56 protein-coding genes (1 of these 56 running past the window's edge) are annotated in these 55,916 nt (G+C 67.0%); 30 read left to right on the top strand and 26 right to left on the bottom strand.

Going from position 1 to position 55,916, the window contains the following annotated elements:
- Positions 1–572, top strand: the 3' portion of a protein-coding gene (gene tdh, locus JMF86_RS27460; protein WP_011548747.1) for an L-threonine 3-dehydrogenase. 457 nt of this gene lie to the left of the window's left edge; only the last 572 of its 1,029 coding nucleotides appear in the window; its start codon lies beyond the left edge, outside the window; its stop codon occupies positions 570–572.
- A 185-nt stretch (positions 573–757) separates the two neighbouring features.
- On the opposite strand, the gene JMF86_RS27455 is transcribed toward tdh, so the two are convergent.
- Complete coding sequence (locus JMF86_RS27455; RefSeq protein ID WP_226292220.1) at positions 758–952, bottom strand: hypothetical protein; 195 nt, start codon at positions 950–952, stop codon at positions 758–760.
- A gap of 180 nt (positions 953–1,132) precedes the next feature.
- Between JMF86_RS27455 and JMF86_RS27450 the strand changes: the two genes are divergently transcribed.
- Entirely contained in the window at positions 1,133–1,738 is a 606-nt protein-coding gene (locus tag JMF86_RS27450; protein WP_011694925.1) for a TetR/AcrR family transcriptional regulator, read from the top strand.
- A 64-nt stretch (positions 1,739–1,802) separates the two neighbouring features.
- Positions 1,803–2,282, top strand: a complete 480-nt coding sequence (locus JMF86_RS27445) for a nuclear transport factor 2 family protein (protein WP_011548744.1) — start codon at positions 1,803–1,805, stop codon at positions 2,280–2,282.
- 475 nt (positions 2,283–2,757) lie between these two features.
- On the opposite strand, the gene JMF86_RS27440 is transcribed toward JMF86_RS27445, so the two are convergent.
- Positions 2,758–3,843, bottom strand: a complete 1,086-nt coding sequence (locus JMF86_RS27440; RefSeq protein WP_011548742.1) for a tartrate dehydrogenase — start codon at positions 3,841–3,843, stop codon at positions 2,758–2,760.
- Between the two features lie 115 nt (positions 3,844–3,958).
- Here JMF86_RS27440 and JMF86_RS27435 point away from each other — a divergent pair, with 115 nt between their 5' ends.
- Entirely contained in the window at positions 3,959–4,882 is a 924-nt protein-coding gene (locus JMF86_RS27435) for a LysR substrate-binding domain-containing protein (protein ID WP_011548741.1), read from the top strand.
- A 64-nt stretch (positions 4,883–4,946) separates the two neighbouring features.
- Here JMF86_RS27435 and argC read toward each other — a convergent pair whose 3' ends face one another.
- Complete coding sequence (gene argC / locus JMF86_RS27430; protein ID WP_011548740.1) at positions 4,947–5,888, bottom strand: N-acetyl-gamma-glutamyl-phosphate reductase; 942 nt, start codon at positions 5,886–5,888, stop codon at positions 4,947–4,949.
- 120 nt (positions 5,889–6,008) lie between these two features.
- Between argC and JMF86_RS27425 the strand changes: the two genes are divergently transcribed.
- On the top strand, positions 6,009–6,893 hold the full coding sequence (locus tag JMF86_RS27425; RefSeq protein ID WP_011548739.1) for a LysR family transcriptional regulator: 885 nt from the start codon (positions 6,009–6,011) through the stop codon (positions 6,891–6,893).
- 50 nt (positions 6,894–6,943) lie between these two features.
- Here the strand turns inward: JMF86_RS27425 and JMF86_RS27420 are convergent, their stop codons facing one another.
- From JMF86_RS27420 to JMF86_RS27405, 4 genes are read right to left on the bottom strand one after another with little or no spacing between them, the layout of a single operon-like run.
- Positions 6,944–7,408, bottom strand: a complete 465-nt coding sequence (locus JMF86_RS27420; protein WP_011548738.1) for a hypothetical protein — start codon at positions 7,406–7,408, stop codon at positions 6,944–6,946.
- Between the two features lie 60 nt (positions 7,409–7,468).
- Positions 7,469–8,686: a DUF3734 domain-containing protein gene (locus JMF86_RS27415; protein ID WP_011548737.1), complete on the bottom strand. Its 1,218-nt coding sequence runs from the start codon at positions 8,684–8,686 to the stop codon at positions 7,469–7,471.
- Positions 8,683–9,468 (bottom strand): 3-hydroxybutyrate dehydrogenase, encoded by a 786-nt coding sequence (locus JMF86_RS27410; protein WP_006480179.1) that lies wholly within the window; start codon positions 9,466–9,468, stop codon positions 8,683–8,685. The genes JMF86_RS27415 and JMF86_RS27410 overlap by 4 nt, the downstream gene beginning before the upstream one ends.
- A gap of 52 nt (positions 9,469–9,520) precedes the next feature.
- Positions 9,521–10,261, bottom strand: a complete 741-nt coding sequence (locus JMF86_RS27405) for an acetoacetate decarboxylase (RefSeq protein ID WP_011548736.1) — start codon at positions 10,259–10,261, stop codon at positions 9,521–9,523.
- Between the two features lie 434 nt (positions 10,262–10,695).
- Between JMF86_RS27405 and JMF86_RS27400 the strand changes: the two genes are divergently transcribed.
- A complete protein-coding gene (locus tag JMF86_RS27400; RefSeq protein ID WP_011548735.1) occupies positions 10,696–11,277 on the top strand; it encodes an undecaprenyl-diphosphatase in 582 nt (193 codons plus the stop codon).
- A gap of 35 nt (positions 11,278–11,312) precedes the next feature.
- Here JMF86_RS27400 and JMF86_RS27395 read toward each other — a convergent pair whose 3' ends face one another.
- The 3 genes from JMF86_RS27395 to JMF86_RS27385 all read right to left on the bottom strand — a co-directional run bounded on the left by JMF86_RS27395 (position 11,313) and on the right by JMF86_RS27385 (position 13,269).
- Positions 11,313–11,546, bottom strand: coding sequence for a hypothetical protein (locus JMF86_RS27395; protein WP_011548734.1), 234 nt, complete (start codon positions 11,544–11,546; stop codon positions 11,313–11,315).
- 149 nt (positions 11,547–11,695) lie between these two features.
- Positions 11,696–12,517 (bottom strand): siderophore-interacting protein, encoded by an 822-nt coding sequence (locus JMF86_RS27390; RefSeq protein ID WP_011548733.1) that lies wholly within the window; start codon positions 12,515–12,517, stop codon positions 11,696–11,698.
- Positions 12,518–12,555: 38 nt separating this feature from the next.
- A complete protein-coding gene (locus JMF86_RS27385; protein WP_011548732.1) occupies positions 12,556–13,269 on the bottom strand; it encodes a PadR family transcriptional regulator in 714 nt (237 codons plus the stop codon).
- An 817-nt stretch (positions 13,270–14,086) separates the two neighbouring features.
- Here JMF86_RS27385 and JMF86_RS27380 point away from each other — a divergent pair.
- The 5 genes from JMF86_RS27380 to JMF86_RS27360 all read left to right on the top strand — a co-directional run bounded on the left by JMF86_RS27380 (position 14,087) and on the right by JMF86_RS27360 (position 22,223).
- Positions 14,087–15,088: an FHA domain-containing protein gene (locus JMF86_RS27380; protein ID WP_011548731.1), complete on the top strand. Its 1,002-nt coding sequence runs from the start codon at positions 14,087–14,089 to the stop codon at positions 15,086–15,088.
- Positions 15,085–19,134: a TOMM system kinase/cyclase fusion protein gene (locus JMF86_RS27375; protein WP_011548730.1), complete on the top strand. Its 4,050-nt coding sequence runs from the start codon at positions 15,085–15,087 to the stop codon at positions 19,132–19,134. The genes JMF86_RS27380 and JMF86_RS27375 overlap by 4 nt, the downstream gene beginning before the upstream one ends.
- Positions 19,135–19,167: 33 nt before the next feature.
- Positions 19,168–19,512 carry a BMA_0021/BMA_0022 family TOMM bacteriocin gene (locus JMF86_RS27370; protein ID WP_011548729.1) on the top strand — a complete coding sequence of 115 codons (345 nt, stop codon included), beginning with the start codon at positions 19,168–19,170 and terminating at the stop codon, positions 19,510–19,512.
- 16 nt (positions 19,513–19,528) lie between these two features.
- Complete coding sequence (locus JMF86_RS27365; protein WP_006480160.1) at positions 19,529–19,891, top strand: BMA_0021/BMA_0022 family TOMM bacteriocin; 363 nt, start codon at positions 19,529–19,531, stop codon at positions 19,889–19,891.
- A 94-nt stretch (positions 19,892–19,985) separates the two neighbouring features.
- Entirely contained in the window at positions 19,986–22,223 is a 2,238-nt protein-coding gene (locus JMF86_RS27360; protein ID WP_011548728.1) for a TOMM precursor leader peptide-binding protein, read from the top strand.
- Between the two features lie 73 nt (positions 22,224–22,296).
- Here JMF86_RS27360 and JMF86_RS27355 read toward each other — a convergent pair whose 3' ends face one another.
- The 5 genes from JMF86_RS27355 to JMF86_RS27335 all read right to left on the bottom strand — a co-directional run bounded on the left by JMF86_RS27355 (position 22,297) and on the right by JMF86_RS27335 (position 27,248).
- A complete protein-coding gene (locus JMF86_RS27355; RefSeq protein ID WP_011548727.1) occupies positions 22,297–23,388 on the bottom strand; it encodes a porin in 1,092 nt (363 codons plus the stop codon).
- A gap of 182 nt (positions 23,389–23,570) precedes the next feature.
- Entirely contained in the window at positions 23,571–24,293 is a 723-nt protein-coding gene (locus tag JMF86_RS27350; RefSeq protein WP_011548726.1) for an SDR family NAD(P)-dependent oxidoreductase, read from the bottom strand.
- The gene (locus JMF86_RS27345) at positions 24,271–25,392 is read right to left on the bottom strand and encodes a 2,3-butanediol dehydrogenase (protein WP_011548725.1); all 1,122 of its coding nucleotides are present in this window, start codon (positions 25,390–25,392) and stop codon (positions 24,271–24,273) included. The genes JMF86_RS27350 and JMF86_RS27345 overlap by 23 nt, the downstream gene beginning before the upstream one ends.
- Before the next feature lies 1 nt (position 25,393).
- The gene (locus JMF86_RS27340) at positions 25,394–26,698 is read right to left on the bottom strand and encodes an MFS transporter (protein WP_011694926.1); all 1,305 of its coding nucleotides are present in this window, start codon (positions 26,696–26,698) and stop codon (positions 25,394–25,396) included.
- A 16-nt stretch (positions 26,699–26,714) separates the two neighbouring features.
- Positions 26,715–27,248: a 2,4'-dihydroxyacetophenone dioxygenase family protein gene (locus tag JMF86_RS27335; RefSeq protein ID WP_006480150.1), complete on the bottom strand. Its 534-nt coding sequence runs from the start codon at positions 27,246–27,248 to the stop codon at positions 26,715–26,717.
- A gap of 176 nt (positions 27,249–27,424) precedes the next feature.
- Between JMF86_RS27335 and JMF86_RS27330 the strand changes: the two genes are divergently transcribed.
- Positions 27,425–28,405: a helix-turn-helix domain-containing protein gene (locus tag JMF86_RS27330; protein ID WP_006480149.1), complete on the top strand. Its 981-nt coding sequence runs from the start codon at positions 27,425–27,427 to the stop codon at positions 28,403–28,405.
- A 215-nt stretch (positions 28,406–28,620) separates the two neighbouring features.
- Here JMF86_RS27330 and JMF86_RS27325 read toward each other — a convergent pair whose 3' ends face one another.
- Entirely contained in the window at positions 28,621–29,568 is a 948-nt protein-coding gene (locus JMF86_RS27325) for an aldo/keto reductase (protein ID WP_011548723.1), read from the bottom strand.
- Between the two features lie 355 nt (positions 29,569–29,923).
- On the opposite strand from JMF86_RS27325, the gene JMF86_RS27320 reads away from it, so the two are divergent.
- From JMF86_RS27320 to JMF86_RS27305, 4 genes are read left to right on the top strand one after another with little or no spacing between them, the layout of a single operon-like run.
- Positions 29,924–32,428, top strand: a complete 2,505-nt coding sequence (locus JMF86_RS27320; protein ID WP_011694927.1) for a type VI secretion system Vgr family protein — start codon at positions 29,924–29,926, stop codon at positions 32,426–32,428.
- Between the two features lie 13 nt (positions 32,429–32,441).
- Complete coding sequence (locus tag JMF86_RS27315; RefSeq protein WP_011548721.1) at positions 32,442–33,344, top strand: DUF4123 domain-containing protein; 903 nt, start codon at positions 32,442–32,444, stop codon at positions 33,342–33,344.
- Between the two features lie 56 nt (positions 33,345–33,400).
- The gene (locus JMF86_RS27310) at positions 33,401–34,078 is read left to right on the top strand and encodes a DUF3304 domain-containing protein (RefSeq protein ID WP_041489444.1); all 678 of its coding nucleotides are present in this window, start codon (positions 33,401–33,403) and stop codon (positions 34,076–34,078) included.
- Between the two features lie 36 nt (positions 34,079–34,114).
- Complete coding sequence (locus tag JMF86_RS27305; RefSeq protein WP_011548719.1) at positions 34,115–35,848, top strand: DUF2235 domain-containing protein; 1,734 nt, start codon at positions 34,115–34,117, stop codon at positions 35,846–35,848.
- Between the two features lie 79 nt (positions 35,849–35,927).
- Here the strand turns inward: JMF86_RS27305 and JMF86_RS27300 are convergent, their stop codons facing one another.
- A complete protein-coding gene (locus tag JMF86_RS27300) occupies positions 35,928–36,548 on the bottom strand; it encodes a LysE/ArgO family amino acid transporter (protein WP_011548718.1) in 621 nt (206 codons plus the stop codon).
- A gap of 109 nt (positions 36,549–36,657) precedes the next feature.
- Here JMF86_RS27300 and JMF86_RS27295 point away from each other — a divergent pair, with 109 nt between their 5' ends.
- The gene (locus tag JMF86_RS27295; protein WP_006480142.1) at positions 36,658–37,551 is read left to right on the top strand and encodes a LysR family transcriptional regulator ArgP; all 894 of its coding nucleotides are present in this window, start codon (positions 36,658–36,660) and stop codon (positions 37,549–37,551) included.
- A 48-nt stretch (positions 37,552–37,599) separates the two neighbouring features.
- Here the strand turns inward: JMF86_RS27295 and fnr are convergent, their stop codons facing one another.
- The 3 genes from fnr to JMF86_RS27280 form a co-directional block, all read right to left on the bottom strand.
- Positions 37,600–38,346: a fumarate/nitrate reduction transcriptional regulator Fnr gene (gene fnr, locus JMF86_RS27290; RefSeq protein WP_011548717.1), complete on the bottom strand. Its 747-nt coding sequence runs from the start codon at positions 38,344–38,346 to the stop codon at positions 37,600–37,602.
- Between the two features lie 103 nt (positions 38,347–38,449).
- A complete protein-coding gene (locus tag JMF86_RS27285; protein WP_006480140.1) occupies positions 38,450–38,917 on the bottom strand; it encodes a universal stress protein in 468 nt (155 codons plus the stop codon).
- A 528-nt stretch (positions 38,918–39,445) separates the two neighbouring features.
- Positions 39,446–39,853 (bottom strand): DUF3005 domain-containing protein, encoded by a 408-nt coding sequence (locus tag JMF86_RS27280; protein WP_011548716.1) that lies wholly within the window; start codon positions 39,851–39,853, stop codon positions 39,446–39,448.
- 278 nt (positions 39,854–40,131) lie between these two features.
- On the opposite strand from JMF86_RS27280, the gene JMF86_RS27275 reads away from it, so the two are divergent.
- Both JMF86_RS27275 and epsC read left to right on the top strand, forming a co-directional pair.
- A complete protein-coding gene (locus tag JMF86_RS27275; RefSeq protein WP_006480138.1) occupies positions 40,132–40,365 on the top strand; it encodes a hypothetical protein in 234 nt (77 codons plus the stop codon).
- A 137-nt stretch (positions 40,366–40,502) separates the two neighbouring features.
- Entirely contained in the window at positions 40,503–41,423 is a 921-nt protein-coding gene (epsC, locus tag JMF86_RS27270; protein ID WP_011548715.1) for a serine O-acetyltransferase EpsC, read from the top strand.
- A 163-nt stretch (positions 41,424–41,586) separates the two neighbouring features.
- On the opposite strand, the gene JMF86_RS27265 is transcribed toward epsC, so the two are convergent.
- The 3 genes from JMF86_RS27265 to JMF86_RS27255 all read right to left on the bottom strand — a co-directional run bounded on the left by JMF86_RS27265 (position 41,587) and on the right by JMF86_RS27255 (position 44,048).
- Positions 41,587–42,390: an SDR family oxidoreductase gene (locus JMF86_RS27265; RefSeq protein WP_011694928.1), complete on the bottom strand. Its 804-nt coding sequence runs from the start codon at positions 42,388–42,390 to the stop codon at positions 41,587–41,589.
- Positions 42,390–43,025, bottom strand: a complete 636-nt coding sequence (gene folE / locus JMF86_RS27260; RefSeq protein ID WP_011548713.1) for a GTP cyclohydrolase I FolE — start codon at positions 43,023–43,025, stop codon at positions 42,390–42,392. Before folE ends, JMF86_RS27265 begins: the two co-directional genes overlap by 1 nt.
- Before the next feature lie 96 nt (positions 43,026–43,121).
- Positions 43,122–44,048: a LysR family transcriptional regulator gene (locus JMF86_RS27255; protein WP_011694929.1), complete on the bottom strand. Its 927-nt coding sequence runs from the start codon at positions 44,046–44,048 to the stop codon at positions 43,122–43,124.
- Positions 44,049–44,165: 117 nt separating this feature from the next.
- Here JMF86_RS27255 and pobA point away from each other — a divergent pair, with 117 nt between their 5' ends.
- From pobA to JMF86_RS27220, 7 genes are all read left to right on the top strand, one after another.
- A complete protein-coding gene (gene pobA, locus JMF86_RS27250) occupies positions 44,166–45,398 on the top strand; it encodes a 4-hydroxybenzoate 3-monooxygenase (protein WP_011548711.1) in 1,233 nt (410 codons plus the stop codon).
- A gap of 144 nt (positions 45,399–45,542) precedes the next feature.
- Positions 45,543–46,259 carry a 3-oxoacid CoA-transferase subunit A gene (locus JMF86_RS27245; RefSeq protein WP_011548710.1) on the top strand — a complete coding sequence of 239 codons (717 nt, stop codon included), beginning with the start codon at positions 45,543–45,545 and terminating at the stop codon, positions 46,257–46,259.
- 20 nt (positions 46,260–46,279) lie between these two features.
- Positions 46,280–46,936, top strand: a complete 657-nt coding sequence (locus JMF86_RS27240; RefSeq protein ID WP_006482308.1) for a CoA transferase subunit B — start codon at positions 46,280–46,282, stop codon at positions 46,934–46,936.
- Between the two features lie 88 nt (positions 46,937–47,024).
- Positions 47,025–48,383: a 3-carboxy-cis,cis-muconate cycloisomerase gene (locus JMF86_RS27235; RefSeq protein ID WP_011694930.1), complete on the top strand. Its 1,359-nt coding sequence runs from the start codon at positions 47,025–47,027 to the stop codon at positions 48,381–48,383.
- A gap of 16 nt (positions 48,384–48,399) precedes the next feature.
- The gene (gene pcaD / locus JMF86_RS27230) at positions 48,400–49,185 is read left to right on the top strand and encodes a 3-oxoadipate enol-lactonase (RefSeq protein WP_011548708.1); all 786 of its coding nucleotides are present in this window, start codon (positions 48,400–48,402) and stop codon (positions 49,183–49,185) included.
- 10 nt (positions 49,186–49,195) lie between these two features.
- Positions 49,196–49,585 (top strand): 4-carboxymuconolactone decarboxylase, encoded by a 390-nt coding sequence (gene pcaC / locus JMF86_RS27225; protein ID WP_011356714.1) that lies wholly within the window; start codon positions 49,196–49,198, stop codon positions 49,583–49,585.
- A gap of 192 nt (positions 49,586–49,777) precedes the next feature.
- Positions 49,778–51,136, top strand: a complete 1,359-nt coding sequence (locus JMF86_RS27220; RefSeq protein ID WP_011548707.1) for an MFS transporter — start codon at positions 49,778–49,780, stop codon at positions 51,134–51,136.
- Between the two features lie 131 nt (positions 51,137–51,267).
- Here JMF86_RS27220 and JMF86_RS27215 read toward each other — a convergent pair whose 3' ends face one another.
- Both JMF86_RS27215 and JMF86_RS27210 read right to left on the bottom strand, forming a co-directional pair.
- Entirely contained in the window at positions 51,268–51,516 is a 249-nt protein-coding gene (locus JMF86_RS27215; RefSeq protein ID WP_011548706.1) for a hypothetical protein, read from the bottom strand.
- Between the two features lie 108 nt (positions 51,517–51,624).
- Positions 51,625–52,242 (bottom strand): LysE family translocator, encoded by a 618-nt coding sequence (locus JMF86_RS27210; protein ID WP_011548705.1) that lies wholly within the window; start codon positions 52,240–52,242, stop codon positions 51,625–51,627.
- A gap of 622 nt (positions 52,243–52,864) precedes the next feature.
- Here JMF86_RS27210 and JMF86_RS27205 point away from each other — a divergent pair.
- From JMF86_RS27205 to JMF86_RS27190, 4 genes are all read left to right on the top strand, one after another.
- On the top strand, positions 52,865–53,050 hold the full coding sequence (locus JMF86_RS27205) for a hypothetical protein (protein ID WP_027790092.1): 186 nt from the start codon (positions 52,865–52,867) through the stop codon (positions 53,048–53,050).
- The gene (locus JMF86_RS27200; protein ID WP_011548704.1) at positions 53,051–53,317 is read left to right on the top strand and encodes a DUF1488 domain-containing protein; all 267 of its coding nucleotides are present in this window, start codon (positions 53,051–53,053) and stop codon (positions 53,315–53,317) included.
- A gap of 572 nt (positions 53,318–53,889) precedes the next feature.
- Complete coding sequence (locus JMF86_RS27195) at positions 53,890–54,621, top strand: Crp/Fnr family transcriptional regulator (RefSeq protein ID WP_006480091.1); 732 nt, start codon at positions 53,890–53,892, stop codon at positions 54,619–54,621.
- A gap of 230 nt (positions 54,622–54,851) precedes the next feature.
- Positions 54,852–55,061: a hypothetical protein gene (locus tag JMF86_RS27190; RefSeq protein ID WP_226292381.1), complete on the top strand. Its 210-nt coding sequence runs from the start codon at positions 54,852–54,854 to the stop codon at positions 55,059–55,061.
- A gap of 536 nt (positions 55,062–55,597) precedes the next feature.
- On the opposite strand, the gene JMF86_RS27185 is transcribed toward JMF86_RS27190, so the two are convergent.
- Positions 55,598–55,882 (bottom strand): hypothetical protein, encoded by a 285-nt coding sequence (locus tag JMF86_RS27185; protein ID WP_011548703.1) that lies wholly within the window; start codon positions 55,880–55,882, stop codon positions 55,598–55,600.
- Between the last annotated feature and the right edge of the window lie 34 nt (positions 55,883–55,916).

The raw sequence follows: 55,916 nt of genomic DNA, 5'->3' as shown, positions 1-55,916 counted from the left end.
CGACGCATACGGCGCTGTCGTTCAACCTCGTCGGCGAAGACGTGCTGATCACCGGCGCGGGCCCGATCGGCATCATGGCCGTCGCGATCGCGAAGCACGTCGGCGCGCGCAACGTCGTCATCACCGACATCAACGACTATCGGCTGGAACTCGCACGCAAGATGGGCGCGACGCGCGCGGTCAACGTCGCGCGCGAGTCGCTGCGCGACGTGATGGCCGACCTGCACATGACCGAAGGCTTCGACGTCGGGCTCGAGATGTCAGGTGTGCCGAGCGCGTTCACGAGCCTGCTCGAGGCGATGAACCACGGCGGCAAGGTCGCGCTGCTCGGCATCCCGCCCGCGCAGACGGCGATCGACTGGAACCAGGTGATCTTCAAGGGGCTCGAGATCAAGGGCATCTATGGTCGCGAGATGTTCGAGACCTGGTACAAGATGGTCGCGATGCTGCAGAGCGGCCTCGACCTGTCGCCGATCATTACGCATCGTTTCGCGGCCGATGATTACGAGCAAGGCTTCGCCGCGATGCTGTCCGGCGAAAGCGGCAAGGTGATTCTCGACTGGACGGCCTGAGTCGAGTGAGTGTCGAGACGGGGCAGTGCGGCGCGATCGCCGCCTGCCCTGTTTTCGTTTGCACGCGCATCGTTGCGCGTCGGAACGCGTGATTCAGCGCTTGAGGTGAGATTATTCGGGAGCTGTGTGTGCGTGCCGAATCGCCGCGCGATCCCGCATCGGTGAATGGCGATTTCACGTCCGCTTCACCTGTCGGTAGCCACCTCGCTTCTTCTCGTCACGCCATTCGGCGCCTGCTTTTCCTTCTTCCACACACTTCCCTGCTTCGCCTGGCAGGCGGGCGTTTGCTTGCCGCCGTATGCGACATCGCGCCGAATCGGGACATCAACCGTGAGCTGCACACAGCGTTGCGCCTCACTGATAGGCGATGCGATCGACATCGATCGGCCTCGACCGGTGCGCAGGCCACCACTTGATCCGTTCACCATTCAATCAGCGCGAATCGAGCTGAAGACTCGTCAGGACGAGCAGACGCTTCAGGCACGATTCAACCTTCCCACCGGCAGGGCCTTTTCATCCAGGCATTGACGGCGGAGAACGATCGTTCTACCGTAAACCCCATGAACACACTTCTCGACTCCTCCGGCGAACCGGGCGTTCGCGACCGGCTGCTCGACGCGGCCGAAGCGCTGATCTACTCCGGCGGCATCCATGCGACCGGTGTCGACGCGATCGTCAAGCGATCCGGCGCGGCGCGAAAGAGCTTTTATTCGCATTTCGAATCGAAAGAAGCACTGGTGGTCGCCGCGCTCGAGCGGCGAGACGAGCGCTGGATGCGCTGGTTCGTCGACGGCACGCTGGCGCGCGGCAAGGCGCCGCGCGCGCAACTGCTCGGCATGTTCGATGTGCTGCGCGACTGGTTCGGGCAGCCCGACTTCCACGGTTGCGCATTCCTGAACGCGTCGGGCGAGATACCCGACGCCGACGATCCCGTGCGCGTCGTCGCCCGTATGCACAAGGCGCGCCTGCTGGCATTCGTGCGCGAGCGCCTCGACGCCTATGCCGACGAAACCGGCATCGAGCGCCGCGGGCTCGCGCGCCTCGCGCGTCAGTGGCTCGTATTGATCGACGGCGCGATCGGCGTGGCGCTCGTCAGTGGCGATGCAAACGCTGCACGCGATGCCCGCGCGACGGCTGAACTGCTGCTCGACACCGCCTCGCGGTAGCCGACGCAGCGAATCCGAACCGGCTGCGTGCGTTCGCGGCCAGAACCCTGAACAGGAGCTACCCATGTCCGCTTCCCCCGAAGTTCGTCCGCCCGTTCCGCCCTTCACGCTCGACACGGCGCGCCAGAAAGTGCGCGCCGCCGAGGACGCGTGGAACACGCGCGACCCGCAACGCGTGTCGCTCGCCTATACGCCGCAAAGCCGCTGGCGCAATCGCGCGGAATTCGTGACGGGCCGCGACGAGATCGTCGGGCTGCTGCAGCGGAAGTGGGCGCGCGAACTCGACTACCGGCTGATCAAGGAGCTGTGGGCGTTCGGCGGCAATCGCATCGCGGTGCGCTTTGCGTACGAGTGGCACGACGATGCGGGCAACTGGTTCCGTTCGTACGGCAACGAGAACTGGGAGTTCGACGAAAACGGCCTGATGGCGCATCGTCACGCGAGCATCAATGATCTGCCGATTCGCGAGGCGGACCGTCTTTATCATTGGCCGCTCGGCCGTCGTCCGGACGATCATCCGGGGCTGTCCGATCTCGGGCTGTGATGATGCGCGCACGCGTTCAACGGATCGGCGAACGCATCACCAAGCTTCAATGGTGAGGAAATTCGGGAGCCGCCCGCTGAAGGTGAGACTTTTCGGGACGAGGTGAAATGCCGCGTCGAACTGGGTGCATTGAACGGATCGACGCGACGTCGCAGGGGTAAAGCGGCGCAGATGTCGACGTGCAGCGGTGTGCTTTCCTGCGTGATGCATCTCACCGATCGCATCGAAGCGATCGTGCATTGCCGATCGGTGTGTGCGAGCGCGACGTGCAACTCACCGATCGAATCATCTTGCGACTTTCAACGAAAAATCGCGCAAGCAGTGCGCGCTGCGATAGGGCGTTGCTCACCGCTCGATGTTCACCGCCGCCGCATCGTCAAAGTCGGCACACGTGCGCAACCGCATCGTGTATCGCTCACCGCAGCCGATTCACGAAGGGCCGCCCGGCGCCAGCGCCGGGCACGACCCTCACCTCTCACCCCGCAATCCGCGCGGCGATCGCCTCGCCCACTTCCTGCGTGCCCGCATTGCCGCCGAGATCGCGGGTACGCGGCCCCGTGCGCAGCACGTCCTCGATCGCGGCGACGATCGCATCGTGCGCTTCGCGTTCGCGGCCCGTGCCGTTGCCGAGGAAGTCGAGCATCATCGCCGCCGACCAGATCATCGCGACCGGATTCGCGATGTATTGCCCCGCGATGTCGGGCGCGGAACCGTGCACGGGCTCGAATAGCGACGGGAACGTGCGGTCGGGGTTCAGGTTCGCCGACGGCGCGATGCCGATCGTGCCCGTACAGGCCGGCCCGAGATCCGACAGGATGTCGCCGAACAGGTTGGACGCGACGACGACGTCGAAGCGGTCCGGCTGCAGCACGAAGCGCGCGCACAGGATGTCGATGTGCTGCTTGTCGACCGCGATCTCCGGATAGCGTTCGGCCATCTCGGCCGCGCGCGCATCCCACCACGGCATGCTGATCGCGATGCCGTTGCTCTTGGTCGCGACGGTGACGCGCTTCGCGCGCCGCTGCGCGAGCTCGAACGCGAATTTCAGCACACGCTCGGTGCCGTGCCGCGTGAAGATCGACTGCTGCATCACGACTTCGCGCTCGGTGCCTTCGAACATCGTGCCGCCGACCGACGAATATTCGCCCTCGGTGTTCTCGCGCACGATCATGAAATCGATGTCGCCCGGGCGGCGGCCGGCGAGCGGCGACGGCACGCCGTCGAACAGGCGCGCGGGCCGCAGGTTGATGTACTGGTCGAATTCGCGGCGGAATTTCAGCAGCGAGCCCCACAGCGAAATGTGATCGGGCACCGTCGCCGGCCAGCCGACCGCGCCGAACAGGATCGCGTCCATGCCCGACAGTTGCGCCTTCCAGTCGTCCGGCATCATCGTGCCGTGCTGCGCGTAGTAGTCGCAGCTCGCCCAGTCGATCTCGACGAAGTCGAAGCGCACGCCGAAGCGCGCGGTCACGGCGGCGAGCGTGCGCAGGCCCTCGGGCATCACTTCGCGGCCGATGCCGTCGCCGGGGATCACGGCAATCCTGTAAGTCCTGTCGGTCATGCAAATCTCCTTGGCTGATTGGCCGGCTGCCGGAAAGGCAGGGGCCCGTCACGTCATTCTATTTGTTTCCATCTGGATTAAAATCGCTCAAAAGTTAATCGACTTTCCACGAATCGTGAATAAATCGCCGAACCTCGACGACCTGCGCGTGTTCAGCCTGGTCGTCCGCCTTGCGAGCTTCAGCGCGGCCGCCGAGCAGCTCGCCGTGTCGCCCGCGTACGTCAGCAAGCGCGTCGCGATGCTCGAGGCGCAGCTCGGCACGCGCCTGCTGCATCGCTCGACACGCCGCATGACGGTCACCGACGCCGGCGAACGCGTGTTCGCGCGCGCCGAAAAGATTCTCGACGACGTCGATCATCTCGTCGAGGACGTGTCGACCACGCGCACGGTGCCGCGCGGCACGCTGCGCATGTCGAGCAGCTTCGGCTTCGGCCGGCACGTCGTCGCGCCGGCGCTGCTCGACTTCAGCGCGCGCTATCCGCAGTTGAATGTGCGGCTCGATCTGTTCGACCGGCTCGTCGACGTGGCGGGCGAAGGCTACGACCTCGACGTGCGCATCGGCGACGAGATCGCCGATCACCTGATCGCGCGCCGCCTTGCCACGAACCATCGCGTGCTGTGCGCGTCGCCAGACTATCTCGCCCGACGCGGCACGCCGCGCTCGCTCGCCGATCTCACATCGCACGACTGTCTCGCGATCAAGGAGCGCGATCATCCGTTCGGCGTATGGCGGCTGAATGTGCGCGGGGAAACGGTCACGGTGAAGGTTGGCGGCGCGCTGTCGACGAACCATGGCGAGGTGGCCGTGCAATGGGCGCTGGCCGGACGCGGCATCGTGCTGCGCTCGATCTGGGAGGCCGGGCCGCTGATCGAACGCGGCGAACTGTGTCGCGTGCTGCCGGACGCGACCCAGCCCGCGAACATCTGGGCCGTGTACCCGGAACGCGTCGCGGCGTCGGCGAAGGTGCGCGTGTGCGTGGATTTTCTGGTGGAGACGCTGGCCGGCCTGAATGCCGCGGCGGGTGACGATACGGCCTGAAACCGGCTAAAGGTGAGCTTTTACGGGGGCGTGCGCAGGCATCGTCGACGATGCCTGCGGAGCGTCACGCCGCGTGTCGCGCGCCGAGCATCAGGTCGAGATTCTGCACGGCGGCGCCGGATGCCCCTTTGCCGAGATTGTCGAACACGGCGGACAGCAGCACCTGCCCGCCGTTCGCGTTGACGAACACGCCGAGCCGCAGATCATTGGTGCCGTTCAGCGCTTGCGGATCGAGATGCGTTGCCGCGCGTGCGTCCGCGAGCGGCATCACATCGACGTGACGGGCGTCCGCGTAGTGGTGCGCGAGACACGCATGCAGCCGCTCACCCGTCACGCCGGCCGGAAGCAGGCGCAGCTCGATCGGAATGGTGAGCACGATGCCTTGCCGATAGGCACCGTAGGCCGGCACGAAGAACGGGCGGTGCGCGAGCCCCGCATGCTGCCGGATCTCGGGCACGTGCTTGTGCGCGAGCGCGAGGCCGTAGACCTGCAGCGGCAACGCGCGTGCCGCGGCGTCGCCCGATTCGAATGCGTCGACGGCGGCTCTCCCGCCGCCCGAGTAACCGGACACCGCATGGATGCTCACCGGGTAGTCGCGCGGCAGCAGCCCGGCCTGCAGCAGCGGACGAAGCAGGCCGATCGCGCCGGTCGGGTAGCAGCCGGGATTGGTCACGCGCTTCGCATGCGCGATCTCGTGTGCGTGTCCGTCGGCCATCTCGGGAAAGCCGTAGACCCAGTCGGGTTGCGTGCGATGGGCCGAACTCGCGTCGATCACGCGTACCGCCGGGTTCCGGATGAAGCCGACCGCTTCGCGCGCGGCCGCATCGGGCAGGCACAGGATCGCGATATCGCACGCGTTGAGTGCATCGGCGCGCCGCGCCGCCTCCTTGCGTTCGGCGGCGGGAAGCGTGAGCAGCCGCACGTCGGTGCGGTCGCGCAGACGCGCGTGAATCTGCAACCCGGTCGTGCCCTGGTCGCCGTCGATGAAGACAGTGGGGAAGCTCATGATGGTCGTGCTCGTCGCGTTCGGTCGTCGGGGAAACCGTATCGTCCACCGAACGCCTAGAATAGGAAAAGTTGAATTTGCTGATCGTCTGATTCAGATTTCCTGAACGAGAGGAGTGTGATGCGCGAGATCAGTCTGGACCGTCTGCGTACGCTGGTCGCGATCGCGGACCAGGGTTCCTTCGTGGCGGCGGCGCAATGGCTTCATCTCGCGCCGCCGACCGTCAGCCTGCATGTCGCCGAGCTGGAAAGCCGCGTCGGCGCGCCGCTGCTGTCGCGCACGCGCGGCAACGTGCGCCCGTCGGTGATCGGTGAAGTGCTGGTGGAGCGGGCGCGGCGTCTGCTGGCGGAAGTCGAATCGACGCTGGACGACGTGCAGCGACAGGTGCAGGGGTTGACCGGGCGCGTGCGTCTCGGCGCGTCGACCGGCGCGATCGCGCATCTGCTGCCGCAGGCGGTGGCTGGACTGCGCGCGCAGCATCCGGATATCGACGTGCAGATCGCGGTGCTCACGTCGCAGGACACGCTGGCGCGCATTGCACAGGGCACGCTCGACGTCGGGCTGGTCGCGCTGCCGCAAGCGCCGGTCGCGGGGCTGTCGATCCGCTCGTGGCGCCGCGACCCGGTGATGGCTTTCCTGCCCGCGGACTGGCCGCTTCCGGCCCGTGTGACGCCGGCGTATCTGGCCGCGCGGCCGCTGATTCTCAACGATGCGACGACGCGCCTGTCGCGGCTCACGACCGAATGGTTCGCGCTCGGCGGCCACCGGCCCGTGCCGCGGATCGAACTCAACTACAACGATGCGATCAAGAGCCTGGTCGCCGCGGGGTACGGCGCGACGCTGCTGCCGCACGAGGCGGGCGCCCCGCTGCCGGATGCGCGCATCGTCATGCGGCCGCTACGTCCGGCGCTGTGGCGTGAGCTGGGGATCGCCCATCGGGCCGGCCCGGTCGAACGGGCCACGCAGCACGTGCTCGATGCGCTGCGGGCGCTCGGCGCGCGATAGCGGGCCGTCGTGCGGCTGGCCCGTGCGGGCCGTACGGCCTGAACGCAGGTTCAGAGCCGGTTGTCCTTCGCCAGCGTGAGCACGCGCGCCCAGCGCTGCGCATCGCGCTTGTCCATCATCGGCAGCTTCCATTCGCCGCGCACGGCGTCGCGCACGCGCACGACGAGATGCCAGCGGCCGTCGATCGGCGCGGCCTCGCAACCGTCGAGCTGCGACAGCGTATAGCGGCCGTCCGCGCTGTCATGCGACAGCCACAGCAACCCTTGCGTCGTGGACACGCGCAACTCGCCCCACGCGCGATGCACGATATGCGTCCAGCCTGCTTCCTTCGTGTTCGGTGCGATGTCGCGGCGGCGCTTGAGCCACCACGCGATCAACGCGATCAGGAGCGCGGCGGCGAGCACGGCGGCCGCGATCGCGACCGGCTGGCCGAACTGCGCGGCGATGACGTGAAACAGGTGAACGGCGCCCCATCCGAGGGCGATGAGCGCGAATAGCGCAATGAAAATCGGCATGTCGAATCGGAAAGGAGGACGGGCCGGCGCAGGCAGCGCACCGGCCCGTTGCACACGGCATTACCGGCGGCGGTGAATGTCGTGCGTGACGAAGCCCGCGTCGTTGGTGGGCAGCGCGAGGCCGTCCTTCACCGCGAGCGTCTTGCGGATGTCGTCGAGACCCGCGGACCAGTGGTCGCGCATCGTCGACAGACCGAACTGATAGTCCTTGTAGTGATGCTCGTACGCCTTCTGCTGATAGATCAGATGCTGGATGTTGTACTTCTTCCCGCTCGACATCGCTTCGGCTTCGACGCACCACGGATCGTTCTTGCGTTGCTCTTCCGGCACCTGTTCGAGCACGTGGCGCAGCACGTTGCGGTAGCGCTGTTCGCGCTGCAGCGTGTCGGTCACGAAACGCGTGCGGCTCGAATACTGCACGTCCTTCGTGCGCTCGGCGACGTCGGCCATCGTGCGCGGCAGCGGCCCGCGCGCGCTCCACAGATCGACCTGGAACGCGAGCGTATCGCAGCGCGGCCGGGCGCGGAGCACTTCCATCAGCGGCGTGTTCGACACGACACCACCGTCCCAGTAATACTCGCCGTCGATCTCGACGGGCGGGAACGCGGGCGGCAACGCACCGGACGCCATGAAATGCTCGGGCGCGAGACGGATGCGCGAGTTGTCGAAGTACACGAAGTTGCCGGTGCCGACGTTGACCGCGCCGACCGACACGCGCGTCTCGCCCGAATTGATCCGGTCGAAATCGCACAGCTTGAGCAGCGTCGTGCGCAGCGCCGACGTGTCGTACCAGCTGATCTTTTGCGGATGATCGGCCACGCCCGGCAGCGGCGGCGGGAAGCGCGGCACGAAGAACCCTTGCTGGCCCTGCATCATCGCGCTCGCGGCCTGCGACGCGGTGAAGAACGTGCGCACCTGATCGATGCTGTTGAACAGCGCGAATTCGAACGCGGCCGGAATCGCGGGAAAGAACGCCGGCTGGCAGATCGTTTCCCAGAACTCACGCAGGCGCTCGACGCGATGCTCGGGCGCATTGCCGGCGATCAGCGCGGTGTTGAGCGCGCCGATCGAGATGCCCGCGATCCAGTCGAGCGGAATGCCCGCCTCGTGCAGCCCTTCGAACACGCCGGCCTGGTACGCGCCGAGCGCGCCGCCGCCCTGCAGGACGAGCGCGATCGTTTCGTACGGCAGCGACCGCGCAGCGGCCGGTGCGCCGGCTTCGTGGTGCAGGTCCGCCGCATCCACGGCCTGCTTTTCGGTGCGGGCGTGCGGCTTCATTGCATGAACCAGCCGTGGCTGACGATGAACGACTGGCCCGTGAGCGCGGCGCTCGGGAACGCCGACAGGAACAGCACCGTCTGCGCGACGTCCTGCACCGTCGTGAACACGCCGTCGACCGTGTTGCCCAGCATCACCTTCTTGATCACTTCCTCTTCGCTGATGCCGAGCTCCTTCGCCTGCTCCGGAATCTGCTTGTCGACCAGCGGCGTGCGCACGAAGCCCGGACACACGACGTGCGAGCGCACGTTGTGCTTCGCGCCTTCCTTCGCCAGCACGCGGGCGAGGCCCAGCAGGCCATGCTTGGCCGTCACGTACGCCGACTTCAGCGGCGACGCTTCGTGCGAGTGCACCGAACCCATGTAGATTACGACGCCGCCGCGATCGTCCTTGTACATGTGCTTGAGCGCGGCCTTCGTCGTCAGGAACGCGCCGTCCACGTGGATCGCCTGCATCTTCTTCCAGTCAGAGAACGAATAGTTCTCGATCGGGTTGACGATCTGGATGCCCGCGTTCGACACGAGGATGTCGACCGAGCCGAACGCTTCGGCCACCTTGTCGATGCCGCTGTTCACGGCGTCTTCGTTGGTCACGTCCATCGCGACGCCGATCGCCTTGCCGCCTGCCTTGTTGATCTCGTCGGCGACCGCGTTCGCGCCGTCCTGGTTCAGGTCGGCGATCGCGACGGCCGCGCCTGCCTTGGCCAGTTCCAGCGCGATTTCCTTGCCGATGCCGCTCGCGGCGCCCGTGACGACTGCGGTCTTGCCATTCAGGTTGCTCATGTTCGAATTCCCGTGGTGAAAGGATTGACAGGGAGAAAGGACTGCGGACGTGTTACTGAGCCAGGTAATCGTAGACGACTTCACCGAGGCCCAGCGTCAAATCCGCGACGAGGTGGCGCGCTTCGACGATTTCGAGCACCGGCAGATCGGCCACCGGCGCGAGCGCGTGCGGCGCCAGCTCGAGCGATGCGGGGCCCGTCCACGCGCCCTTCATCTTGATGTCCTGCATGTAATAGCGCACCAGTTCGCAGACGCGTGCGGTGCCGTCGACGTGCGGGATGATCTTCAGCAGGAAATTGGGGCCGGCGAGCCGTTTCGTCTGCTCGTCGATGTCGAGTTCCTTGTGCTTGTAGCCCATCGTGCCGGTCGCGACGCGCACCTTGCCGTAGTCGAGTGTGCCCAGGATGTGATCGGTGTTCACGTGCAGCGTGGGCGACGCGAGCTTCTTCGGGAAGCCCCACAGCTCGCGGCCGCCGGCGATCGGCGGGTGATCGTCGAGATACATCGCGAGCGTATAGCCGCCCGGCTGGCCTTCGTATTCGACGGGGATCACCTGGCCGCTTTCGGTGTAATCGCCGAAGCCGGTCGAATCGGCCATGCGGATGAATTCGTAGTGGACGAGCGGCTCGGTGACCTGCAGCGGCTCGGGGACGATTTCACGGAGGCGGTCCGGATCGGTGCGGTACGTGATGATCAGAAACTCACGATCGACGAAACGGTACGGGCCCATCGGGAAGGCAGGGCTGGTCAACGGCATCGCAAACGCTTTCGATCGGACATCGCTGGGTTTCATGCGGACTCCTTGTTGTTGATCGCTTCGTGGATGAGTGGACGTAATCGTATGCCTGTGCGTTGCCGTTGTGCGATGCCGCATCTGGAATTAATTGTTGCCGATTTCGAATAATTTGCGGCGTAAATATTGAGATGAATGAGACAAACGGCCTGGACGGCGTGCCGGCCGGGCGATGGTCGCAGGCGTCGATGACGCCCTCATGTGAAAAGGGTGAGTCTTTACGGGAGAGGTGGTGAGCCCTTACGGGAGACGGTCGCGCGGGAATATGACAATTGTGTGAACTTGTGTTGCAGTGCAGGCTCTAAGTGCGTTCGCCGCGCGCGCCTCGCCCGGGCGGCGGCCGCATTAAGCACCGCTTAAGCGGCCACGCCCTAGCATCGTTCGACTCCGGCCGGGCAACCGGCCGATCTTTTACGCCCCACGCAACCGGATTCATGCAGAACCTCAATCTCGCCCTCTTTTCCGCCATCAACGCCGGCGGTGCACCGCACCCGGGCGTCGCCCGCCTCGCGATCTTCGCCGCCGACTGGCTCGTCTATGCGCTGCCCGCGATGCTGCTGCTGACCTGGCTCTTCGGCGCGCGCCCCGCGCGGCGCCAGGCGATCGAAGCCGGGGTCGGCGTCTGCGTGGCGCTCGTGCTCGCGCAGGTGCTCGGGCATGTCTGGTTCTCGCCGCGCCCGTTCATGGCCGGCGTCGGCACGCAGCTGATTCCGCACGCGCCGGACAGTTCGTTTCCGAGCGATCACATGACGTTCGCGTGGAGCATGGCGGTCGGCCTGCTGCTCGGCGGCACGACGCGGGTCACCGGTTTCGTGATGGCCGCGATGGCCGTGGCGATCGCATGGGGGCGCATCTATGCGGGCGTGCACTGGCCGTTCGACATGGCGGGCGGCGTGCTGGTCGGCACGGTGGGCGCGCTGGCCGCGCACCTGTACGGGCAACGCGTGACCGCGCTGCTCGAACGGCTCGGCGATTCGGTGCATGCGGTCGTGATGGGACGCCGGCAGGCGCCGTAAGCGGAACGAGGCGGAACGCAGCGGCAGGGACGCCGTCAGCCGGGCGAGCCGGGTGTGCGGGCCGATTCGGCCGAGGCGGACGGGCCGTCGCTCGCGTCGTGCAGTTCGGGCGTATCGGCCGGATGCCGCGCGGCATCGCGGTCGAGGGCGCTTTCCTTCAGGATCGCGCACATCGCGACGAACAGCGCGAGGACGACCGCGGCGAGGCCGCAATAACCGGCGATCTTCAGATGGCGAAGGAAAGGCGAAGCGTGGCTTGCTTTTGTCATGACCGGGCGCTCCTGGACGGGCTGCGGCGGCTGTCGCCCGACAGCGGCGTCGCAGACATACATATATACCAGCCGCGATGCCGGTGCCAAGCCCACCGCTGCGCCGGCGCCACGATTGTTTCGGCCGCCGGTCGAGCGGGCGCTCCCGGTCAGTCTTCCAGCGTTTCGTGCACGGCCGCCGCGCCGCGCTTCCAGTAGGCCGCCGCGCGGATGCGCGACTTGTCGACGCCGCGCTCGCCGGTCAGGTGCTGGCGCACCGCGCGCATCGACAGCGCTTCGCCGGCCGCCCACACGTAGCCGTCGCCGGACGACGGCAAAGGCAGATCGCGCACGGCATTCAGCAGCACGTCGCCGTCCGCCGCGTCGGCTTCGGCGCGGAAGCGCCAGATTTCATGCACGTCGGCGCGCGTATCGAACGAGATCTGCGCGGTGCGATCCGCGACTTCCAGCACGACCGCCGCGCGCGCGCCGGCCGGCAATTCCTCGAGGCGCCGCGCGACGGCCGGCAGCGCCGTATCGTCGCCGATCAGCAGATGCCAGTCGAAACCGGTCGGGACGACGAACGAACCGCGCGGGCCGCCGATGCCGAGCCATTGGCCGACGCGTGCCTGCGCGGCCCACTGCGATGCCGGGCCCGGATGGTTCAGCACGAATTCCAGATCGAGTTCGCGGGCGGCGCGGTCGAAGCGGCGCGGCGTGAAGTCGCGCGCGACCGGCTTCGGTTCGCCTGCCGGAAACTCGGGGCCGTTCGCACCGAGCGTCGGCAGCGCGGGGCGTTCCGCGCCGGGCGGCGGGAAAAAGACCTTCACGTGATCGTCGAACGATGCGGATTCGAAATCCGCGAGATCGGGGCCGCCGAGCGTGACGCGCAGCAGATGCGGCGTCACGGCATGCACGCGCAGCACCTGCAGCAGGCGGAACTTGAGGGTGTGGCGCACGCGGGTCACGGTGCGCTCGGACGTGTTCTGCATCAATCCGTTCTCCTTGGGTGGTGACGGGGCGGCGCGCATCACGCGCCGGCGCCGCCTTCGATTTCGGCCGTCGCGCGGCGCATGATGGCCGCGATGCGGCGCTGTTCGTCGGCATCGGCGGCGCTCTTGTGCAGCAGCGCGCGCTTGAGCGCGAGACGGGCCTCGACGAATTCCGGCAGCCAGCCGGCCTGCGATTCGTCCTGCGCTTCATTGCCCGCCGATTCCCCGGCGAACGCGCGGCGCATGAACTCCATCTTGCGGGCGAGGTGCGTGAGGCGGGCGAACAGCGTGTCGACGCGTTCGCGCTGGGCGTCGAGATGTGCGCGGCCTGCGTCGGTCAGCGCATAGCGCTTGCGGTTGCCTTCCGCCTGCGACGCGACGAAGCCGACTTCCTCGAGGTACGTGAGCGCCGGATACACCATGCCGGGGCTCGGGCTGTAAAAGCCGTTCGAGCGCGTGTCGAGCGCCTTGATCAGTTCGTAGCCGTGGCTCGGTTGTTCGGCCACCAGCGCGAGCAGCAGCAGTTGGAGGTCGTCGGAGCTGAACTGGCGGCCGCGCGGCATGCCGTCGTCGCCGAAATCGCCAAAGCCGCCGCGTCCGCCCCGGCCGCCGAACGGGCCGCCACCGCCAAACGGGTCGTGGCCGCGGCGATGGCGGCCGATCGCGTGCAAGACGCCGGCGAACCAGTCAGGGCCGGCATGCGCACCATGACCGTCGCATCGGGCATGGCCGCGGGAGGGGTTGTGTCGCATGATCGTGTCCTATATGTCGTAAAACATATCTAAAGATATATATCGAAAGATACAGCGTCAAGGGGATTATTGAGGGCGGGATGGTGGTGGGGGCTGTGGTGGATGGCCGGTGCCGGCGTGGTTCGTGGGCGCGCTCCGTCGAGGGCGCCGGTGGATGGCTCCTCGATAAACAGAGGGCGCGATGCCGCATCACGTGCCGCTGCCGTCGGGTGACCATTCCCGAGGCACTGTCGTGCCGACACCCCCTGCGTTCGCCGACTATATCGCGGGATATTTGCCGCGGCACGACGTGATTCATGAATAAGTTAAACGGCGGCGATTATAAAAACACCAGAGAAAATTATTTATAAAATCGAAACGGTTTTATTTTCGACCGGCCAAACAAAACTTCCGCGCGGGCAAAGATCAATTATCCCGCTCCGTCGTTCAATTTCGTCGTGCCGGCCTTGCGCATGACTGGAGGCATCTCGGGCGGCGATGAAGAATTTCGACCCTTTATTTGCACCCCGAAAATTCATCGAAAAGGTAAAGCATTGCAATATAAAATCGTTATCCAGGTATGCCGGTTGCGGAGCACGATTTTATTTGGCAGGATTTTCATCGAGGCGCTCGGTTTTAAAACAACAAAGTAATCGACCATTCAATTTACTGAAATGACGCGCGGCGCTTGGGTAACGCCCGGCAAGGCAACTGACCAGAAAAACAGGTAACGAGGCGGCGAACGGGCGGCACTGTTCGCGATCATCGAATCAATCGCTTGCCCGGCAGCGTCGATGCGTCACTCGAACGATCCGGGCGAATCCGACACGGGGCGGCCATGGCGATACTCAAGAACGACGCTTCCGGAGACGCATGCCTGCTCCGCGCGTATCACGTGTTCGGCCGCGACGACGCGCGCTGCGACACGGTCATCCGGGATGGCTCGGTGTCCCGCGTCCATGCCCATATCCGCTGGGTCGGCGGGCTCTGGGAACTCCACGATCACAGCAGCAACGGCACGTCGGTATCGGGCGTATCGCTGCGCGATGGCGAGCATGCGGTGCTGCAGCAAGGCGACGTGATCCGCTTCGGCAGGGCCGGCACCGCGCCGTGGCGGGTCGAGTCGCTCGACGATCCGGCCGATACGCTGTGGCCGATTCGCGGTGCCGCCGCGCCGATCGTGCTCGCGCCGCGCCAGATCCTGCCGGTGCCTGCCGCGCAGCCGGTCACGATCGTTCGTTCGCCGGCCGGCGAATGGCTGTGCGACGACACGTTGCCGCCGCGCGCGCTCCATGACGGCGACGAAGTGTCGACCGGCGACTTCGCGTGGCGTCTCGCGCTCGCGCGCCACGGCTCGACGGTGATGCTCGCCGCCCCCGCCGATCCGGCCGCGCCGGCGCCATTGCTCGAATTCCTCGTCAGCCGCAACGAGGAGCACGTGCGCATGCTGCTGCATGTCCGCGGCGGCGTGGTCGACCTCGGCGAGCGCGCCCATCACTACAGCCTCGTCACGCTCGCCCGCGCCCGCTCGGCCGACATGCAGGCCGGCTACGACGCCGCCACGCAAGGGTGGATCGAACTCGACCGGCTCGCGCGCATGCTCGGCATCGACGCGTCCCATGTCAACGTGCAGATTCATCGCGCGCGGAGCCAGTTCGCGGCGCTGCCGGGGCTCGGTGCGAGCCAGCTCGTCGAGCGCCGACGCGGCAGCGTCCGTTTCGGCGATGTGCCGTTCCGGGTGATGCGCGGCGAGCATCTCGAATGCGAGTCGGTGCCGGCCGCCGGGCCGCGTATCGGCGTGCCGCGCGCGGTGCCGGGCCCGATCGTCCATTGCCCGTGAACGCGGGAGAACCGGCCGTGCTGCCGACCGTATCCCGCGCCCTCGCCCGGCCGGATGCACCTGAACCGCCGAAGCACGCGGTGCCTTTTGCAACGCTCGCCGGCAAATGGCATTACCGGCTCGGCCCGCTGCTCGGCGAAGGGGGCAACGGCGTGGTGTTTCGGGCTACCTGCGACGAGACGGGGCACGCCGTCGCGATCAAGCTGATGCGCGACGATGCCGCGCTGACCGTGCCGGAGCGGATGCACCGGCGTGCGCGCTTCCGGCGCGAGACGAGCCTGTGCGAGGCGCTGCGGCATCCGAACATCGTCGCGCTGCTGGACCGCGGCGAAGCGCCCGACGGCCGGCTGTTCGCCGTATTCGAACTGGTCGAGGGCCGGACGGTGCGCGACCGGCTCGCGGCGGACGGGCCGCTGTCGGCCATCGACACGGGGCGGCTGATGACGCAGGTGCTCGACGCGCTCGCGGCCGCCCATCGGCGCGGCATCGTGCATCGCGATCTGAAGCCGCAGAACATCGTGATCGCGGTCGCCGACGACGGGCCGCACGCGAAGCTGCTCGATTTCGGCATCGGCGCATTGCTGCCCGGCACCGAAGACATCGCGCGCCAGACCGCGACGCTCGCGACCGAAGTACTCGGCTCGCCGCCCTACTGCGCGCCGGAGCAATTGCGCAACGAGCCGCCGACGCCCGCCAGCGACCTGTATGCGTGGGGCCTGATCGTGCTCGAATGCCTGACGGGCGAGGTCGTCATGCAGGGCGCCAGCGTGGCCGAGATCCTCTATCAGCAACTGAGCCCGGTAGATGTCGCGCTCCCGCCGTCGATTGCGTCGCTGCCGCTCGGCGCGGTGCTGCGGCACGCGCTGAACAAGAATCCGCGGCAGCGTGCCGCGTCGGCCGAGGCGCTCGCGACGCAGTTTCGTGCGCTCAACTTCGCGGCGCTGGTCGGCCAGTTCGACGCCGGTCGCGCCGGTCGGAAGGCGCGTTCGCGCCCGCTTGCGCCGCGCGGCGAGACGCTCGCCGAAGTGGGCGAGTACCGGCAGATCACCACGCTGTGCTGCTGCGTGACGATTGCCGGCGAGGGCCGCCAACGCCATGCCGGCACCGAGCACGGCATGGCGCTCGACGGCTACGAGGAACAGTGGCTGACGAAGTGCGCCGATATCGCGGTCGGTTACGGCGCGCATGCGGGCGGACGGCTCGGCGACACGCTGCTGTTCCATTTCGGCCTGCAAGGCGACATCGACCGGCCCGCCCGCCGGGCGGTGCGGGCGGCGCTCGACATGGTGCGCGTCGCCGGGCGCGCGCGGTTGCCGGTGCCGCCAGCCGCCGGCGGCCGTGCTGCCGAGGGTGAAGAAGGCTGGCGGGTCGAAGTGGCCGCCGCGATTCACGTCGGGCAGGTGCTCGCGCATGCGTCGCACATGTCGGGCGTCTCGACGCCCGCCGCGGCGTCGCGGCTGCTGCGGCTGGCCGGCCCCGGACAGATTCTGATCAGTGACGATGCGCGGCTCGTGCTCGAACGGCATGCCGATTCGCGGCCGACCGCGTTGCGGCTCGCACGGGCGGGCCTGGTGTCGCAGCCGGTTCATGAATTGCTTGGCGAGCGGCACGCCGATACGCCGTTCGATTCGCTCGACGCCGGCAGACGGACACCCATGGTCGGCCGCGCGCGTGAGTTCGACGCACTGCTGCGCGCGTGGCAGGACACGCTCGGGCGGCATCGTCGCGCGCTGCGCGGCGAGCCGGCGCCGCTCGGCGTGCCGCGGCTCGTCGTCGGCGAGGCGGGCTTCGGCAAGTCGCGGCTCGTGCACGAGCTGTGCGAGGCCGTGCGGACCCGGGGCCACGCGTTCGCGCAGTGCGGTTGCCTGCCAGAACGCGAGAATCATGCGCTGTTTCCGGTCCTGCGGTTCATCGCCGCGCACTGGCTCGTCGATGCCGATCGCGCGCCGGGCGTGGCGCTCGCGGCGATCGACGCGATGATCGCGCCGCTCGATTGCGACCATGCGGCGGCGCGTGTCGCGCTCGCGACCTGGCTCGGGCTGCCCTGCGACGCGAACGGGCTCCTGTGGTCGAGCGCGCGCGAGCAGCACGCGCTGTTCGACGTCCTCGAGCAACTGCTCGTATCGCTCGGCAACGGCGCGCCGGTGCTGCTCGTGATCGAGGACGTTCAGTGGCTCGATCGTTCGACCGAGGAGTTTCTCGCGTATCTGCGGCGCTCGCCGCGCGCGGCGGCACTGTGCATCGTGCTCACGTCGCGCCCCGACAGGCTCGCGCGCTGGCGCGGCGCGGCCGACCGCGTGGTGCTGCGCCGCCTGCCGCGCGACGACGCGCAACGCCTGATGTCGGCGCATCTCGGCCCGGGCGCGTTCGATCCGGCGTGGCTCGATCGGCTCGCCGATCGCACCGCGGGCATCCCGCTGTTCATCGAGGCCGTCGCGCGCGAACTGACGGTGAGCGGCGCGGACGGTCCGCTTGCCGGGCCCGCGGCAACGGACCCTTATCCGCTGCCGCTCAGTCTCGGCGGCATGCTCGGTCTGGCCTTCGACCGGATCGACGACGCGCGCGACACCGCGCAGCTCGCCGCGACCATCGGGCTCGAAGTGGATGCGCAACTGCTCGCCGATGCATCGCCGCATGATCGCTCCACGCTCGATGCCCATCTGCGGCTGCTGCTCGAAGAGCGGATCGTGTACGCGCAACATCGGCGCGATCGCGTGTTCTATGCGTTCCGCCATGCGCTGATTCGCGACGCCGCATACGAATCGATGCCGCCGGCGGTGCGGCGCGGCAACCACGCGCGCGTCGGCCGTGCGCTGCTCGCGCGGGCCGATCGCGGCGCCGGTGCGCACGCGTTCGGCATCGCCGGGCACTTCGCGCGCGCCGGCGCGTGCGCGGACGCGATCGCCCAAGGCATCGACGCGGCGCGGCGTGCGCTCGAACATTCGCGATACGACGACGCGATTCGCTACGGGCAGGCCGTATTCGACTGGCTCGCGACCGCCGATCACGCCCAGCGCGAGCACGACAGTGCGCGCATTCGCGCCACGTTGACGCACGCGACGATGGCGCGATTCGGCTGGGCCGATCCGCAGATACGCGAGCATGCGGAGCAGTTGCTGCGGCAGACCCGGACGCTCGACGACCCGGAGCTCGAGATCAGCGCGTTGTGGACGCTGTCGACCTACTACCACGTCGCCGGCGACCGTCCGACCGTGCGCCGGATCGGCAAGCGGCTCGACACGCTCGCGACCGAGCGCGGCGAGGCGGGCGTGCAGGTCGCGGCGGACGCGATGCGCGGCATGAGCCTGTGGGTCGACGGCGACTATGCGCGCGCCCGTGCCGCGTTCGACGCGGTGCTGGCCGGCTACGACGCGCGGCGCGACGCGGGCCACCGGCGCATCCTGGGGCTCGATACGCGTGCGTGGACGATGGCGTCGCTCGCCAGCGTGCGCTGGTGCATGGACGACGATCCGCAACCGTCGCTCGCGATGGCGCGCGAGGCTGTGTATTGCGCGACCTGCCTCGATCATCTGCCGACGCTCGGCGTCACGATGATGTACCTCGCGCGCACGCATCAGCTCGCGGGCGACCGCGACGCGGCGCGAGCCGTGTCGGAGGCGATTCTCCGGCTGGCGGATGCGCACCGGCTGCGCGCGGTCGGGCACTACGCCGCGATCATTCATGCATGGACGCAACGCGATCGCGCGGGCGTCGTCGCGCATCTCGACGCACAGCGGCAGTCGGGCGGCCTGCTCGGGCTGACCTACTACGCGTCGCTGCTTGCCGAGCTGGATGCCGAACGCGGCGACTATGACGCGGCGCTCGCGCAGATCGGGGAGTGCCTCGCCTGGTGCGAATCGAGCGGCGAACGGTATTACGAAGCCCAGCTGTTGCTCAAGCAGGGCGAGTACTTGCGCCGCGCCGATCCGCGTTGCGGCGGCGTGGCCGCGCTGGACGCGTGCCGGCGCGCAGTCGAAATTGCAACGACGGCGGGCATGGGCCGGATCGCCAGGCTCGCCGAAGCGACGTTGCAGTCGTTGCCGTAAGCAGTTCAAACCGTCATTCAGGAGAGCATAAAGATGAGCAAGGATCTTCGATTACCGACGTACGAACAGTTTCTCGAATACCGCGCGACCGTCATCCGGGCAATCGCCCTCGCCTGGCATTCGCCGGCGTTTCTCGACAAGCTCGAAGCCGATCCGGTCCACGCATTGCGCGAGCAGTTCGACTATCACTTTCCGTTCAAGCTCGACCTGAAGGTGCAGCTCAAATCGTCGGAGTGGACACCAACCGTCAACGGCGACTGGACGGCCGGCCAGAAAAACAGGCTCACGCTGTACCTGCCGCCCGCGCCGGTGGACGACGCGCAGTTCGCGCAGGCGCTGGCTGCGTACAACGCGGACCACATCACCATCATGGAATGACTCCGGGGAAACCGACATGGCAAAGGACAACGCTAATCCGACGCTCGAATCGATGCTGGAGTTTCAGAAGGTCTATCTGCGCGCGATCGCGCTCTCGTGGCGCGACCCGGCGTTCAAGGCCGAACTGCTGGACCGGCCGCTGGATACGCTCGCGAAATACTTCGGCTATCAGTGCCCGTGGATCATCGACATCGACATCGAGAAGACGGGCGGCGATCATGGCTGGACGAGCGACGGGAAAGGCGGCGGGAGCTGGAACCTGCCGCGCAACGTGATGACGGTCGGCATACCGGAGCAGCCGACGCACCTGGACGAGGAGGCCGTGGCGCTCGCGGCCTACTGCGACGCGGGGCCGTGTTACCTGTTCACCTGCTGTTGACCGGGCGCGGCCGACCCGCGCACCGTCGCATGGCCCTGGGCGGTTGCCCGGGGCCGCGCGACGTTTGTCCGACCCGTCGCACGGAACCCGACGCATGCTCGATGACCTTTCGCGCGTATTGCGCTTCAAGCCGCACCTGCTCGTGCTCGATGCCGGGCCCGAGACCCTGTTCGTCGTCGACGAATTCAGGCGCGCGATGCTGTCCGGCGCGATCTTCGTGCGGATCGCCGCGTGCCTGCGGGCGCGCATGACGATTGCCGAGATCGTGACGTCGCTGGCCGGCACGTTCGGCGAATGGGACGTGCTCGCGCGGCTCGATCATCTGGTGCGGCGCGGCTACGTGCGCGCCGATCCACCGCACGCCGACGATGCGGCGCGCGGCTTCTTCGAACGGACCGGGCTCGACGGCGACGCCGCGTGCGCGCGCATGGCCCAACTGCGGGTCGCGGTGGAGACGTTCGGTGCGGCCGGTGCGGCGCTCCGGCGCGCGTTCGACGCGGCTGGTATCGGCATCGCGAAGGAGGCCGAACTGACCGTCGCGATCGTCGATACGCACGACCGCGACGATCTCGCCGCGTATGCCGCCCGCGTGGCGGCGCGCGGCGGTGCGCTGCTCGTCGTGGCGACCGGCGGCGTGCAGACGCTGATCGGACCGTTGCTGGCCGGCGGCGCCGCGCTCGCCGAGGCGCCGTGCATCGAATGCGTGCGCTACTGGATGCGCGTCAACCGGCCGGTCGAGGCGCTGCTGGCGCGCCATCACGGCAGCGACGCGACGCGTGTACCGGTGGCCGCCTCGCGTGCGGCCGCCGCCGCCGCGGCCGCGCTCGTGGCCGCGACGGTCGAGCAGCTCGCGGCCAACCGCGCGGTCGCGGAACGTGCGCAAACGCACATCGTTGCGCATCGACTCGACACGCTGGCCGTCGAACGGCATCGCGTGGTCAGGCGGCCGCAATGCCCGTGCTGCGGGAATCCCGCGTGGATGCGCGAGCAGGCGGCGCGGGCGCCGCGACTCGCCGGGGATGCGCCGCTGGCGCGGACGGACGGCGGCTACCGGAGCGCCGATCCGCAACAGGTGTTCGCGCGTCACGCGCATCTGATCTCGCCGGTCAGCGGCGCGATCGCGTATCTGCATCCGATGCCGAAGCGGCACGCGGGCCTGCGCAAGGTCTATGCGTCGGGCTTTCTCGTATGCCCGGCCGCCGTGCCGGACAGCAACCGGTTCGACCGGCTCTGCTCCGGCAAGGGCCGCACCGACGAGCAGGCCCGTACCAGCGCGCTGTGCGAGGCGCTCGAACGTTTCAGCAGCGTGTATCAGGGCGACGAGGCGACGGTGACCGGCAGCCTCGACAGCCTGCGCGCCGATCCGGCCTGCGACGCCGAGCCGATCCATGTGAACGCGCTTCAGCAGTTCAGCGAACGGCAATTCGACGCGCGCGACGCGATCAACGCGTTGACTCGCGATGTGCGCAAGCAGGTGCCGCCGCGCTTCACGTCGCACGACGTGATCGACTGGACGCCTGCGTGGTCGCTCGTGAACGGCCGGCGTCGCCTCGTGCCGCTGAGCTACTGCTACGCGGAAACGCCCGACAGCGCGCAGGCCACGGCCGCCTGCGTGCACAACCCGAACGGCTGCGCCGCCGGCTCGAGCCTCGACGAGGCGATTCTGCAAGGCATGCTCGAGTTGATCGAGCGCGATGCGGTCGCGATCTGGTGGTACAACCGGATCGCGCGCCCCGGCATCGATCTCGCGGGTTTCGACGATCCGTATTTCGACGCGCTCGTGCACGAATACGCGACGTTCGGATGGCGCGTATGGGCGCTCGACATCACGACCGATCTCGCGGTGCCGACCGTGGTCGCGCTCGCGGAGAATCCGCAGGACGGGCGTTTCTCGATCGGTTTCGGCTGTCATCCCGATGGCCGGATCGCGGTGCAGCGGGCGCTGACCGAAGTCAACCAGTTGCTCGATATCGCGGCGGATGCGCCGCATCCATGGGATCGCGACACGCTTTCGTCGACCGGATTTCTGTATCCGGCGGCAGGTATGCCGGCAACGACGCCTTCGACGTGGCGGCGGCCCGATGCCGCGTCGTTACCGGCGGTGATCGCGGAGTGTGTCGAGCGCATCGCGGCAGCCGGCATGGACGTGCTCGTCGTCGACAAGACGCGGCCCGACATTGGCTTGTCCGTGGTGCAGGTGATCGCACCGGGGCTGTGCCATTTCTGGCCGCGTTTCGGCGCGCGGCGACTGTATTCGGTGCCGGTGGCGCTGGGTTGGCGCGCGCAGCCGTGCGACGAAACGGCGTTGAATCCGGCGCTGCTGTTTCTGTGACCTGCGCGCGCAATCGCGTTGTCGGCGAACAGCGCGGGCTGCCGGAACGCCGACCGTTCGCGTCCGCGCCGGATCAGAACCGCGTACTGAACCCCACCCGCGCGATCGACTGCAACGCGCCGCTCGATGCGCCGTTCGCGTCCATCACGCCGTTGATCTGCGCGTTGCCGCCGTGGCTCGCACGTTGATGCACACCGGCCACGTACACCATCGTGCGCTTCGACAGCCAGTACTGGATGGCGGCGAGAAACTGATGCGCGTGCGTGTCGTCGAGCGTGTCGTTGCCTTTCATGTACGTGTAGCTCGCGCCGATCACCCATACCGGCGACGGCCGCCAGGCGGCACCGGCTTCCGCCGACCACGCGCCCGCGCCGTTGCGCGCATTGTGCACGGTCGTGAAGAGCGCCTTGCCCGTGACCGTACCGACCGTGTAGTGCACGCCCGCGCCCCAGTTGCGTACGCTGGTGGGCGGCAGTCCGTCGGCCGCGCCGTATTTCTGGTTCGTATAGGCGGCGCCCGCGCCGAACGGGCCGTGGTCGTAGCTGGCGCCGACGCTGACCGTGTTGTTCGCGCCGATCGACCCCGCGACGTTGCCGAAACCGTATAGCGCGCCGAAGGTCAGGCCCGACAGCGACGGGCTCGTGTACTTGACCGAATTCGCGACGCGATTGCTGCCCGCGACGCGGTCCCAGTCGAACGCACCGGTCGGGTTGTTCGGCAGCGCGAGCCGATCGAACGGCCCGTTGCGAAAGCCGTACAGGCCGACGAGATCCTGCGCGATCTCGTTGCCGCTGGCGGCCAGCGCATCGACCATGAATTCGTACTGGTTGCCGAGCGTCAGCGTGCCGTACCGGTCGTTCTGCAACCCGACATAGGCGGTGCGCGCGAACAGCCCGCCGCCGATGATCGCGCCGTTGCCGAGCGAATACTGGTTGACGAGCCGGAAGATCGCACGCGTGCCCGCGCCGAGATCCTCCTTGCCCTCGAAGCCGAGCAGGTTCGGAAAGAAGATGTTGTCGTCGAATTTCGCGGCGCCGTGGCCGCCTTGATTGCTGACGTAGCTGATGCCGGTATCCATCAGCCCGAACATCGTCACGCTGCTCTGCGCGAACGCCGCGGCCGGAAACGTGCAGGCCGCGAGCGCCAGAAAGGTCTTTTTCGTCATCTCCAAAGTGCTCCTCACATGATCCGATCGAGCCGGATATTTTTAATTGGACTACTGATTGATATGAAGAAACATGAACCGGGCGAACCCGGTTCGGCGACGGTCAAAGGAAGCGGTGGTGCGCAACGGGTATCGGCAGGTCGCGTCGATCCGGCGACCTTCCGCGGCCCGCGCGCCGCGCGCTAGACCGTCGAATATCCGCCGTCCACCGGCACGACCGCGCCGGTGACGAACGACGCGCCGGGCGAGCACAGGAACAGGATCACTTCCGCGACTTCGTCGGCCGTGCCCCAGCGCCCGAGCGGCGTGCGCTCAAGAATGCGGCGCGATGCCAGTGGGGCGGCCATCAGAGCGCTGCTGAGCGGCGTGTCGATCCAGCCCGGCGCGACCGCGTTCACGCGGATGCCGTGATCGGCCCACGCTTGCGCGAGCGAACGCGTGAGCTGTGCGATACCGCCCTTGCTCGCGCTGTACGCGGGCCGGTCCTTGCTGCCGAAGTACGTGTACATCGACGCGATATTGACGATGCTGCCGCCGTTGGCCGCCAGCGCGGGCCGCGCGGCGTCGGATGCCCGCATCACCGACGTCAGGTTCACGTTCAGCACGTGCTCGAACTGGTCCATCCGGTATTCATCCGCGTGCCGGCTGATGCCCACGCCGTTGACGAGCACGTCGAGCCGCGGCAGCGCGGCGATCGTGCGCGTCAGCGCCGCGCCGTCGGCCACGTCGAGTTCCACGCATCGGACACCGGCATGCACGGGCGCATGCGGGCCGGTGGCGTCGAGCCCGAGCGCGACGACCGATGCGCCGGCCTGCGCGAACCGCAGCGCGGTGCGCGCGCCGATGCCCGATGTGCCGCCCGTCACCACGACGGACTGCCCGTCAAACGCCCACTGACGACTCATGCTCGATGCTCCCGGTGGTGGACGCGCGACGGGCCGGCCGTTGCGCGGGTGAAACGAGGATCTTGATCTGCGCGCGATCGGCGAGCAGCGCGTCGAAGCCGTCGGCGACGGCATCCTCGAGCGACACGGTGCGTGTGACGATCGACGTGAGGTCGAGCGCGCCCGACGCGACGATGCGCAGCAGGTCTTCGTACGCATGCCGGTAGCCGACGCTCGTGGTGACGGTCAACTCGTCGTTGACCGCGCGGAACGCGTCGAAACCCGCGTGCGGCATCAGGCCGACCATCACGACACGACCACCCTTGCGCAGTGCCCGCATCGCCGATTCGAACGTGGCCTGCAATCCGGCCGCCTCGAAACTCGTATCGACGCCGAGCCCGCCCGTGGCCGCGCGAATCGCGTCCTGCAGCGCGGCGGCATCGAGCGTGCGCGCATCGAACGCGTGCGTCGCACCGAAGCGTGTGGCGGCCGCGAGCCGTTCGGGCGACACGTCGACGGCGACGATCGTGGTCGCGCCCTGCAGCTTCGCGAGCATGATCAGCAGCAGGCCGATCGGCCCGAGCCCGAACACCGCGCAGGTCTCTCCGAGCCGCAGTTCGCCGCGCCGCAGCGCATGCAGTGCAACGGCGGCCGGCTCCATTACCGCGGCCTGTTCGAGGCTCACGCCGTCGGGCAGCCGATGCAGCATGTAGGCCGGCACGACCGCGAAGTCGGCCATCCCGCCGTCGCCCATCAGCCCGGCGAAGCCCATCGACACGCACAGGTTGTACGACCCCGAACGGCAGTACGCGCACTGGCTGCAGCGATACTCGGGTTCGACCGCGACGCGGTCGCCCGCGCGCAGCGTCGTCACGTCGGCGCCGACTTCGACGACGGTGCCGCAGAACTCGTGGCCGAGCGTCAGCGGCGCGGTGCGGCGCGACAGCGGATGCGGCGCATCGACCGGAATCGCGTGCGGGCCGTCCGCGTATTCATGCAGGTCACTGCCGCAGATCCCGCAATACGCGACCGCGATGCGCACGTCGCCGGGGCCGACGCGCGGCGTGTCGATTTCCACGAGACGGACGTCGCGCGGGCCATGCCATTGAAGTGCGCGCATGTCAGCGTCCTCCGAGATTGTGCGTATCGAGGCGGCCGGCCGCGGCGCCTGCGGGCGCGCGCTTGCGCAGCACGGCCGGCGCGGTTTCGACGAGGCCGAACGACAGCACGCATGCGAGGATCGCGCCGGTAGTCGAGGTCCACATCGCGAACTGCAGGCCGTACCTGTCCGCCGCGAAGCCGGCGACGGTCGGCGCGACGAAGCCGCCGATCAGCTCGCCGGCGCCCATGATCAGCCCGAGCGCGCTCGCGATCGCTCGCGGCGGCACCGTTTCGGCCGGGATCGTCGCCATGAACAGCGTGAAGCAGCCGAGGCCCGTATACGTGACGAACACGAGCGCGCCGAGCGCCCAGACCGAGCCGACGTGGATCAGCACGACCGGGCACATGGCCGCGATCAGCGCGAACCCGATCATCGTCGGCTTGCGACCGATCCGGTCGGAGATCGCCGGCACGGCGAAGCCCCAGAACACCCACGCGGCGCCGAGGCAGGTCATCACGACGCCCATGTCGGACGGCGCCAGGTGACGGCTTTCCACGAGGAACACCGGCGCGAACGAGATGATCACGACGAACCACGTGAGAAAGAAGCAGCTGATCAGCACGCAGAGCAGGATGTTGCGCTCCTTCAGCAATGCCCAGCGGCTGAACTCGGCGCCGCTTGCGGCCGGTACCGCGGCGGTATCGGCGTGCACGTGGCGCACGCCGCCGGGCGGCACTTCGCGCACCCAGCGCCAGATGCAGAACGCGATCAGGAAGCCCGGAATGCACGACACGTAGAACGCCTCGCGCCAGCCGTATGCGGTGGCGATGCCGATCACGACCGGCGGGCCGATCATCGCGCCGAGCAGGCCGGCGGCCGAGCCTTGCAGCAGGCCCATGTTCAGCCCGCGGCGGCTCGGCGTCGAACTCTCGACCATCAGCGATTGCGACAGCGGCAGCACGGGGCCTTCGGCGATGCCAATCAGCGCGCGAAACGCGATCAGGCTCGCGAAGCCGCCGACGAGCCCCGACAGCGCCGAGCACACGGAAAAGCCGAGCACGGCCGCGACCAGCAGCGGCTTGCGGGTGCCGCGCGCGTCGGACCATGCGCCGGTCGCGGCGCCTGACAGCGCCCACGTGAGCGCGAGCGCGGACGACACCATGCCGAGCTGCGTGTTCGCCAGGTGCAGCTCGGCCGACATGAACGGAAACAGGAACGACAGCGCGAGGCGGTCGAAGAACACGAAGCCGAACGTCATGAACAGGATCAGCAGCAGCCTGTTCTCGTACGTCCAGGCGCGCCTGGAGGAGGAGGGGGGCGTCATCGTGAGCCTCGCCGCGTCAGCGGAACAGCTTCTCGACCGCTTGCGCGCCGAGGCCGACCTTCTCGTAATGCGCCTTGCACATCGCGATGTACGAATGCACGTCGAAGTAGCCGTCGGGATTGCCTGCGTCGTCGAGCCAGATCAGCGGGCCCTTGACGATGAAGAACGCGCGCATCGGCTCGGGGTGATCGAACGCGACGAGCGTGTGGCCCTCGCCCGGCGTCTCGTACACGAAATCGCCGCGCGTCGCGGTCCATTCGTGTTCGAGGTAACCCCATTTCCCCGACAGCGTGTACGCGAACACCTCGTGCGGGTGATAGTGCCGGTTCACGAGCCCGGCTTCCTTCGCCATCAGGATGTCGCACCATTTGTTCTGCGACGGCGAGATCCACAGCGGCCGCGACGAAACCGTTTCGGTGAACGGAACGTAATAGCGCTCGTCGTCGGTGGCCGCGTTCGGGATGTAGGCTTCGGGCAGCGCATCGGGCTTGAACGGATTGGCAATCGCCGGAATGTTTTGCCAGAATTCGGATACGGCTTTGTCGACCACGGGGTGTCTCCTTCATGGGTTGTCGTGGGCTCGACTTTAGCCAGCCGGCGCGCGCCGCTCTTGACTGGGCGGGACGCATTGCTTGACCGCGCCGGACATTGCATCGCACCAGAATCCAGACGAACCATCCCCCCAATCCGTGCCGCTCCGCACGACAGGCGCCAGCAGGAGGCGACGTGACGAATTCGACCGTTTTTTCACGCACGCGAGGCTCGACGGCCGACGTGCCGGCGCGTGACCGGATGGCGTACTGGGATGCGTTCAACGCAGCGACGCTGGTCGGCCTGCGCTGCTCGTCGCTGTCGCCGGCCGGGCTGGAAGCCGAGAAGACCGATATCGCGCTGCCGGGCCTCGGCATCGCCGACATCAGCGGGCAGGATCACGTGATCGAGCGCAGCCCCGCGCTGGTGCGCCAGTTGCCGAAGGAGTCGCTGTTCGCGTGCCAGATCCTGAGCGGGCGCGCGTATTTCATCCAGCACGACCGGTGCCTGCTCGCGGAGGCCGGCGATCTCGTCGTCTACGACACCCGCGTGCCGTATCTGTTCGGATTCCTCACGCCGATGCGGCAGTTGCTGATCGATATCCCGATCACGACGTTCGACGACCGCCTCGATGCGGAACTGGCCGCGCTGCCGCTGCGGATCGCGCCGAAGCCGGGCGCGGGCGCGATGCTCGGCGCAACGTTGCGCGCGAGCGTCGAGCGGTTCATGAAGGCGCCGGTGGAGCGCGACGCCGCGCGGTTCGCCGAGCACACGCGCACGCTGATCGCGGAACTCATCGACGCGGAAGTGAACGGTGCGGGCGCCTCGCGCGCGTCGCTGTCGTACCTGCTGACCGCGAAGCAGTACATCGCGACGCATCTGGGCGAGCCGGAGCTCGCGCCGCAGGCCGTCGCCGACGCGGTCGGGCTGTCGCTGCGGCATCTGGGCCGCCTCTTCGCGGCCGAAGGCGAGTCGATCACGCAGCACATCTGGTCGGAACGGCTGTCGCACGCGCATCGCGAGCTGACGGATGCGCGGCTGCGCAAGACGAGCATCGGCGAGATCGCGTTCCGCTGGGGGTTTTCGAGCCAGGCGCATTTCAGCCGCGCGATCCGCGAGCGCTACGGCGCGTCGCCGATGGCGCTGCGCGATGCGGCGCGCGAGGCCGCGGGCTGACGGCGGTTTGCGGATGGTTCGGCGGCGGCGCGTGCATCACGCGCCGTTTTCGTTTGCGGCGCGCGAGGTGTGGTGCAGGTTCGGCGCGAGGAAGCGCGGTCGAACCGCGCGGCCATCGGCTGCCCGCCATTGCATTCATTCACCTGGCGCGCATCGCAGGCCGGCCGTGGAACCGCGATGCGGTTCCACGGCCGGCGCCGCCAGCGCCACGGACTTCAGGACGCGCTGGCTTCGTCGATCTGACGAACGTCGTCCTGATCGAGCGTGACGCGGATCGCTTCACCGAGCAGCGCGAGCTGCTCGAGCGACGTCGCGCTCGCGATCGGCGCGGTGATCGTCGGCCGCGCGATCTGCCAGGCGAGCGCGATCGCGGCCGGCTGCGTGCCGTGCTTCGCCGATACGGCGTCGAGCGCCGCGAGAATGCGCAGCCCGCGTTCGTTCAGATAGCCGGCGACGCGATCGCCGCGCACGCTCTTCTTCAGGTCGGCTTCACTGCGGTACTTGCCCGACAGGAACCCGCTCGCGAGCGCGTAGTAGTTGACGACGCCGAGCTTCAGCTCGCGCACGACGGGCTCGAGGTCGCGTTCGTAGTCGGCGCGGTTGAGCAGGTTGTATTCGGGCTGGATGACCTGGTAGGCGGGCAGTCCGTCGCGCACGCTGATGGCCGCGGCTTCGCGCAGCCGTGCGCCGCTGTAGTTCGACGCGCCGATGATGCGCACCTTGCCCGCATCGATCAGCGTTTGATACGCGCCGAGCGTTTCTTCGAGCGGGGCCGTGTCGGCGAGATCGCGGTGCGAGAAATACAGGTCGATGTAGTCGGTCTGCAGGCGGCGCAGCGAATCGTCGACGGCCTTCAGGATGTTGTCTTTCGACAGCCCCGCGCGCGTGCCGAGGAGCCCGACCTTGGTCGCGATCACGACCTGCTCGCGCTTGCCGGAGCGCTTGAGCCACTTGCCGATGATCGTTTCCGATTCGCCGCCGTGGTTGCCGGGAACCCAGGCCGAATAGACGTCGGCCGTGTCGATGAAGTTGATGCCGGTGTCGGCGAGCGCGTCGAGCAACGCGAACGATGCGTTTTCGTCGACGGTCCAGCCGAAGACGTTGCCGCCGAACGCGAGCGGCGAAACCTGGATGCTGGATGTACCGAGGGTGCGATGTGCCATGTTCTGCTCCGTAAGCTGCGGGTGACGGGAGGGGACTGCGGGACGTGAAGCCGGTCGCGTTGAGACGGCGAGCACGTGGCGAGGTTCCGCCGCCGGCGCACCAACCGGCGGGTTTCGCGCGCGTGCGCCGGCATGCCGGACGCGGTGACGTCATCACGGCAGCGACCTCCGTTCGAGCGCCGGCCCCGCCGCGCGCAAGGCACTGTATTTATTACCGATTTTCCGTGCCAGGTTAGGGAAATGACGCATGGCGTCAATGTTGTCGCGGCGCGTTGTCTACGATATCCTTTCATCCCAAAATTAAGGGAGGCAGCGGGCCGCTGCCACACGAACGAAAAATCATTCTGAGGCGGTCATGGCTGACCTGGCGGCATTCATTCGAACCCCGTTTTTCCAGCAAGACAAACGCCTGCTCGCGCTGTCTTTCCCCCACGACGACGCGCCGTCGGTGACCGACTCGTACGGGCGGCAACGTCCGGCGCGGCTGGTGGCCGAGCGTCTCGTCGCGCACGAGGGGCTCGGGATCGATTTCACGTTCGAGGTGACGCTGTTGTCGGGCGAGGCGGGCGTCACGCTGGCCGACATGCTGGGCAAGCTGCTCGCGGTGTCGATGGTGCGCCCCGACGGCGGCCTGCGTTATTTCACCGGTTACTGCACCGAGTTTTCGCTGGTCCGCAACGACGATTCGATCGCGGAATATCGCGCGGTGCTGCGCCCGTGGAGTCACTTCCTGCGGACCCGCGTGAACAACCGCCTGTTCCTCGGCCAATCGCTGCAGCAGCAGATCGGCACGCTGCTCGCCGACTATCAGGGGCTCGCGCCGTCGTGGGAGTGGCGCGTGCGCGGCGACGATCCGGCACGCACGATGAACGTCCAGGGCGGGGGGCTCGGCGAAAGCGACTGGAACTACATCGTTCGCCATCTGGAAGCCGTCGGGTTCCTGTACTGGTGGGAGCATGACGAGAAAGGCGTGAAGCTGATCGTCGGCGACGACAGCACGGTGCAGTGCCCGGCCGTCGACGGCCGCTCGCCGCAGATCCGCTTCCAGACGCACGACGGCCCGATGGCCGCCGACGCCATTTCGCAATGGTCCGCGGTACGGTCGCTGTCCGCCGGCAGTTACAGCGCGACGGCGTTCGACTTCAAGGCGCCGCATGCGGCCCACGCGCAGATTCCGACGCTGCATCCGCCGGGTGTCGCGCCGCAGGTCGAGCATCATGAATACGTGGGGCACTACGGCTTCGCGAAGCAGACGCGCGCCGGCGACGCGCTCGCGCGTGTGCGGATGGAAGAGATCGAGGCGGCCGCGACGCGTTTCGACGCGGCCGGCAATCATCACGGCATCCTGCCCGGGCGCTGGTTCCAGCTGTCCGATCACTTCAGCGTGGCGTCGGGCAGCCCGCAGGATCACGAGTACCTGATTCTCGAAGCCCGTCACGAAGCGGCGAACAATTACCTGCAGGCCGACGGCAAGCCCGAGTATCGCAACCGCTTCGTCGCGGGCCATCGACGTACGCCGTGGCGACCGGGGCGCGGGTTCAACAGCGAACCGGTGCGCGTGCTGGCGCCGCAAACCGCGACCGTTGCCGGCGCGAAGGGAGCCGGCAGCGTCGACGTCGACGAGTACGGGCGCGTCTGCATCGTCTATCACTGGGATCGGGCGGCGCAGATCAGCGCGCGGATTCGTGTGGCCGCCGGCTGGGCGGGCGGCGAGAAGGGCATGATCGCGCATCCGCGCGTGGGCAGCGAGGTGCTCGTGATGTGCCTCGACGGCAATCCCGACCGGCCCGTCGTGTCGGGCACCACGTACAACGCGGAACGGATGCCGCCGTGGGCGCTGCCCGACCAGCACGTGCTGACCGGCCTGCGCAGTCGCGAGCTGTCGGGCGACGGCGGCAATGCGGCGGGCGGACGCTCGAACCACGTGCTGCTCGACGACACGCCGCAGCAGCTCCAGCTGAAGCTGCGCAGCGATACCGACGCGAGCGAACTGACGCTCGGGCACAACGTCCGCATCGACGCGACCCAGGGGCGCACCGATCAGCGCGCCCGCGGCTTCGAATTGCGGACCGACGCGCATGGCGCGGTACGGGCGGCCAAGGGCCTGCTCGTGACCAGCGAGGCGCGCTACGACGCGCGTGCCCATGCGACCGACATCGGCGAGACCGTCGCGCGCCTCGACAAGGCGCACGACCTGCACGAATCGTTGTCGGGGTCCGCGCACGACGTGAAGGCGCAGGAGTCCGGCGATCAGGATGCCGTCCATCAGGCGCTCAGGACGCAGAACGACGGCCTGAGGGGCAGCGGCGGCAATCCGCAGCAGGGCGAGTTTCCGGAGTTCGCGCAGCCGTTCCTCGCGCTCGCGAGCCCGGCGGGGATTCTGGCGACGACGACGGGGTCGACCCATGTCGCGAGCGACCAGCACGTCGCGTTGACGAGCGGCGCCCACACGAGCATCGGCGCGGGCAAGAGCATGCTGGTCAGCGCGCAGGAGGCGGTGCGCGTCGCCGCGTTCGAGAAGGGCATCCGGCTCGTGGCCGCCGCGGCCGACATCGACATCCAGGCGCTCAAGGACAGCGTCAACGTGCTCGCCAAGCTGGACGTGAAGGTCGATGCGAACCGCATCACCATCACCGCGAAAGAAGAAGTCCTGATCAACGGCGGGACCAGCTATACGCGCTGGAACGGCAGCGGCATCGTGCACGGGACCAAGGGCGAATTCACCGCGCATGCGGCGTCACATACGTTCATCGGGCCGGACAGCCTGCCGGTGCCCGCGCGCGCGTTCCCCGGCACGGCGTGCGCGCCGTGCATGGTCAACGCGGCATCGATGGCGTCGCCGTTCGCGGCCAAGGCGTGAGGCAGGGCCGCGCATGACGAATGACCTGATCGCCGCGCAGGCGGCCGACGCGCTGCAGGCGGCGCTGTTGTCGCAGGACGGGCTGCGCGCTTACGTCCTGATCGACGGCGCATTGCTGGATACGTTGCCGGACGAGGACAAGGCGTCGTGGCCCGCGTTCGTCGCGGCCTCGCTGCTCGACGACGCCGACGACGAGGCGAGAGTCGTCGGGCCGCTGCTGTTCGAATGGCAGCCCGCCGCCGACAGCGCCGAGGCTGCGGACGCGATCGAGCCGCCCGGCATTCCGTGGCCGGCGGCGAGCGTGCTCGTGTCGCCGCTGTCGCTCGAGCGACTGGCCGCGCATCTGGCGCCGATGGTCGATGTCCAGCTCGAGCAGATGGAGAGCGTGATGCTGATGCGCTTCTTCGATCCGCGCGTGCTGCCGTTCTGGCTCGACATGCTGCCCGCCGCCCATCGCGCGTATCTGGCGCAGGGCGTGCGGCACTGGATTCACCGCGATACCGCGCTGCAGCTCCGGACGGCGGACATCGCCGCGCCCGCCACCGTCAGGCAGGCCGCCGAGTTTCCGCTGCAGTTGACCCAGGCGCAGGAAGACGATCTGCTCGCCGCCTGCTATCCGTACACGATGCTCGAGCGGCTGCGTGTCGAAAAGCCCGCGCTGCTGGCGTCATTGCCGGCCGCGCAGCACTACGGCTTCGTGCGCGATCAACTGGCACGCTGCCAGGCGCACGGCGCCGAAAGCGCGGCGTCGCTGCTGATCTATTGCGAACTGGCGTTGCGCTACGGCGCGCGCTTCGACGAGCATCCGGCGATGGCCGCCGTGTTCGACGCAGTGGCGCAGGGAGAGGCGTTTCCGGAGGCGCTGGCGCGGGTGCCGGCGGAGGACTGGCGGCGGATGCAGGAAGCGGCCGGGTGATGGCGCGTGCGCCACGCGACTCGAATGAAATCGACTGGAAGAGAAGGAAGTTCAATATGAACCGCTGCTGGATCACTTTGCTGTCCGTGATGGTTTTTTCCACGGCTGCGTGCAGCAAGAGCGTGAACGATGCCGAGAAGGACAGTTTGGCGCCCGGCGAAGTGAACAAATGGAACGACCCGAACTACGACATCATCACCGCCGGGTCCTTCAACTATACGGATTACGACATCTACGGCGTCTATCTGCTGCCGCCCGACAAGAACAGCCTCGACGACGCGGCGAGCGCCGACGGCGCGCATGCCACGCCGCGGAGCGCGAAATACTGGTCCGGCGGCGGCGGCTCGCGCCCGAGTCTCGCGTGGGATTTCCGCTGGAAGACCCCGAAGACGTTCAAGGTGTGGTGGGAGCGCGTGGTCGACAAGCGCGCGATGGAAGCGTCGTCCGCGAACTACGACCCGTACACGCACCGGGAAACCCAGCCGGGGATGGCGTGGTGCGAAGGCGAGATCACGGTCACGCGCCCGCCCGTCAAGGACAAGAGCGGCGGTATCGTGCTGCACTTCTTCCCCGATGGCCGCGTGGAAGGCGACATGGATTTCGGCGCCGACGGCCCGGACCCGAAGGTGGCCCTGTCGAAGCGCGACGCGCAGCGCAAGCTGACCGACCGCGCGTGCCTGAAGGAAATTCCCAATCCGTTCTATGGGCGCAAGAAGCCGGCCCAGTGGAATTGACGCTGGACGCGTGACCGGAACAGGAGCGTAACCGCCATGAGCAATCCCCCCCTCATTCGACGCATCACCGATATCACGCCGGTCGAGGACTCGATCCGCAACGGGCATCGCGAGGCGCTCGATCCGCTGCGGGTCGAGCAATGCAAGGAGTGTCCGAAACCCGTGTGGTTCACGGCCTTCTTCGACGGCACGGGCAACAACTACGGCGAGGACGGCAACGGTTCGACGGACGTCGCGAAGACCAAGTACAGCAACATCGCCAAGCTCGCGATGTTTGCTCATGTCCCGTTCAACAAGGCCAATCCGCGCACGATGGGCCGGTACGTCGAGGGCGTCGGCACACCCTGCAGCAAGGTCGGCGATTCGGGCAAGGGTATCGACGGCGCGCTCGGCATGGCGGCCGCGAGCAAGGGCGAGGCGCGCATCCGCTGGATGCTCCGCGAGCTCGAAAAGCACGTGGCGAACCACATGCCGGCCGTGAGCCAGATCAACGTGGCCGCGTTCGGCTTCTCGCGCGGCGCCACGGAGGCGCGGGCGTTCGTCCGCATGCTGACCGAGCAGCTGGCCGAGAACATCGGCGGTCGGCTCTGGTGGAACAAGAAGAACATGAAGGGGATGCGTCCCGAAGTGGTCGTCTACTTCATGGGCATTCTCGATACGGTGGCGTCGACAGGCTTCGGCGGCAGCCGCCTGGAGAAGGCGGCGCCCTACATCGTCGGCGCGATCCTCGGGCCGGTCTATGGCGGCATGCTCCACAGCATCGACAAGGGCGGCCATGCGGAATGGGCGAACGACATCCGCATTCCGGACTACGTGCGGGAGTGTGTTCACTATGTCGCATCGCATGAAGTCCGGGAGAAATTCCCCGGCGACTCGGTGCGCGAGGATCAGAAGCTTCCCTCGAACTGTCGCGAGGTGTATTACCCCGGCATGCACTCGGACGTGGGCGGCGGCTACGAGCGCAACTATCAGGAAGGGCGCACCAACGAGCTGGCCAACGTCGCGTTGAACAATCTCTATATCGACGCGTGGAAGGCCGGCGTGCCGTTTCGCGAGCCGAAGGAGATCGTGGAATCGGCCGGCGGGCTGTTCGCGATTTCCCCCGAGCTGGAGACGGCCTGGAACGTGTACATGGGGCAGGGCAACGAGCGGCGCGCGGGCGTGGCGTCGAACAGCGGCCGGCTCGAGTCGCAGATCATCTGGCACATGAACCGCTACTACCAGTGGCGCGCCAGCCGCAGCCGGCGTCTGCACGACGGCCGGCTGAAGCCGCCGGGCGGCGTGAATTCCTACATGGCGATTACCGACCGCGAATGGAACGAGGATGCGGATCTCATCCGTCGCGCCAACGGGGGCGTCCTGACCCGGACCATCTCGGAGCAGTACAAGGCGATCGACGCGGCCACGCGGGTCACCGGCAACTGGCTGGGGGGTATCGATCCGGCGGCGCGCGCGACGTTCGACCGGTTCTTCGATCACTACGTGCACGACTCGATCGCGGGTTTCAAGAAGCAGATGGAAGACGGTCACGTCGGCTTCGCCGAATCGAGCCGCTGGTCGGTCAACCGTCAGTACTTCATGGGCAAGCGCGGCAAGAAGTTCCTGTACTGGCGCTACGAGGGCGACAAGGCCGAGCAGGCCGCCACGCAACTCGCCAAGGTCGATCCGGCGAAGCAGCAGGACCCGACGGCAGCCAACGAACCGCAACTGGCCAGCAACCAGCCCGCGGCGATCGGCGGCGCGCTGCCAGACGCGACCTCGACAGCCTGACGCCGATCCCATACCGGTCGCGACCGCGGCCGGCTGTCCGACGTCGCGGCAGACAGGATCTGCCGCGACACGCCCCTCCCTACCGCAACTGCACGGCCGCGAGAAACAGCACCATGCTGCCGATCGCGCCGTCCAGCACGCGCCACGCGACCGCCTTGCGGAACCACGGCGCCAGCAATCGCGCGCCATAGCCGAGCCCGAGGAACCACACGACGCTGACCGTCATCGCGCCGATCGCGAACGCGAGCCGCGCGCCTTCCGGCTCGCGCGCGCCGGCCGTGCCGATCAGCAGGAACGTGTCGAGGTAGACGTGCGGGTTGAGCCACGTGAATGCGAGCGTCATCAGCACGATCGCGAGGGCGCCTTGCGGCGGCGGGGCGACCGCGTCGCCGCGCACGTCGAGCGTGTCGTGGCCCGGCTTGAACGCACGGCGCAGCGCGTTGATGCCGAACCACGCGAGATACGCGAGGCCCACGTACAGCACCGCATGGACGAAGGTCGGATAGCGCTCGACCAGCACCGATGCGCCGCCGACGCCCGCGCCGATCAGGATCATGTCGGACACCGCGCACAGCAGCACGATCTTGCCGACGTGCGAGCGCATGATGCCCTGGCGCAGCACGAATGCGTTCTGTGCGCCGATGGTGACGATGAGCGACGCGCACAGTGCGGCGCCGTGGGAAAAAGCGAGCCAGTTCATGATGGGGACAGCCGTGGAAGCAGTAGACGGATGAATCGGGTAGCGCTAGTCTGCGATCGGGGCGGGAATAAGAGAAGCTAAATCACCTAATGCGGATTAAGGAAATCTAATGCTCGACTACGCGTTGCTCGATGCCCTCGCGGCCGTGATCCGGCACGGCTCGTTCGAGCGGGCAGCCAAGGAGCTGAACGTCACGCCGTCGGCGGTGTCGCAGCGCGTGAAGCTGCTGGAGGAGCGGGTCGGCAGCGTGCTCGTCAAGCGCGGGCAGCCGTGCGTCGCGACCACGTCGGGCGCGCTGCTGTGCCGGCATACCGAACGCGTGCAGCTGCTGGAGGCCGAACTGGGCGGCCGGATGCCCGCGTTGCCCGGCCAGATCGCGAGCGCCTGGCCGACGCTGCGCGTGGCCGTCAACGACGACAGCGTCGCGACGTGGTTCATCGACGCGGTCGGGCCGTTCTGCACGGAGCGCGAGACGCTGCTTGACCTCGTGATCGACGATCAGGATTACACGGCCTCGCGCATTCGCGACGGCAGCGTGCAGGGCGCGGTGACCGCGCAGGCCGAGCCGATCCAGGGATGCCGGTCGGAGCGGCTCGGGCGAATCCGCTATCGCGCGGTGTGCTCGCCGGCGTTTTACGCGCGTTATTTCGATGCGGGGATCACGCGCGATGCGCTGCGCCGCGCGCCGTGCGTGATGTTCAATCCGAAGGACGGGTTGCAGGCGCGTTTCATCCGGCGCGTGACGCGCGCGGATCTCGATCCGCCGCAGCACTGGATACCGCACGTCGCGGGCTATCTGCGCGCGTGCGAAACGGGATTGGGATGGGGGATGTGCCCTGACCGGATGGTCGACCGGCAACTGGCGGCGGGCGAGCTGATCGACATGTCGCGTGGCCGAACCATCGACATCGATCTGTACTGGCAGAGCTGGCGTCTGTCGATCGGCTGGCTCGACGATTTCAGCGCGGCGCTGAAGGCGCGTGCCGCGCTGTTTCTCGATTGACCGGCGACGCCACGCGGGCGGCGCGCACGCGGTGCGCGCCGTGCGATGTCAGAGGTGTTGCAGGCCGTCGAAGTCGACGATCTGCACGTGGCGACCCTGCATTTCGATCAGGTCGCGCTTCTGGAATTTCGACAGCGTGCGGCTGACCGTTTCGAGCGTCATGCCGAGATAGCTGCCGATGTCCTCGCGGGTCATCCGCAGGTTGAATTCCGACGGCGAGTAGCCGCGCTTCAGGTAGCGCGACGAGACGTCCAGCAGGAAAGCGGCGACGCGCTCTTCCGCATTCAGCGAGCCGAGCAGCATCGTTTGCGACGTTTCGCGCACGATCTGTTCGCTCATCAGCTTGTGCATGCGCAACTGCATCGAGCCGGCTTCCGAGCACAGCGCCTTGAGCGCGCTGTACGGAATCACGCAGACGGAGCTGTCTTCCAGCGCGACCGCGGTGCGCGGGTGCGTATCGTCGCAGATGCCGTCGAGGCCGAGCGCTTCGCCGGCGAGGTGCAGGCCCGTGACCTGTTCGCGGCCGTCGTGGCGCGTCGCGACGGTCTTCAGCGAACCCGAGCGCACCGCGTACAGGTTGTCGAATGCGTCGCCTTCGCGGAACAGCGCTTCGCCGCGCTTGACCGGGCGTGCCGCGCAGATGACCGACTCGAGGCGACTGAGCGCTTCGGGCGCCAGGCCCTGCGGCATGCACAGGTGCCGCATCGCGCACGACGAGCAGTGCGGGGCCTGACGGGGAGCCCAGCTACCGGCATGGGGCGTGGCGGCGGGGCGGGTGGCGACGGGCGTCAGCATGATCGTTTACTCCGGCGTTGAATCGACGAAATCATTGTCCCACCGCAAGTTGCCGCTGTCGGGTGACAAAACGTCGCGACCGGGCGCACGTGCCGAACGCCGCTCAGGCAGCCGGCTCGTCCGCGTTGGCGGCGGCCGGAATCAGCAGCACCGGCAGCGTCGCGTGGCGCACGCATTGCTCGGCGATGCTGCCGAGTACGAGGCGGCGGAAGCCGCGGCGGCCGTGCGTACCGAGCACGAGCAGATCGGCGCCGAACGCTTTCGCGCCGTCGAGGATCAGCGACGACACGTCGTTGAGCGACGTCGCTTCGTTCAGCTGCGTTTCGCCCTTCACGCCGGCGGCCTGCATCAGCTTCGCGAAATCCTGCGCGAGCGCGTTGCCCTGCGCGAGGAGCTGATCGCGCAGCACGGACGGATCGTAGCCGGGCACGTTGTAGTAGATCGCGGCGTTCTCGACGACGTAGAACGGCTGCAGCTCCGCGCCGTGCGCTTTCGCGAGCGCCAGTGCGGCATCGAACGCATGGCGGGACGTGTCGCTGCCGTCGACGGCAACCAGAATACGCTTGTACATAGTGTCTCCGAGTGGCGGGTTGAAACGAAGTCGGCCGGATGGCCGAGCGGGCCGGGCAATGCTGCGAGGCAGAGTAAACCAACGGGCACGATCGTGCAGCGAGGTGCCTGTCGTGCCGCGCGGCCGCGTGGTTCCTGTCGCTGTCGCGCATGGCCATGCGCGCGACGCATGCTGCGCCGCGCGACGCGTGTCGCGTGAGGCGGCAAGCGTCGAGCCGCATTGCTGACGTAAACGTATGCGCACGCATCGACCCGGCCCGGCTGCAACCATGCCGATGCGCCGCACGCACCGCCATTCAATCGCAATCGCACCGTGGCGCCATGACTTCGGTCAATGCCTGTGCGTCGATGCGATGCGCGGCATGCATGACTGCGAAGCCGATGCCAGGGCGCGGAATCGTTCGTTGCGACAACGTGCGAGCGGGTATCGGCGTGCAGTCCGATCACACGTGCCGGTTCACCGCCATCGATTATCGTGATTGACCGATGGCGCCTCTCAAACGAACGACCGATTCAAACGCCGCGCCGGCTATCTCGGCACGACCGTCAACTCGATGACGCGCTCCGGCCGGCGGCTGTGGCCGGGCCAGTATGCGCTGCCGTACATCCGGTGAACGGGACCGAACGGCGCGTCGCCCGCGGGCGGCGTGTCGAAGCCTTTCTCGATCACCCGATAGCCGGCGCGCAGCGCAAACGCCGAATGGTTGCCGTCGGGGCGGCTGTCGAAACCGGCGAAGCCGTCGCCGGCTTCCGGCATCGCATTGACGAGCGACGCATTGCTGCACGTGATCTCGTCGGGCGAGATCGGCCCGGCCCCGGCGAGCCGCGACGCTTCGCGGTGCTTGCCGTCGGTGTCGACCGTGCTGTCGTGCGTGTCGTCGTTGTCGAGTTCGATGCTGCGCGGATGCGTACGACCTGTTTGAGCGGAGGATTCCATCGCGGCTCTCCTGGCGGCGACACGCTCCGGATCGAAGCAAATCCCGTTCCGGGCACGACGGGAAAAGGCGCGCGGGCGATCGCCGCGGTCGCGCGACGCGCACTGATTTGTCATGATTTATTTCAGCTAGAAGACGCGTTTTCTACAGAGTATGATTCTTTTCCTGCGAAGCGGCGACAGGGGATGAAGTCTCGCCGCCTCTGCCCGCGCCGGGGCGCCGCAGCACCCTTAAAGACGGGTAGCGAACAACAAAGCAAGGGACTAGAGGTGGCGGATTCATGCAAGCGACTACTGCCTTCACGCACCGCGGTTATCTGTTGAATTGCGCGCCCGCACGCGCCAGTGACGGTTCGTTCAAGCCCTACGTCGTGATCTCCCGATCGAGCGACGGGGAGCTCGTGGCGAACCGGTTTTTTCCGATCGAGCTCCAGTTCAACGACGAAGGCGACGCGATCGCGCACGCGCGCGACTGGGCCGTGCGCTGGATCGACGCGAGCAGCATCTCGATGTGACGCCGTCGCACGCGTGCGGCGCTGGCCGTCCGGCCGATCCCCGGGGTGCCGCTCCCGGACAAAAAACGCGGTAATCTTGCGGAACCCGTCACTTTATTAGCGGCCGCGCATCCGCGCGCGGCTGCTCGCATTGGCTTATGTCGACATCACCCGCCCGTCAGTGGGGCCTCGAAGAAATCGTCGCCGGCTTGCGCGAGTCGCGCGAGGAACTCCATCGCACGCGCCATCCGCGCGGCATCCGCGAACTGCCGTCGCGCGATGCGATCTGCAAGATTGTGACCGGCCTGCGCGCGTCGATGTTTCCGACGCACTACGGCGCGCCCGACCTGACCGACGAAAGCGTCGACTTCTACGTCGGCCACACGCTCGAAAGCACGCTGCGCGTGCTGTCCGAGCAGATCCGCCGCGCGCTGCCGTTCCTGCCCGAGCACGTCGATACGCCGTTCGCCGAGCTCGACGAACGTGCGTTCGAGATCGCGCGCGAGTTCGGCCGGCAGTTGCCGGCGATCCGCGCGCTGCTCGTCAGCGACATCCAGGCCGCGTACGCGGGCGATCCGGCCGCGCAGCACATCACCGAGATCCTGCTGTGCTACCCCGGCGTGTTCGCGATGATGCACCATCGGCTCGCACACGCGCTGCACCAGCTCGGCGTGCCGTTGCTCGCGCGGTTCATCAATGAAATCGCGCACTCGGCCACCGGCATCGACATCCACCCCGGCGCGCAGATCGGCCCGAGCTTCTTCATCGATCACGGCACCGGCGTCGTGATCGGCGAAACCGCGATCATCGGCGAGCGCGTGCGCGTGTACCAGGCGGTCACGCTCGGCGCGAAGAGTTTCCCGGCGGATGGCGAAGGCGCGCTGGTGAAGGGCAATGCACGGCACCCGATCGTCGAGGACGACGTGGTGATCTATGCGGGCGCGACGATTCTCGGTCGCGTGACGATCGGGCGCGGCTCGGTGATCGGCGGCAACGTGTGGCTCACCCACAGCGTGCCGCCCGGCACGAGCGTCGCGCAGGGCAAGGTCCGCGAAGGCGGGAGCGCCGAGAAGCCGTAACGCGGTGGGCGAATGCGCGGGCGTCGTTCCGCGCAACGCCGCGGATGACGCGCAATGGATCGGCGGCCGGGCCGCCGTCGGGCGCGCCCGGGCGTGAGCGGCGCGAAGCCGGCTCGGCCCGGCGTACGAAGGCGGCGCGCAGCTGCCTGCGTTCATCGAAGCCTCAGTGCTTGCCGTCCGGCGAGCGGTGCTTGTACAGCACGTCCTGATCGACGCGGATCAGGTTCTGGCCCGCATCGACGACGAAATCCACGCCGTTGTACGCATTGCCCGTGAGCAGCAGGATTGCGCTGGCGACGTCGTCGGGGCCCGCGATGCGCGCGAGCGGCGTCGATGCGCGGCTCGCGTGTTCGAAGTCGGCCTGCGTCTGGTCGTCGCTCGGCAGCATCAACCCCGGGAACACCGCATTCACGCGCAGCACCGGCGCGGACGACAGCGCGAGCATCTGCGTGAGATTGCCGAGCGCGGCCTTCGCGACTGTGTAGCTGAAATGGTCGCGGTGGAAGTTTTCCTTGATCTTCTGGTCGACCACGTTCACGACGACGCCTTGCGTGCCGGCCGCGCGGGCCCGCTCGTAGAACGCGCGCGTGAGCAGGATCGGCGCGCGGCAGTTGACGGCCCACGCCTGGTCGAACGCGGCGAGATCGAAGCTCGGGAAATGGTCCTGCCAGAACACCGACGCGTTGTTGACCAGCACGTCGAGGCGGCCGAAGCGTGCATAGACTGCATCGATCAGCGCGGTGATCTGCGCGGCATCGGACAGGTCGGCCTGCAGCGCCACCGCGTCGTGCCCGCGTTCGGCAATCGCGCGGGCGGCGGCCTGCGCGGCATCGGCCGAACGGTCGTAATGCACCGCGGTGCGATAGCCGTGCGCGGCGAAATACTCGGCGAACGCGCGCCCGGCCCGGCGCGCGGCGCCGGTCACGAGCACGACGGGCGCATGCGCCGTTTGCTTCGTCTGCTCCATCAGGTATTCGTCAGGTTGACCGAGGAAGGATTCGCGACGATCGACAGGAATTCGCGACGCGTCGACGGATCGGTGCGGAACGTGCCGAGCATGCGCGACGTGACCATCTCGACGCCCGGCTTGTGCACGCCGCGCGTGGAGATGCACTGGTGCGCGGCTTCGAGGATCACGCCGACGCCCTTCGGCTGCAGCACGTCGAACAGCGTGTCGGCGATCTGCACGGTCATCTTTTCCTGGATCTGCAGGCGCTTCGCGAACGCGTCGACGAGGCGCGCGAGCTTCGAGATGCCGACGACGCGATGGTTCGGCAGATACGCGACGTGCGCGCGGCCGATGATCGGCACCATATGGTGCTCGCAGTAGCTCTCGAAGCGGATGTCCTTCAGCACGATCATTTCGTCGTAGCCGTCGACTTCGCTGAACGTGCGCGCGAGGATGTCGCGCGGCTCCAGCGCATAGCCGGCGAAGAACTGCTCGTATGCGCGCACCACGCGCGCGGGCGTGTCGAGCAGGCCTTCGCGCGCGGGATCGTCGCCGGCCCAGCGCAACAGCACGCGGACGGCGTCTTCGGCTTCTTCACGGCTCGGCCGCGAGGCGACCGGCTGGGGCTGTGTGGTTTTCTTTCCCTTACCCATGTAGTGGCTCCATCGAAGGCCGCCTGCGGCGGCCGATATCCGGCCATTGTTTCATGCTTTCGCCGCTCGTGCGTGCGGGCCGCCGCGCCCGCTTCCTCACTTCGGCCATTCGTCCTGCTCGTCGTTGAACAGCGACGCGACGACGCCACGCAGCCACGCGGTGCGCGGGTCGTTGTGGTACTTGCGATGCCAGTGCTGTTTCAGGTCGAAGCGCGGTAGCGCGAGCGGCGGCTCGACGGGCACGATGAACGCGTGCTCGGCCGCATACGCATAGCCGATCGCGTGCGGCACCGTCGCGATCAGGTCGGTGCGGCTCAGGATGAACGGCAGGCTCATGAAGTGCGGCGTTTCGAGCACCGCGCGGCGCTGCATGCGCTGCTTCGCCAGATATTTCTCGAGCACCTCCTGGCTGCGGCCTTCGGCGCGCACCACCGCGTGCCCGCACGCGAGGAACTGCTCGACCGTGAACGGCGGCGTCTGCTCGAACGGATGGCCGCGCCGCATCAGGCAGACGAACCGGTGCGTGAACAGCCGCTGCTGGAAGAAGTTGTTGCCGTCGAGATCGGGGAAGTAGCCGACCGCGAGATCGATCGACCCGGCTTCGAGGCCGCGTCCGACTTCGTCGTGCGCGAGCGAGACCGAACGCAGGTTCGCGTGCGGCGCGTGCATCGCGAACGCCTGCAACAGCTTCGGCAGAAACACGATCTCGCCGACGTCCGACAGCGCGATCGAGAACGTATGCGTGCTCGCGGCCGGATCGAAGTCGTGCGGCGCGACGAGGCCGCGCTCGATCTGCGCGAGCGCGTCGCGGGCGGCCGGCAGCAGCGCCAGCGCGCGCGGCGTCGGCTCCATGCCGCGCGACGTGCGCACGAACAGCGGATCGCCGAAGTATTCGCGCAGCCGGCCGAGCGCCGTGCTCACGCGCGGCTGGCTCACGCCGAGCAGGTCGCCCGCCCGGCTCACGTTGCGCGTGTCGTCGAGCGCGACGAGGTAGGGAATCAGGTTCAGATCGAGCGTTTCCATGGCCGGGGCCGGTATCTCCAAAACGTATACAACATATCTCCTGAATCGCGTTGCCGCATAGTCGGGAAAGCGCTCAAATGTATTCCATTACTCGAACCAAAGTTCTGGAGACGAACAATGCGCACCCAAGTCGCGATCATCGGCGCCGGTCCGTCCGGCCTTCTGCTTTCCCACCTGCTGCGCCTGCAAGGCGTCGATTCCATCCTCGTCGAAGCGCGTTCCCGCGAATACTGCGAGAACCGCATCCGCGCCGGTGTGCTCGAGCAGGGCACGGTCGACACGCTGAACGAAGCCGGCCTCGGCGACCGGATGCGCCGCGAGGGGCTCGAACATCACGGCATCGAGCTGCTGTTCGACGGCCAGCGCCACCGCATCGACCTGTCCGAACTGACCGGCGGGCGCGCGATCACCGTCTATAGCCAGCACGAAGTCGTGCGCGACCTGATCGCGGCCGGCGTCGAGCACGGCCATCAGATGCACTTCGAAGTGAGCGACGTCGCGCTGCACGACGTCGAAAGCGAGCACCCGTTCGTCACGTTCAAGCACGCGGACGGCCGCGCGGACCGCATCGACTGCGATTACATCGCCGGCTGCGACGGTTTCCACGGCATCGCGCGCCAGACGATTCCCGCCGAGCGGCTGAACACGTTCGAGCGCGTCTACCCGTTCGCATGGCTCGGCATCCTCGCGGACGCGGCGCCGTCGCTCGACGAGCTCGTGTACGCACATCACGACAACGGCTTCGCGCTGTTCTCGATGCGCTCGCCGACGGTCACGCGCCTGTACCTGCAATGCAAGCCGGATGAAGACCTCGCCGCATGGTCCGACGCACGGATCTGGGACGAACTGCACACGCGCTTCTCGAACGACACCGGCTGGACGCCGACCGAGGGCCGGATCACGCAGAAGAGCGTGACGCCGATGCGCAGCTTCGTGTCGGAGACGATGCAGCACGGGCGCCTGTTCCTCGCCGGCGATGCCGCGCACATCGTGCCGCCGACCGGCGCGAAAGGGATGAACCTCGCGGTGGCCGACGTCCGCGCGCTGTCCCGCGCGCTCGGCGCGCGCTACCGGACGGGCGACGCGACGCCGCTCGAGCGCTATTCGGCGACCTGCCTCGAACGCGTGTGGCGCGCCGAGCACTTCTCGTACTTCATGACGAACATGCTGCATGCGTCGCCGGACGACTCGCCGTTCGTCAATCGCCTGAAGTTTGCCGAGCTGAAATACGTGACGCGCTCGCGGGCCGCCGCGCAGTCGCTCGCCGAAAACTACGTCGGTTTGCCGTTCGACGACGCGATGCCCCCCGAGGCAACCCGCCTTGACAACGCGCTGTGCGCGACTCTATGATCGGCCCATCGTTCGCTAATCGAATCTAGGTTCGAATGGCGAACAAAAGCCGGGGGTCGACGACGGCCTCCGGCGCGGCACGCGACACGCGCGTGTCCCCTCGACAGGCCGCGCACGAGCCGCGGGTTCGCATCAGGAAGAGACATGGTCAACAAGATTTTCGAATCGCTTCAGTCGGCGGTTGCCGACGTCCACGATGGCGCGACAATCATGATCGGCGGCTTCGGCACGGCCGGCATGCCGTCCGAGCTGATCGACGCGCTGATCGAACAGGGCGCGCGCGACCTGACGATCGTCAACAACAACGCGGGCAACGGCGAGACGGGTCTCGCGGCGCTCCTGAAGGCGAAGCAGGTGCGCAAGATCATCTGTTCGTTCCCGCGCCAGAGCGACTCGCAGGTATTCGACGCGCTGTACCGCGCGGGCGAGATCGAGCTGGAGCTCGTGCCGCAGGGCAACCTCGCGGAGCGCATCCGCGCGGCGGGCGCCGGCATCGGCGGCTTCTTCACGCCGACGGGCTACGGCACCAAGCTCGCGGAAGGCAAGGAAACGCGCGTGATCGACGGCAAGCCGTACGTGTTCGAGACGCCGATCCACGCCGATTTCGCGCTGGTGAAGGCGTACAAGGGCGATCGCTGGGGCAATCTCGTGTATCGCAAGACCGCGCGCAACTTCGGGCCGATCATGGCCAGCGCCGCGAAGGTCGCGATCGTCCAGGTGTCGGAAGTCGTGCCGCTCGGCGGGCTGAACCCGGAACACATCGTGACGCCGGGCATTTTCGTGCAGCGCATCGTCGAGGTGCCGCAGGCCGCGCACGCGGCCGAGCTGGCCGCCGAACGTGCTGCATCGCAAGCCGCCTGACCCACCTGGAGCAAACCGACATGAAACGACTGACCCGCGATGAAATGGCCAAGCGCGTCGCCCAGGACATCCCCGAAGGCGCGTACGTGAACCTCGGCATCGGCGTGCCGACGCTGGTGGCCAACCACCTCGACCCGAGCAAGGAGATCTTCCTGCACAGCGAGAACGGCCTGCTCGGCATGGGCCCGGCGCCCGCGCCCGGCGAGGAAGACGACGAACTGATCAACGCCGGCAAGCAGCACGTGACGCTGCTCACCGGCGGCGCGTACTTCCACCACTCGGATTCGTTCGCGATGATGCGCGGCGGCCACCTCGACTACTGCGTGCTCGGTGCGTTCCAGGTGTCGGCGAACGGCGACCTCGCGAACTGGCATACGGGCGCGCCCGATGCGATTCCGGCGGTCGGCGGCGCGATGGACCTCGCGATCGGTGCGAAGCAAGTGTTCGTGATGATGGAGCACCTGACGAAGCAGGGCGAGAGCAAGATCGTCGCGCAGTGCTCGTATCCGGTCACCGGCGTGCAATGCGTGAGCCGCATCTATACGGATCTCGCCGTGCTCGACGTGACGGCCGACGGCCTCGCGGTGAGCGAGATCTTCACCGATCTGTCGTTCGACGAGCTGCAGAAGCTGACCGGCGTGCCACTGATCGACGCGACGCAAAAGGCCGCCGCCTGAACGGCAAGCATGCCGGTGCGCGCATTCGAGCGCACGCCGGCACGCTTGGGTAGACAATAGGCGCACGCCGTTTCCCCATTCTGACGCCATGCTCGAAGACAGCGCCCGCCTGACCTCCCTGATTTGCGGCATCGAGCCGCTCAACCGGATCTGGTCGCCCCGCGCGACGATCCAGCGGATGCTCGACGTCGAGGCCGCCCTCGCGCGCGCGCTCGCCGCGCAGCAGGTGATTCCCGCCGCCGCGGTCGCGCCGATCGAACGTGCGTGCGACGCCGGCCGGCTCGACGCCGACGCGCTCGCGCACGGTGCGGCGCTCGGCGGCAATCTCGCGATTCCGCTCGTCAAGCAGCTCACCGCGCAAGTGAAGGTCGACGACCCCGAGGCCGCGAAGTTCGTGCATTGGGGCGCGACGAGCCAGGACATCATCGATACCGCGACCGTGCTGCAGTTGCGCGACACGCTCGACGTGCTCGAGCCGCTGCTCGACGAAGCCTGCGCGTCGCTCGCGGCGCTCGCGCGCACCCATCGCGCGACGCCGATGATCGGCCGCACGTGGCTGCAGCAGGCACTGCCGATCACGCTCGGCCTCAAATTCGCCCAATGGCTCGATGCGCTGCTGCGCCATCGCGCGCGTTTTGCCGAGCTGCGCGAGCGTGCGCTCGTGCTGCAGTTCGGCGGCGCGGCCGGCACGCTCGCGAGCCTGCGCGAGCATGCAGCCGGCGTGAGCGCCGCGCTCGCGGCCGACCTGAAGCTCGCGTTGCCCGCCGTGCCGTGGCATACGCAGCGCGACCGCATCGCGGAAGCCGCGTCGTGCTTCGGGATGCTGACCGGCACGCTCGGCAAGATCGCGCGCGACGTGTCGCTGCAGATGCAGACCGAAGTCGGCGAGCTCGGCGAACCGGCGGCTGCCGGCAAGGGTGGCTCGTCGACGATGCCGCACAAGCGCAACCCGGTCGGCTGCGCGGCCGTGCTGACGGCCGCCGTGCGTGCGCCGAACCTCGTCGCGACCGTGTTCGCGGGGATGGTGCAGGAGCATGAGCGTGCACTCGGCGGCTGGCAGGCCGAATGGGATGCGTTGCCCGATCTCGCGCGCCTGACGGGCGGCGCGCTCGCGCAGATCGCGCAGATCGTCGCGGGCCTCGACGTGAACACCGACCGCCTCGCCGCGAACCTCGACCTCACGCACGGGCTGATCCTCGGCGAAGCGGTGATGCTCGCGCTCGGCGATCGCATCGGCCGGCTCGATGCGCATCACGTCGTCGAGCATGCGTCGAAGGAAGCCGTGCGCACCGGGGCGACGCTGTTCGACGTGCTGGCCGCCGATGCGGCCGTGTCGGCGCACCTGTCGCGCGACGCGCTGGCGCGGCTGCTCGATCCCGCACATTACGTCGGCGAGGCGCAGGCCTATGTCGACGCCGTGCTCGCGCTGCACGCGGGTGCGAAATAACCAGGAGAACCTTGAGATGCCTTTCGCCACTGTCAACGGCGTGAAACTGCATTACCGGATCGACCGTGCCGCACGCGACGACGCGCCGTGGCTCGTTTTCTCGAACTCACTCGGCGCCGACCTGCAGATGTGGGCGCCGCAGATCCGCCCGCTCACGCAGCACTTCAACATCCTGCGCTACGACACGCGTGGTCACGGCCATTCCGACGCGCCGGCCGGTTCGTACACGATCGAGCAACTGGCGGGCGACGTGATCGGCCTGCTCGACCACGTCGGCATCGACTGCGCGCATTTCTGCGGCATCTCGATGGGCGGGTTGACGGGCGCCGCGCTCGCCGCGCGCTACCCGTCACGTATCGTGCGCGCGGTGCTGTCGAATACCGCCGCGAAGATCGGCTCGCCGGAAGTGTGGGCGCCGCGTGCGCAGAAGGCGCGCGCCGAAGGGATGGCCGCGCTCGCCGACGCCGTGCTGCCGCGCTGGTTCACCGACGCATTCGTCGAACGCGAGCCGCGCCTGTTCGATGCGATCCGCGACACCTTCGTGCATACCGACAAGGATGGCTATGCGGCGAACTGCGACGCGCTCAATGCGGCCGACCTGCGCGAGGAAGTGAAGGGCATCGCGTTGCCGGTGCTCGTCGTGACCGGCGCGAAGGACATGTCGACGCCGCCCGACCAGGGCCGCGCGCTTGCCGCCGCGATTCCCGGTGCGCTGCACGTCGAATTCGACGCCGCGCACATTTCGAACATCGAGTGCACCAGCGGTTTCAACCGCGCGTTGCTCGATTTCCTGACTGCGTGAGGCACCGGCGATGGACGACCAGGAACGTTATGAAGCAGGGATGAAGGTGCGTCGCGCGGTGCTCGGCGACGCGCACGTCGACCGTTCGATCGAGAACCGCACCGAGGTGACCGACGAATTCCAGAATCTGATCACGCGCTATGCATGGGGCGAGATCTGGACCCGCGACGGACTGCCGCGCCATACGCGCAGCCTGCTGACCATCGCGATGATGGTGGCGCTGAACCGCGGCGAGGAACTGGCGCTGCACCTGCGCGCCGCGCGCAACAACGGCGTGACGCGCGACGAGATCAAGGAAGTGCTGCTGCAGACCGCGATCTATTGCGGCGTGCCGGCCGCGAATTCCGCGTTCCATCTCGCGGACAAGATCTTCAAGGAACAGGATGGTGCTGCTGGTTAAGCGCCGGCAGTGATCCGATCGCGCGGCCCGCTGATGCTGGCGAGCCGTGACGATCAACGAACGCACCGGCAGCGAATCGGTGTGTGAACGAAGGAAAGGCGCGGCCACCAGGTCGCGCTTCTTGCATATATCAATGTTGGATGCGACCGATCGAGCGCTGACGCGCCCATTCGGCCGACAAGGAGACAAGCGATGAATCGCACACCCGTGGTCGATGTCCAGACCTTCATCAACGAGCAGCCGTTCGGCGGCTTTCAGTGGCTCGTGTTCCTCATGTGTTTCGTGATCGTGCTGCTCGACGGCTTCGATACGGCCGCGATCGGCTTCATCGCACCGTCGTTGCTGGGCGAATGGAACCTCACCAAGCCCGATCTCGCGCCCGTGTTGAGCGCCGCGCTGTTCGGCCTTGCGTGCGGCGCGCTCGTGTCGGGCCCGCTGTCCGACCGGCTCGGCCGCCGCTCGCTGCTGCTCGGCTCGGTGTTCCTGTTCGGCGTCGCGTGCCTGATGTCCGCGTTCTCGAACACGATCGGACACCTGACGATCCTGCGCTTCATCACGGGCGTCGGGCTCGGCGCCGCGATGCCGAACGCGGTCACGATGATGGGCGAATTCTGCCCGGACAAGCGTCGCGCGACCGTGATCAACCTCATGTTCTGCGGCTTTCCGCTGGGCGCCGCGTTCGGCGGGTTCCTCGCTGCGTGGATGATTCCGCATTTCGGCTGGCGCAGCGTGCTGATGCTGGGCGGCGTGACGCCGCTGCTGCTCGGCGTGTTGTTGCTGCTGAAGATGCCGGAATCGGTGCGCTTCATGGTCGCGAGCGGCCAGTCCATCGACAAGATCCGCGCCACGCTCTCGCGCATCTCGCGCGACGCGCTGAACGCCGGCTCGTTCGCATTGACCGAAGCCGCGCCGCAGACGGGCGGCAAGGGCCTCGGCGTCGTGCTGTCGCGTTCGTACATCGTCGGCTCGGTGATGCTGTGGCTCGCGTATTTCATGGGCCTCGTGATCTTCTACGCGTCGATCAACTGGATGCCGATCCTGCTGAAGGATGCGGGCCTGACGCCGAAGAGCGCGACGCTGATCTCGGCGCTGTTTCCGCTCGGCGGCGTGGGCGCCGTGCTGTGCGGCGTGCTGATGGACCGCTTCAACGCGAACCGCGTGATCGCCGTGTGCTATGCACTGACGGCGGTGAGCGTGTATGCGATCGGGCAGGCGGCCGGCAACGTCGGGTTGCTGGTGCTGGTCGTGTTCGTGGCCGGCGTGCTGATGAATACCGCGCAATCGTCGATGCCGGCGCTGGCCGCCGCGTTCTATCCGACCGAAGGGCGCGGCACGGGTGTCGCGTGGATGCTCGGCGTCGGCCGTTTCGGCGGGATCGCCGGGTCGTTCCTCGTCGCCGAACTGACGCGCCGGCATTTCTCGTTTGCGGGTGTGTTCGCGACGATCGCCGTCGCGGGCGTGCTCGCGTGTGTCGCGCTGCTGATCAAACAGATGGCGCGGCCGCATGGCGTGGCGCAGCCGGCAGGCAAGATCGAGTCGCTCGGGCATTGAGCGACGGGCGGGCCGGTGCGTAGCGCCGGCTCCGTGCAGGATCGATTCAGGCCGGTCGCGAGCGGAGCGACCGGCGCACGACAGCAGACCGGGCCGCCTTCGCGGCCCGTCAATATTTCGGCCGTCGCACCTTACTCCTCCGCGTCGTGCTCCTTGACGAAGTTGCGCAGATACGCGCGCAGCGCGGCTTCCCGGCCGCGATGATCGTCGTGGTTCGCGGCGCCCATGCCTTCCTCGTCGCCGAACAGCGTCGGCGGCGCGCAGTAAGTGCCGACTTCGATGTTCTCGCGCAGCACGCGGATATCGTGCGTGAGCGGGTGATACTCGGCGATCCAGTGCATGCCTTCGATGTGCTCGCCCGCTCTCAGCATTGGCTTCATCGGCAATCTCCATGCAGAGCAGCGGTGCAACCGCCGAAGCGGCTGCACGCGCCCGTACCGAAAGGGTACGCCTGCATCACGTGAAGCTCAACGGGCGCTTGTGAGCGCTTACTGCGGCAGCAAATGGGCGACGAGCGGATACAGCGACAGAATCAGCAGCACGGCCATCGTCACGTTGAAGAGGCGCAGCGCGCGGGGATTCGACAGGAAGCGCCGCAGGCCGAGGCCGAACGCGGCCCACAGGCAGATGCACGGGAAGCCGATCAGGATGAACACGACGGACATCCATGCGGCGTTCATCCCGTAGTCGGCGGACAGCCGGATCGTCGTCGCGGCGGTCAGCACCATCATCCACGCCTTCGGATTGACCCACTGGAACGCGGCGGCTTCGATGAACGTCATCGGCCGCGGCTTGGCGCCGTGCGCCTTCACTTCGCCCGACGTGCCGATGCGCCACGCGAGGTACAACAGGTACGCGACGCTCGCGGCTTCGAGGATCGTGTACAGCAGCAGCAGGCGCTTGAACGCTTCGCCGAGGCCGAAGCCGACGCACAGCATCAGGATCGCGACGCCGATGCTGATGCCGAACAGGTGCGGCATCGTGCGGCGGAAACCGAAGTTGACGCCGGATGCGAGCAACATCGTGTTGTTCGGGCCGGGCGTGATCGATGTGACGAGCGCGAACAGCATGCCGGCGGGCAGCGCGCTGAGGGTGAGGAATTCCATCGCGGATTCTCCATTCGGTTCTAGGCTGGGATGGAGATCAGTTTAGCGACGGTTTTCTGTACAGTACCGGTACAGTTGTGTTGTCGATTGCCGGTACGGGGATGTTGAATCACTTTGTGCGTACGAAAGGGGTGTTGGTTCTCAGAAAAGATGTCCGCAGTCTCAATAAGTTGTCTTTGAATAAATAGCGATTTTTTGATGGGACTGCGCGTGATACGCGTTTCAATTGAAAAAAAGAAGCGTAAAAGTCAATGACTTGGCGAATCTGGGCAATGTCGGATCGATGGCTTCTTCACATCGATTGTGAGGGCTTGTCCCGGGGCCGTCGCGAGACCTGTCGTCTGTGCCGGTGTGGCCCGCGGATGCTTGGGTATTGGCGTCACCCACTGGGAAGATATTCGGTTACTATCACCACGACGATCCTGTGCGCGAACGTCGAAGCTGCGAACTTCGCGCGTCAACCGAGCCTCCCTCTGAGGTTTGATCCGCCAGTTCCGTGCGCGAGAGATGCCGTCGGCGGCAAGCCTGCGGGTCGTCGTCCGGTCCTCGTATAGGGCGGCCGACGACGAAATTCAGTCACCGCGACGGTCCTGAAATTTGAAATTCTCTTTTGGGAACCGGTATGCCTAAGCAAACCGCACTGAAGCCAGCCACGCCCGCCAGCCACAGCGATTACGTTGACGTGAAAAAGGCGCGCGCCTTGGCACTGAAGCGTGCGGACAGCGAGCGTGCCGAGAAGCGGCGCGAAAATGACGCCCGCATCGATGTCAACGCGAGCAAGTGGCGTTATATCTGTCAGGAGAGTTAGATGGCGAATAGCACCGTGACGCTCAACTTTCCGAATCCCAGTCGCTCCTACGACGCTTCCAGACACTGTGTGTGTTTCTGGGGCTACGACAATTCTCGCGAGATTACCTTTCTGGTCGACGATGCGATGCTGGCGAAACTGAACTCCGACATGGATTCTGGCGAGCCCGCCTTGCTTGCGGCCTTCGACCGCAATCGCGACCGGATTCTTGGACTCGCCCGAAACCTTTACAAGGGAGGGCCCCAGAACCGGTACACGATCTCGTGAGGTCGGCCCCCGTTTGCACGCGTACCCTACGTGCGTCTTCTTTCTGACCTGCACTCGCCGCGTGTGCGGGTATTCCGGGGCTGAGAGGGGGCATGGATCGGTCGAAGGATGCGCTGCTTGATTGTCCGAACGCTGCAAGCACCGTCTCGACTTCTGCACTCCTGGCCCTGGGGGACTCGACTGGACAACCCAGCCGGATCATCCGCTTCGGGTATTTCACGGCGCACCGCGCGTTGCTCTGCCGTCAGCCGCGGACACCCTGGCCACGTGCTACAACGCGTTACGCTGCGGCACCTTGTCGCCCACGCAGGGATTCGATCTGTCCCATTTAGCAATCCTGTCCGAACTCTCGCTCTGCCTGTTGGCGTGGAAATCCGATGGCGCCCAGCGGTGGGCATTGCGGTGCAACCCTTCGAGCGGAAATCTGCATCCGACCGAGGGCTATCTTCTATATCCAGCTCTGCCCGGCTTCTCGCGCAACGTCTGCTTCGCGAGTTCAAGTCTCAAGCCGATGACGCTTCGTGTCGTTGGGGCGTCTTGGGTAGAGGCTGCAGCCACTGGAGGAGTGACATATGTCGGGTCAGCCATCCATGATCGAAAATCATCTGCTGGCAGCATTACCGGTAGAAGATCTGGCGCATATTTCGCCGCAGCTCGTGCTGGTCGACATGCCGTTGGGAAAGGTGCTGTACGAGTCGGGTGGTGCGCTCAGTCACGTCTATTTTCCGACGACGTCCATCGTGTCGCTGTTGTACGTGATGGAAGACGGTTCGTCAGCCGAAATTGCCATCGTCGGCAACGACGGGTTGATCGGCATCGCGCTATTCATGGGGGGCGAAACAACCCCGAGCCGCGCGATCGTCCAAAGCGCGGGACACGCTTACCGACTCGATGCGCGCATCCTGAAAGACGAGTTCCGTCGAGGCGGTTCGATGCAGCGGCTGTTGCTACGCTACACCCAGGCGCTCATCACACAGATGGCGCAAACAGCCGTATGCAATCGCCATCATTCGATCGATCAGCAGCTCTGTCGGTGGCTCCTGCTCAGCCTCGATCGCCTGCCATCGAGCGAACTGAAAATGACGCAGGAACTGATCGCCAACATGCTCGGTGTCCGCCGGTCGGGCGTGACGGAAGCTGCACTGAAACTTCAGGATGCCGGGTTGATCCGGTACAACTATGGGCACATCGAGGTATTGGATCGCTCCGGGCTCGAGAAGCGCGTGTGCGAATGCTACGGCGTGGTCAGGCGAGAATTCGACCGCCTGCTCCCTGATTTGAAGCGCCTTGAGAAACGACGCTGATGCCAGACCCGCATCCATGCCATCCCGCCCGTACGGCAGCGTACCGACTTCAGACGCTCGCACGCGCAGGCTGACTCATGACGCACGGACTGCAGATCGGCCGCAGACTTCATCGAGATGTAACCGCCGTGATCGAAGTGGGCCGTCGCGATCCGTATCGCTTGCGCAGTTTTATCGCGACTCGGGCGGCGCGAGCCAATCAATGACGAAACCGGGGTTGTGGAGGGAGCATGTTGATGAACGATTGCCCGAAATGGGAAAAAAACGTGAAGGACGAGCAACAAGAACAGGCGGAGGCACGAGCGACCGACGATGGAATGCCCGCGGTTCACCCGGAGCGGCAGAGAAGCCGTGCCCATTCGTGGAAAGCCGTTACACCCAGGCAACGTATTTCCGATCCAAGGAAACGTCTGGGCATGGGTTTTCTGCCGAACCTATAGCGCATGTGTAGCAAAACTCCTCGCTCTCAAACAGAACGTGGAGCCGCCCCAGCAAGGCGGAACTCGAAGCCGGCCAAGCGCCGGCTATTTACTTTGCCGCGTCGTTCGTGAAGACAAACGGCGCATGCATCACTTTCCCGCATCGGTGAAGCGACGCAACCCGGGCAGATGAATCCGCTGAGTCGCGTTCGGCAGCTACGCCAACACAAGTTCGTGGCTGGAGGACCGCAACGCTGGGTGGCCAATTCCTTTCGTACATTCGGCCACCAACGCTTCGCGGCTCATATGGCGCGATTTCGCCGCTGCATCGATCTTTTCGACGAGCTGCTTGGGGAGACATGGCAAGACCAGCACCGAACACGATGTCGGCCGGGCGATATCAATGAACCTCCAGATGCAAAATTGGTGCCGCCACGCGGAGCAAAGCGATGTCACCGCCATCGACGATTTTTCGGACTGAATGCCTTCGCAAACAGACCTCGTTTCGAATAGGCTGATGAGCTCGCCGTCCGCAAGGAATGCGTACGTTGGTGCAGTCAGAGAGCAGCCAGTAACCGGAGTTGATGTTCGCTTTCGGCCCCGCGAACCAGTGCGTAGGCCCGCATCTCCGTGCGCTCAAGGAGCGAAATGGATTCCGAACCGGAAAAGTCGCTCCATGCGTCGTCCTCGATCGAGGTCGGCGCGCCGCGGGTTCTCGCGAACGCCCGCAGGAGGGGGCTTGCCGCGCGGCGCAGCACGTGGCGGTCAGCGTTCAGAACATACGGTGGGCCGTCAGTCCGTAAGACGAGGTAGTACGGAATCGCATTGCAATCACTTTGCATGGTGGCGATACCGGTGAGGAAGAATGCGTGCGTT

Origin of the sequence: Burkholderia sp. E168m15 (assembly GCF_016586105.1) — a bacterium.
Lineage (GTDB): Bacteria > Pseudomonadota > Gammaproteobacteria > Burkholderiales > Burkholderiaceae > Burkholderia > Burkholderia orbicola.
Note: the sequence above shows the minus strand (reverse complement) of the source record. Positions and strands in the feature narration are given on the sequence as shown.

Coding starts and splice junctions, on each gene's coding strand:
- JMF86_RS27455 (WP_226292220.1), bottom strand. CDS start 952: ATGTCGATCGCATCGCCTATCAGTGAGGCGCAACGCTGTGTGCAGCTC.
- JMF86_RS27450 (WP_011694925.1), top strand. CDS start 1,133: ATGAACACACTTCTCGACTCCTCCGGCGAACCGGGCGTTCGCGACCGG.
- JMF86_RS27445 (WP_011548744.1), top strand. CDS start 1,803: ATGTCCGCTTCCCCCGAAGTTCGTCCGCCCGTTCCGCCCTTCACGCTC.
- JMF86_RS27440 (WP_011548742.1), bottom strand. CDS start 3,843: ATGACCGACAGGACTTACAGGATTGCCGTGATCCCCGGCGACGGCATC.
- argC (WP_011548740.1), bottom strand. CDS start 5,888: ATGAGCTTCCCCACTGTCTTCATCGACGGCGACCAGGGCACGACCGGG.
- JMF86_RS27425 (WP_011548739.1), top strand. CDS start 6,009: ATGCGCGAGATCAGTCTGGACCGTCTGCGTACGCTGGTCGCGATCGCG.
- JMF86_RS27420 (WP_011548738.1), bottom strand. CDS start 7,408: ATGCCGATTTTCATTGCGCTATTCGCGCTCATCGCCCTCGGATGGGGC.
- JMF86_RS27415 (WP_011548737.1), bottom strand. CDS start 8,686: ATGAAGCCGCACGCCCGCACCGAAAAGCAGGCCGTGGATGCGGCGGAC.
- JMF86_RS27410 (WP_006480179.1), bottom strand. CDS start 9,468: ATGAGCAACCTGAATGGCAAGACCGCAGTCGTCACGGGCGCCGCGAGC.
- JMF86_RS27405 (WP_011548736.1), bottom strand. CDS start 10,261: ATGAAACCCAGCGATGTCCGATCGAAAGCGTTTGCGATGCCGTTGACC.
- JMF86_RS27400 (WP_011548735.1), top strand. CDS start 10,696: ATGCAGAACCTCAATCTCGCCCTCTTTTCCGCCATCAACGCCGGCGGT.
- JMF86_RS27395 (WP_011548734.1), bottom strand. CDS start 11,546: ATGACAAAAGCAAGCCACGCTTCGCCTTTCCTTCGCCATCTGAAGATC.
- JMF86_RS27390 (WP_011548733.1), bottom strand. CDS start 12,517: ATGCAGAACACGTCCGAGCGCACCGTGACCCGCGTGCGCCACACCCTC.
- JMF86_RS27385 (WP_011548732.1), bottom strand. CDS start 13,269: ATGCGACACAACCCCTCCCGCGGCCATGCCCGATGCGACGGTCATGGT.
- JMF86_RS27380 (WP_011548731.1), top strand. CDS start 14,087: ATGGCGATACTCAAGAACGACGCTTCCGGAGACGCATGCCTGCTCCGC.
- JMF86_RS27370 (WP_011548729.1), top strand. CDS start 19,168: ATGAGCAAGGATCTTCGATTACCGACGTACGAACAGTTTCTCGAATAC.
- JMF86_RS27365 (WP_006480160.1), top strand. CDS start 19,529: ATGGCAAAGGACAACGCTAATCCGACGCTCGAATCGATGCTGGAGTTT.
- JMF86_RS27360 (WP_011548728.1), top strand. CDS start 19,986: ATGCTCGATGACCTTTCGCGCGTATTGCGCTTCAAGCCGCACCTGCTC.
- JMF86_RS27355 (WP_011548727.1), bottom strand. CDS start 23,388: ATGACGAAAAAGACCTTTCTGGCGCTCGCGGCCTGCACGTTTCCGGCC.
- JMF86_RS27350 (WP_011548726.1), bottom strand. CDS start 24,293: ATGAGTCGTCAGTGGGCGTTTGACGGGCAGTCCGTCGTGGTGACGGGC.
- JMF86_RS27345 (WP_011548725.1), bottom strand. CDS start 25,392: ATGCGCGCACTTCAATGGCATGGCCCGCGCGACGTCCGTCTCGTGGAA.
- JMF86_RS27340 (WP_011694926.1), bottom strand. CDS start 26,698: ATGACGCCCCCCTCCTCCTCCAGGCGCGCCTGGACGTACGAGAACAGG.
- JMF86_RS27325 (WP_011548723.1), bottom strand. CDS start 29,568: ATGGCACATCGCACCCTCGGTACATCCAGCATCCAGGTTTCGCCGCTC.
- JMF86_RS27320 (WP_011694927.1), top strand. CDS start 29,924: ATGGCTGACCTGGCGGCATTCATTCGAACCCCGTTTTTCCAGCAAGAC.
- JMF86_RS27315 (WP_011548721.1), top strand. CDS start 32,442: ATGACGAATGACCTGATCGCCGCGCAGGCGGCCGACGCGCTGCAGGCG.
- JMF86_RS27310 (WP_041489444.1), top strand. CDS start 33,401: ATGAACCGCTGCTGGATCACTTTGCTGTCCGTGATGGTTTTTTCCACG.
- JMF86_RS27305 (WP_011548719.1), top strand. CDS start 34,115: ATGAGCAATCCCCCCCTCATTCGACGCATCACCGATATCACGCCGGTC.
- JMF86_RS27300 (WP_011548718.1), bottom strand. CDS start 36,548: ATGAACTGGCTCGCTTTTTCCCACGGCGCCGCACTGTGCGCGTCGCTC.
- JMF86_RS27295 (WP_006480142.1), top strand. CDS start 36,658: ATGCTCGACTACGCGTTGCTCGATGCCCTCGCGGCCGTGATCCGGCAC.
- fnr (WP_011548717.1), bottom strand. CDS start 38,346: ATGCTGACGCCCGTCGCCACCCGCCCCGCCGCCACGCCCCATGCCGGT.
- JMF86_RS27285 (WP_006480140.1), bottom strand. CDS start 38,917: ATGTACAAGCGTATTCTGGTTGCCGTCGACGGCAGCGACACGTCCCGC.
- JMF86_RS27280 (WP_011548716.1), bottom strand. CDS start 39,853: ATGGAATCCTCCGCTCAAACAGGTCGTACGCATCCGCGCAGCATCGAA.
- JMF86_RS27275 (WP_006480138.1), top strand. CDS start 40,132: ATGCAAGCGACTACTGCCTTCACGCACCGCGGTTATCTGTTGAATTGC.
- epsC (WP_011548715.1), top strand. CDS start 40,503: ATGTCGACATCACCCGCCCGTCAGTGGGGCCTCGAAGAAATCGTCGCC.
- JMF86_RS27265 (WP_011694928.1), bottom strand. CDS start 42,390: ATGGAGCAGACGAAGCAAACGGCGCATGCGCCCGTCGTGCTCGTGACC.
- folE (WP_011548713.1), bottom strand. CDS start 43,025: ATGGGTAAGGGAAAGAAAACCACACAGCCCCAGCCGGTCGCCTCGCGG.
- JMF86_RS27255 (WP_011694929.1), bottom strand. CDS start 44,048: ATGGAAACGCTCGATCTGAACCTGATTCCCTACCTCGTCGCGCTCGAC.
- pobA (WP_011548711.1), top strand. CDS start 44,166: ATGCGCACCCAAGTCGCGATCATCGGCGCCGGTCCGTCCGGCCTTCTG.
- JMF86_RS27245 (WP_011548710.1), top strand. CDS start 45,543: ATGGTCAACAAGATTTTCGAATCGCTTCAGTCGGCGGTTGCCGACGTC.
- JMF86_RS27240 (WP_006482308.1), top strand. CDS start 46,280: ATGAAACGACTGACCCGCGATGAAATGGCCAAGCGCGTCGCCCAGGAC.
- JMF86_RS27235 (WP_011694930.1), top strand. CDS start 47,025: ATGCTCGAAGACAGCGCCCGCCTGACCTCCCTGATTTGCGGCATCGAG.
- pcaD (WP_011548708.1), top strand. CDS start 48,400: ATGCCTTTCGCCACTGTCAACGGCGTGAAACTGCATTACCGGATCGAC.
- pcaC (WP_011356714.1), top strand. CDS start 49,196: ATGGACGACCAGGAACGTTATGAAGCAGGGATGAAGGTGCGTCGCGCG.
- JMF86_RS27220 (WP_011548707.1), top strand. CDS start 49,778: ATGAATCGCACACCCGTGGTCGATGTCCAGACCTTCATCAACGAGCAG.
- JMF86_RS27215 (WP_011548706.1), bottom strand. CDS start 51,516: ATGAAGCCAATGCTGAGAGCGGGCGAGCACATCGAAGGCATGCACTGG.
- JMF86_RS27210 (WP_011548705.1), bottom strand. CDS start 52,242: ATGGAATTCCTCACCCTCAGCGCGCTGCCCGCCGGCATGCTGTTCGCG.
- JMF86_RS27205 (WP_027790092.1), top strand. CDS start 52,865: ATGCCTAAGCAAACCGCACTGAAGCCAGCCACGCCCGCCAGCCACAGC.
- JMF86_RS27200 (WP_011548704.1), top strand. CDS start 53,051: ATGGCGAATAGCACCGTGACGCTCAACTTTCCGAATCCCAGTCGCTCC.
- JMF86_RS27195 (WP_006480091.1), top strand. CDS start 53,890: ATGTCGGGTCAGCCATCCATGATCGAAAATCATCTGCTGGCAGCATTA.
- JMF86_RS27190 (WP_226292381.1), top strand. CDS start 54,852: ATGTTGATGAACGATTGCCCGAAATGGGAAAAAAACGTGAAGGACGAG.
- JMF86_RS27185 (WP_011548703.1), bottom strand. CDS start 55,882: ATGCAAAGTGATTGCAATGCGATTCCGTACTACCTCGTCTTACGGACT.